We start from the raw sequence: 57,671 nt of genomic DNA, 5'->3' as shown, positions 1-57,671 counted from the left end.
GCCTGGGAGGCTTTGAGCACCGAGCCGACGTCGAGCGCGGCGCCGGCCTGCGGGCTCCGCTCGCCGCGGAGGGTCTCGCCCGGGACGAGGTCGGGGTACGCGTGCTCGAGGCGCCGCATCGCCTCCGCCGCGCCCCAGCGGCCGTACGCCCTGTGCGCCTTGGTCAGGTAGGCGCCGGCGATGGTCTCCTTGCCGAGCGCGCGGAAGCAGCGGCCCGCGAGCTCGTTGCCGAGCGCCTCATCGTGGAGATAGCCGCCGCGCTGCGCGAGCGCGATCGCCTCGTCGTAGCGGTCCCCGGCGGCGCGCGCGTCGCCGCGGGCGCGCTCGAGCTCGGCGAGGAGGAGGGCGCGGCGGTGCGCCAGGTTCTCCGGGCAGAGGTCCGCCCAGCGCGAGAGCTTTTCGGCGAAGACCTCGGCGCGGGCGAGGAAGAGCGCGCGCTCCTCCGGGGAGACGACGTCCGCCGCCTGCGTGAACGCGATGCCTGCGTAGCAATGGAACGCAGGGTTGCCATGCCAGGCCGCCACGGCCGGGATCTCGATGTTCGGCGAGAGCGCGGCGCGCGCCGCTTCCTCGAACGCCCCCTGGAAGACGCAGAGGACGACGATGTAGAAGTGGGCGAAGAAGAACGAGGCCTGGTTGTCGATGCGGCGGGACTCCTCGATCACCTCGTCGATATCGACCCACGCCCCCTTGAGCGCGGCGGGGCGCTCGGTCTCGACCGAGAGCTGGTGGGCGATCTGTCCGACCGCGCCGACCATCCAGGTGATGGCATTGAACTCGTCGAGCTTGCGCATCGGCTGGTAGCTCTGCGCCTCGGCGAGGATGTCGGAGAGGGGGAGGCCGCGCAGGAGGCTGTTCGTGATGCCGTTGACCGTGTTGTAGAAGGACCAGATGTACTGGCCCGTTTCGAGCCCGGCGTGCATCCCGGCGACCAGCGACGCCTTGCAGGTGGCGTAGCCCTCTCGCCAGTGCTGCACGAAGGCGCCCCACATATTGCGGAGCATCGCCTCGCACTTCTTGTCCGTGTAGCGGTCCGCGAGGTCGACGGCGGCGCGGCCGAAGCGGTAGCCGAACGCGATGTCGCCGCGGGCGCAGAGCAGCATCCCGAAGTTCATGCAGCCGAAGATCGAGTTCTTCGAGAGCCCGTGGCGCAGCGTGTTCTCGAGGATCTGCGCGACCGTGATGCCGAGGTTGTTCGTGGCCAGGAAGTAGCAGGGGAGAAAGAGCTCCTGGAGCACGTCCTGCATGGCGAGGATCTCCGGGTCCGCGAGCGGCGGCAGGCCTGGCAGCGCCTCGATCGTCCTTTCCCGGACGACCTCCATCGTCGCCCGCACCTGGGCGTCGAGCATGACGTCGTCCGGGAAGGGAGGCAGGTCGATCCCGAACGGGCGCAGGGCCTCGAGCCCCTCCGCGAGCGCCGCTGGCAGGTCGTTCTTGAGCACCTGCACGTTCATCTTGAGCCGCAGCACCTCGGTGCGGTCGAGCCGGCTCGCGGCCCGCTCCAGGCCATCGGAGAGCATCGCGAGGGCGTCGTCGTGCCGGCCGCAGAGCGAGAGCATCAGGGCGGTCCTCTTCGCGTACTCGAGGCGGAGCGGGTACTGTGACGCCCAGGCGTCCTCCGGAAGGCGCAGGAGGCCGACCTGCAGGTAGCGCAGCGCGGCGCCGAAGGCGGCCGAGTCCTCGGCGCGGCATGCGGCCTCGAGGCTCATGCGGGCGAGGTGCAGGCGCTCCGCGGGGTCCGACACGAGGTCGCCCGCGCTGTTCAGGTGGCCGACGACGTCGAAGAGGCTCTGGCTCTCCGAGAGGTCCAGCTTGCCCGCGAGCAGACGGCCGATCCGGAGGTGGAAGGCGGGTCGGTCCACCTCCGGGATCATCGCGTAGGCGCCCTCCTGGACCTTGTCATGGGCGAAGCAGTAGCCGCCGCGCCCGGCGAGCACGAGCCCCTCGCTCACGGCGAGATCGAGGCGGGCGTACGCGTCTTCCGGCGAGCACTCGTTCACCGCGGCGAGCACGTCGAGGTCGAACCGGTTGCCGATCGCCGCGGCGAGGTTGAGCGCCTTCACCGTCGCCGGCGGCAGGCGCGCGATGGTGCGCACCATGAGGTCTGCGACGTTGTCCGTGTACCGGAGCGCGTCGATCGCGGCGAGATCCCAGCGCCAGCCTGATCCGGCTGCGTACGCGAGGACGCCGTGGTCGTGCAACGACCGGACGAACTCCTTGACGAAGAACGGGCTGCCGCCGGTCTTCTTCTGCACCGCATCGGCGAGCGGCCCACAGTCGCTGCGCTTGAGGCTATCCGAGAGCATCTCGATCAGGTGCGGGCGCGCGAGCGGGGCGAGGACGATATCGCGCACGACGAGCCCGGCCTGCTTGAGCTCCTCGATCGCCAGGACGAACGGGTGCCCGGGCGATACCTCGTTGTCACGGTAAGCGCCGCAGAAGAAGAGCGCATCGAGCGAGTCGTCGGCGAGCAGCGCGCGGAGCAGCACGAGGCTCGCGGGGTCGATCCACTGAAGATCGTCGAGGAACAGGACGAGCGGGTGCGAGCGCCGGGCGCACACCGAGACGAACAGCAAGAAGCACCGGTTCAGGCGGTTCTGCGCCTCGATCGGGCCGAGCGCCGGGACGGGCGGCTGCGGGCCGATCACGTGGGAGAGCGACGGGATGACGTCGCAGACGACCTGCGCGTTCGGCCCGAGCGCCTCGAGGAGCGCGCTCCGAAAGCGGAGGATGCGCGCATCGCTCTCGGTGAGGATCTGCCGCACGAGGCCGTCGAACGCCTGGATCACCGCGCTGTAGGGCGCGCCGCGGTTGTACTGGTCGTATTTGCCGCTCGTGAAATAGCCCTTCTGCCGCGCGAGCGGCTTCAATATCTCGTGCACGAGCGAGGACTTCCCGATCCCCGAGTAGCCGGAGACGAGGACGATCTCACGGCTGCCCTCGAGCGCGCGCTCGAACGCGGCGGTGAGCGCCTCGATGTCATGCTCGCGGCCATAGAGCTTCTGGTGGATCCGGAAGAGGTCCTGACGATCGCGCTGGCCCGCGACGAAGGGCTCGATCGTCCCCGTGCCGCGCAGGGCCTCGCGGCAACGCTCGAGGTCGGCGAGCAGGCCCTCGGCGCTCTGGTAACGCTCCTCGGCGTTCTTCGCGAGCAGCTTGAGCACGACGCCGGAGACGGCCTCGGGGATGGTCGGATCGACGCGGGACGGCGGCGCGGGCGCGAGGGCGAGGTGCGCGTGAATAAGCTCCATCGGGTCGAGGGACTCGAAGGGGCGCTGACCCGTGAGCATCTGGTACAGGATGACGCCGAGCGCGTAGAGGTCGGTCCGGTAGTCGACGCCGCGGTTCATGCGGCCTGTCTGCTCGGGGGAGACGTAGGGCAGCACCTCGGCGATGACCGCCGGCGCGTAGAGCCGTTCGTGCGCGCGGGTGATCTCGGCGTCGACGCCGAAGCCCTTGATCTTGACCGCGCCGCGCGCGCCGACGAGCACGTTCTGCGGGCGCAGATCGCGGTGGACGAGCCCGGCCGCGTGCACCGCGGCGAGACCTTCTGCGAGCGCGGCCGCGAGATCGAGCGCCTCGCCGACCGGCATCCTGCGTGAGGGGCGCGCGGCGAGGATCCGCGCGAGATCGCGGCCCGGGAAGTCCTCGAGGACGACGATCAAGGAGCCGGCGAGCGCCTCGACGCCGCGCAGCGCGACGAGGCGGGGCGAGGCGAGGCGCGCGACGCGCTCGTACTGGTGCTTGAAGCGCGCGACCTCGGCGCCGGTCGTTCCTTCCGCGCGCAGGATTTTCAGCAAGACCGGGACACTGTCACCTTCGCGGCATGCGCGGTACAGGGTGAAATCGGCGGTTTCCTCGATCTTCTCGCGGAGCAGGTAGCCTCTCTCGACGATCATCGCAAACCTTGCTCGCTCGCCCATCAAGGCGACGCATTGCGACCAGCTAATTTTATATGCCAGAGGGTGTGACCTGGCACCGGGGGAGTTTGGACCACGCCGAGCTCGTGCGATTCCTGGGTGTGCGGGCGCGTGAGGTCGTCAGGACACTCCGAGCGCCGCCCTGGAGTCTGGACGCTCGGCGCACCCCTTGGCGGCCAGGGATCTCCTGCGAGGGGTGTTCTGCCTCTCCCGGAGCTCGACGGCCAGCCCGCCGTGCTACGCACGGGGGAGAGAGCGCGTCTTCAACGTGCCGGAAGAAGGACCGGATTGCCGCGAGGCGATCGTTGCGTGTTTGCGCCTGGTTGCCGCGAGCCGGCTCCGTCCTAGGCGACGTCGGGCCGTGTCATCAGCGGCGAGCGCAGGTGCAGCTCCAGGTCGGAGGTGGTCAGGGGCAGCGTGACCCAGGTGGCCGTCGCGGTCCCCGCGTCGGCGTCGACCGCCACCCGGACCCGGTGCGGGCTGGTGATGACGTGGAGCTCGGCGACGAACGTCCTGCCCTGCCAGGCGCCAGACGCGACGACGGGCCGGCCGAGCGGCGAGCTCTCCCGCCAGGCACCGTGGCCCACCTCGAGGTCGAGGAGCGACCCGAGTCGCAGGAGCCACCCGGCGTCGGTCGGATCGACGACCACCGTGATTCCGTCGGGCAGGGCCGAGTTCTCGGCGGAGGCGTCGAGCCTCGCCGTGACGGAGCGCTGCGGGCCGGCCGAACCCCGTACCTGCGGGAGGGATAGCCCTCCGAGCCGGTCGGCGAGGAGCTCGTCGTCATGCGAGCCGTCCGGATGGCCGACGCCGGGGAGCAGGCACTCCCCTATGGCGTCGAGCACGTCTTGAGCGTGCTGGACCTCCTTTTGGGCGCCGGTCACGGCGACTACCAGGTCGTGCGATGGGACGACCACGCAGTGCTGACCGAATGCGCCCTTACCGTGATAGCCGTGGCGCGACATCCAGAACTGGTAGCCGTAGCCGCAGAGAAAGTCGGGGCCGTCGTCCCCCTCCGCCTGGTGCCGGCCGTCGATCTGCCGGCTGGTCGCGAGCTCCACCCACTCGGGTGGGACGAGCTGCTGCCCGTTCCAGAGACCGTCGCGCAGCAGCAGCTCGCCGAAGGCGGCGATGGCTTCGGTCCGCAGGTGCAGACCGTGGAACCCGAAGGCGGCACCGCTCGCGACGCGGTCCCACTCGGCGTCCTCGATTCCCATCGGCTTGAAGAGGCGCTCGTCGAGCAGCTCCGGGAGCCCGACGCCGGTGACCCTCTCCACCATCCGGGCCAGGACGTAGGTGGTGGAGTTGTCGTAGGTGTGCCGCGTTCCCTCGGGCGCGTCGAACGGCACGCGCAAGAAGCCCTTCACGAGGTCGCGGGGCTCCAGGCCCCAGGCCGCGGTGAGGCTGTCCGTGTCGTGCCCGGCCGTCATCGACAGCAGGTGGTGAACGGTGATGCGGCGCCCCTGCTCGGAGACATCGGAGGGGGCGTGGTCGGGCAGGACGTCCACCACCCGGTCGCCCAGGGCGAGCAGCCCGTCGGCGATCGCGAGCCCCACGGCGATCGACGTGAACGACTTGGTCAGCGAGTAGAGAAGGTGCGGGCGCTCGGCCGAGTACGGCGCCCACCACCCTTCGGCGACGACGTGCCCGCGGTGCACGACCATGACGGAGTGGCACTCGACGGAACGATTCTCGAGGCGGTCCAGCATCGCGGCGATCGAACGGGACGACACCCCCGAGGCGGCCGGGGTCGAACGTGGCAGCAGCGCACGCGGAGACGACATCCCGACACCGTAGCCGCAGGTCGGCGCCATGCTCGAGGATTCGTTGAACGCCTTCACCACCGGGCCTGTGCGCCCGGGCGCGGTGACGTTCCTTCAGAAACTCGACGCAGGCGCCGCCTCGCCGTGTCGAACGCTGCCGGAGCCGGCGCGTGCTTCGCTCGGTCGCGCGCCGGACGACATCCTGATTGGCCTTCTCGATATCTTGACTCACGCGCTGCTGCATGCCGGCGCGACCGATCTCCTGACTATGACTCTCGAGGCTCTTCGGGAGATTGTGATGGTCGTGCAGGCCTATGCCTGGCAGCAGAACGTCGACGGATCGGCCGGTAGCATCTCGCCGACCGGCCCGCCGCCGCTCGGGGCGCAGCCGCCGGCGTCGACGGCGACGACCTCGGCCGACTTGCTGCCGAGGGCGACGCCGGGCGGCGTGACCCCGCAGAACGGCGCCATGGAGCTGACGAGGATGGATCCGACCTGGCCCGCGCACGCGCCGTCGCTGTAGACCGCGGCCATGATCGTGCACGACGCGCCCTCGGGCTCCCCGCAGCCGCACGCCGAGCAGCCGCGGGTGTCGTCGGCGCCGCCGTGGAAGACGTGCCGGTCCAGGTACGGCTCCTCGCACGTGACGTCGCCCTCGTGGAAGATGCACGTCAGGAAGCCGCCAGGCGCCGGAACGCCGGGCTGCTCCGGCGAGGGCATGCAGGTGCTCCGGTCGCCCGGACACTCGGTGTAGGCGCCGGGGATGCAGCCGAGCGCCCGGGTCTGCCACGGGTCGCGGCGGGCCGGCGGCGGCGGCTCGTCCACCCTGGGCGCGCAGGCGCCGGTCACCGCCACGACCGGCGCCTCGATTGAGATGGCCTGCACGCACGGCTGCCCGCCGCAGCCCTGGCCGGCGGGGATGGCGTTCTCGGCGGTGCAGGCGCCGTCCCAGGCCTCGGGCGCCGCGAAGGAGGTCACGACAGCGCCGGAGGCCTCGCCGGCACACGTCGTCGCCGTGTGAGCGGACCAGCCGAGCGGGAGGCGGCACGAGGCCGCTGCCGCATCGGGCGGGTCGCACAGGCAGGCCGCACAGGCGAGCGGCTCCGGCGCCAGGTCGGCGAACCCCTCGTAGCCGACGTTCGGCGCGGCGGCGGGGCAGTCCGGCGCCTGGTCCGGCGGGCCGAACCAGAGCAGCACCGGGCCGAACCAGCCGAGCGGCGCCGGCGGGACGCAGTCGCCGGCGCAGGCCTGCTCTTCGCCGCCGCCGGCACCGCCGCTGCCGCCGGCACCGCCGCTGCCGCCGGTCCCCCCTGCCCCTCCGTCGCCCCCGTCCCCCGTGCCCGCTTCGGGATAGGGGCAGCCCGGCAAACCATATTCGCTGGGCTGGCAGGGACCGTAGACGGCCGGAGTGTCGCCGCAGCCGAGGACGAGCAGAAGGCAAACGGGCAGCGAAAAGGGGATGCGCATGCCGAGCAGCCTATAGGGTGTCCCCGCATCCGCACAATCGGCAGTTTCCTTCAAACGGTCAGTTGCACTTGCCATTCCCAAGCCCCTTCAAAGATTCTCTCCAGATGCTCGTTACAGACTCATTGCTCTCAGGTTCCTTCAGTAGCTGGTCGTGACGCCCAATCCGAAGGCAGCGCCGAGCGGCGATGACGTCCAGCGGAGCGGCGCCGGCGTCGCGCTGTCGTGCGTTACGCGCGTGAACGCCGCCTCGTTCACCATCCAGGTCGCCTCGGCGTAGCCCTGCACGGACCACCTGCGCGAGAGGGGCCACTCGGTACCGAGGCGCCCCCCGAGACCGAACACGGAATCGCTGCGCGCAGCCATGGTCCACGGGTCCCGAGCGGAGAACCGGACGGCGCCGAGGGTGGCGAGCCCGCATCCGAACAGCGGGCCGCCGCGATAGCAAGCCAACGTGGCCGCCGTGAAGCCCGTGGTGCCCATGAGGATGCCTTCCACCTCCTGCGCCAGGGAAACGACCCCTCGCCCTTCGACAGCGATCGACCAGTCGGAGCGGCGAACGCCGAAGGACAGCGTCATTCCGGTCGCCACGCCCGGCGTGATCCCGAGGCCCAGGCTCGCTCCGAGCCCGGCTTCCAGGCGCAGCCGCTCCGGCCCGGCCGGCGGTGGCTCTGGTCGCGGCGGCGCCCCGGCCGCCGGCCCGGTCGGCCGGGGCGGCTCCGGCGCAGCGCGCCGCGCCTGCGGGGGCGGCGCCGAGGACCCGGACGGCGGCGCGGCCCCGGACGGCGCCGAAGGCCCGGGCGGCGCCGAGGGCTCGGTCGACGAATCCGCCTGCTCCGGCGCGCCGAGGAGCTGCGCCACGATGGCGAGGGCCACGCCGGACAGCAGCTCCTCGCAGCCGCTCCGGGTGCTGAACCCGTCGGCCCATTGAGTTTTCCCTTCGCGGTCGCGCAGCGCCAGCGAGGCCGTGAGCTCGGGTCCCTCCCGCGCGATGTGGATCGTGAGCGCCCGCGGCGCGTCGTCCTCGAACGGGTCGGCCCCGAGCCTGCGGGCCACCTCCGAGCCCAGGAACGTCTCGTCGGGGCAGCGTTCGGCGCCGGGCCCTCGCTGGACCTCGATCCGCACCGCAGGCGGCTCCGGCGCGGCGTGCGCCTCCGCGGCGTGTGCCACCGCGGCGCAGAGCAGGCCCATGGTGGCCGCGACGGCGGCGCGCCCCGGGCGTCGAGCGCCCCGGAGCGCCCAGGCGGCGCCGCGGAGAGGCCGCCGGCCGAGCTCCCGTCGAGCCCTGGGCCTGCTCATCGCGACGGCACCCTTTCTGGCACGCCCTGCTCCGGTGGGGCGGCGAGACGTGTCCGGACGAGCGCGCGGAGCCGCTCCCGTACGGATGTCAGCCGGCCGAGGGGGAACCGCTCCTCGTGCGCGGCGAGCTGCCGGAGCGTCCCGGCGGGGTCGCCGGCGGAGAGGCGCTCCTGCGCTGCGTCCAGCAGCCGGCGTTCCTCCACGAACGCGTCCTCCCGCTCGCCGGCCGGCGGCGACGCCCGCGGAGCGGCACGGCAGGGCCGGTCGAGCGCCCCTGCCGCCGGAGCGCCGGTCCGCGGCTCCGGTGCGCGCTGCGGCGCGGTCGCTGCGAGGGAGGCGCCGCGCGCAGGCAGCTCGCGCAGCGCCGCCCCGGAGCGGTGAGCCCAGAGCGGCGGCGGCGGCGTCAGGGCGAGCAGCGCGGCCGCCGTCACGGCCGCGCCCGCCGCGGCCCACCCGAGCGCGCGGGCGATCCGGACCGAGCTGCGTCGCAGGTTCGATGGCGCAGCCAGCGGCGGTGCTGGCGCAGGGGGTGTCGATGCCGGCGGTCGCGCCGCGGGCAGCGCGGCGGACGGCGCGGCGGACGGCGGCGCCTGCGCTGGCGATGTCGGTGCCTCCGCGTCGTGGTCCTGCGCCAGGAAGCCCGACGCCAGAGGAAGCGGGAGCCAGAAGGCGCGCAGCGCCTGGCGCTGCTCCGGGCGCAGCCGCTTGACGGCGGCGCGGTAGTCCTCGCGGGCGAGGCGAAGCCGGTTGCTGGCGGTGTTGTATTTGAGGCCGAGCTCGCGGGCGATGTCGACGAGCGGCACCTCGTAGGCCTCGTACATGACGAGGAGGACCCGCCGTTCGGGATCGAGCGTGTCGAGCACCCCGGTCGCGAGCTCCAGCCGCTCTCGCCTCGCGAGGCGCTCCTCGCCGCTCGGCGCGGGGTCGACCGCCTGGCGCTGCGACACCAGGTGCAAGCCGGCCGGCACCTCGCGGCGGCGGTGGGCGCGGTGCAGGTGATGGCTGACCTTGTGCAGTGCGATCCCGACCACCCATCGGGCTTCAGGGCTGCGCCGCCGGCGCTGGCCCTGCGGGCCTGGCGGGTCGGCGGCGGAGGGAGCCTCGCGATGCGCCGGGGTCCAGTCGGGGTGGAAGCGGTCGAGGCTCTTGTACGCCGCGAGCAGGATCTCCTGCAGCAGGTCATCGACGTCGGCCTCGGCGACACCCAGGAGTCGCACAAACCCGGGGAGAACCTCCGTCGCGGCAGCGTGAATGGAATTCCAGATGTCGTCGCGGGATCTGCTCATACCTAGAATTGCGTGGAGCTTTCCCGGTCCGTTTGTGGAAACGCACCGCCGACGCACGGGCCGGGGACGCCCCTGCTCGCGCCGCGGTCTGCGCGGGGCGCTCGCCGAGGTGCGGGGGTGGGGCCGCGCCCGCAGCGCCGAGGTGGTCGGCGGCGGCCTGGGTAGGTCGCTCTCCGGCGCGGAGGCGGAGAGCCTGCGCTACGACCGGTTCGGCGGCGGCCGCGGGAAGCTGGCGCGCAACCACGCGGCACGCGACGCGGCGGGCACGGTCCACGAGACGCGTGTCAGAAATCCCGCCAGGAATTCCCGGGCGGAGAGAGCGGTCGCCGGAAGCAGTAGCAATTCGTAGTTTTCGCCTGCTTCGCCGCCGAGGACACGGCGCCGCCGCCGGGGCGTTCAGTGGGCCATCGTGGCGACGAAGACGTCGGTGCCGGCCGCGTACGGTATGGGCCCGCTCCCGAAGTCGGTGGCCCGCTCGACAGCGCCGGTGAGGGCGATCGTGCCGTTCGGGGAGACGGCGATGTCGTTCGCGGTGGCGTCGAAGCTGCTCGTCCAGAGGGCCGTGCCGCTGGGGTCGAGCCTGGAGAGGCCGTCGCCGGCGATGACGATGCCGCCCGAGGGGTCGAGGGCGAGCGCGTCGCCGAAGGGGATGGGCTGGCTGAAGACGTGCTCGCCCGCGGCGTCCAGCTTGATGAGGACGGGCCCTTCGGGGAGCACGCCGCCGCCGAAGTCGACGGTCCCGTCGGTGTAGGCCGTCAGGAGGAGCTCGTCGTCGGCGTCGACCGCCAGTGCGAGGGCGGACGTTCCGATGTCCGTGTCGGCGGGGTCCGAGGGACCGAGCTGGCGGCTCCAGACCACGTCGCCGGTCGGGGTGAGCTTCTGGACGGTGAACCGGTGAGCGCGAGGGTAGTACGGGTCATCGGGGATAAACTCGCTGATGGACGCGCTCGCCGCGAACACGAAGCCGGCGCTGTCGACCGCGAGGAGGGTGTTGTCGCGCTGATGCTGGTCGTCGACATGATGCGGCGGCCCCGTCATGAGCTGCTCGCTCCAGAGCAGGCTTCCTGCACTGTCCAGCTTCGCGACAACGGGGCCGGATTGATCCCAGTACTCATAGCCCCGGAAGAGCGCCACGTAGACGTCGCCGAGCGCGTCGATGGCGAGTTGTTCGAAGCGCTCGGAGATCTGCTGTTCCAACACGGATCGCCGGCTCCAGATGAGGTTCCCCTCGGGGTCGAGCTTGGCGACGAAGACTGTATCGTCACCGGGTAGGGGCAGGGGCTCGCAGGTGCCAAAGTTCATGCCCGAGCTTCCGTAAGTGTTGCTGTCGATGCCGGCCAGCAAGACGTTGCCGCTCCCATCGACGGCGACGGCGCCGCCCGCCTCGGCGTCAGCGTCGCCGAAGCGCTTGCTCCAGAGCAAAGCGCCGGAGGGATCGAGCTTGAGGAGAAACACGTCCGTGAGGCCGGCGCTGGTCAGCGGGCCGGCGCCGAAGTCGACGGTACCTTCGAAGGAGCCGGTGACATAGTAGTTGCCGGCGGCGTCGCTCGCGATCGACCAGCCCACGTCGGCGCCGGTATCGCCGTATCCTCGCGCCCACGGCGGCTGCAGAGGACAGTGGGGCTCGCCGTCGCAATTTTCGTCCTCCGGCGTCGCGCAGACCTCCGCGACGGGCGTCACCTCGCCGACGCAGGGACCGTACGCACCACCGTTGGGAAGACATGTCTGCGTGCCAGGAGCGCAGGGCCCGACGCCCCGGGTCCCGGCGGGGCCGGTGTAACACGCGACGACGGAGCCCGGCGTGCACGTCGCAGGCGGGTCGCCGCCGCCCGTGCCGGTCGACCCTGCGCCGTCGCCGCCCTCGCCGTCGTCGTCGCTCCCTGGCGGGTTGAACGTGGCGACGAAGGCGTCGGTATTCCCTCCTCGATAGGTGAGCGGGCCGGTTCCGAAGTCCACGGGGCCGAGCGCGCTGCCGACGATGCCGACAGCGCCGTTCGGGGACAAGGTGAGATCCGCCGTATTGGCATCGTAGTTGACCGACCAGAGCTCCGTCCCGCTCGCGTCGAGCATCGCGAGGCCGCGCCCCGCAACGATGATGTCGCCGGTGGGATAGACCTCGATCTCGCTGCCGAAGCGGACGGACCGGCTGAACATGAGCTCGCCTGCGGCATCCAGCTTGACGAGGGCGTAGCCGGCGGGGAGGATCCCGCCGCCGAAGTCGATGGATCCGTCCGTCTTGCCCGTCACGAGGATCTCGTCCTCCGCGTTGGTCGCCACCGCGATCGCCGTCACGCTGCCGCCCAACACAGGACCCAAGGTGGATTGGAAATCTCGCGACCAGAGCAGATCGCCTGTCGGAGCGTACTTGGCGATGATGAAGCTCGTCGCAACGTCTGTGCTGGGGTTCGGGGGGTCCGCCTCGGGGGACGAGCCGATGTTCCAGACCGCCGCGACGGCGTTACCGGCGCTGTCGAGCGCGATCTCCGCGCCGATGACGTAAATCCCTGGTAGCCTCCTTGTCCACAGGATTTCCTTGCTCGCTGCGTCGATCTTCACGAGATAGCCGTCCCCCCATTGGCGGTACACGACGTACACGTCGCCGTGATCATCAACGGCGATCTGCTGGACGGAGTACAACTCCAAGCCAGCATAGGGACCACGGCTCCAGATGTGGTTGCCGTCGGGATCGAACTGGGCAACGAAGAAGGCGGAGCCATCGGAGGGGAGAAGACACCCGTGCAGATCGAGGCCCGGCGACGCGAGATAGTACCTGCCGGCGAGGAGGACGTTGCCGTTCTCGTCGACCGTCAGGACGGCTCCGTCCTCGTCGGCCTTACTCCCGAAGCGCTGGCTCCAGAGCACCGAGCCCGCGGCGTCGAGCTTGACCAAGAAGATGTCCGACCCTCCGGCGCTGGTCAGAGGGCCGGTACCGAAATCGACGGTTCGTGTGAAGGAGCCCGCGACGTAGTAGTTGCCGTAGGCGTCGCTCGCGATGGACCAGCCCACGTCCGCGCCAGGTCCGCCGAGGCCCCGCGCCCAGGGCGGCGGCTGAGCGCAGTGGGGCTCGCCGTCGCAATTTTCGTCCTCCGGCGTGGCGCAGAGCTCTCGAGCGGGCGTCACCTCGCCTGTGCATGGGCTGTAGCCGAAGCCGTCGGGGCGGCAGGTCTGCGTCCCGGAAGCGCAGCGCCCGACACCGTTCGTCCCGGCAGGGCCGGTGTAGCAGGCGACGACCGAGCCCGGCACGCACGTGCCCGGCGAGCCGCCACCGCCGGTCGAGCTGCTGCCGCCGCCAGTGTCGGGCGCGCCGCCGGTACCGGGCCCGCCGCCAGGGCCAGGTGCGCCGCCGTCGCCGCCAGGGCCGGGCGCGCCGCCGTCGCCGCCAGAGCCAGGTGCGCCGCCGTCGCCGCCAGAGCCAGGTGCGCCGCCGTCGCCGCCAGAGCCTCCCGCGCCATCCGTGACACCGCTGCTGCTTGCTCCCGGAGAGCCGCCGCTGCCGCCTGAGCCCGCTCCGCCGCCGTGGAGGACGGGCTCGCACGCGGTGAGACCAGCAAGGGCCGCGATGGTCAGGGCGGAAGCGACCCACGGACGACCCCCTGGGCTAAGACCACCAGAATCGATGTGTTCGGTCATGCCCGCTTCGTTGCACGACAGGAGCGCCGCATTCATCCGGCCCGGCCTCAACGCCGGCAGAGGACCCGGATGTCCTGCGCTGGGCTATCGTCAGGGGACATGACCGCCGGCGAACAAGGCACCCCCAGAGGCCCCTCGCTGCGGGCGGCACGGTGGCGCTCTTCCGAGACTACGGGACCAGCACCGGGCGGATACTCGCCCGGGGTGTGATCGAAAAGACCGATCCAGTTATCTTCAATGTGGACGCGTTCCTGATGGTTGGCAACAAGACTGGCGGCGCCTTGTGCGACGACTTCGAAGGAAACAACCGCTTCACCGGCACGGTGTACTGGGCGAAGATCGAGGTAACGGGCCCACCTGCCATCGAGAGTCCCGAACACCGCCTGCACGCGCTGATGGCGATCGATTGACACCTTGACTCGGCCGAACGGGCGGCCCGCTCCCGCGCTCAGCTCTCCCCCAGCGCCGCCACGACGAGGTCTCGGAGCGCGGCCGCCGCCTCAGCCACCGTCGGGGTCGACGTCAATATCGCTCCCGTACCCCGATCCCGGCAACCCGCGGGAGGACCAGGTCCGGGAAGGTTAGCCGGGCGTCGGCGCGCAGGCCGTCGGGTAATGCTCAAGACGGCGCAGCTCAGGGCGCTGGCGAGCGAGATGATCACCGCAGCCCGAGGCGACGGCTCGGTCACGGCGAGCTCCCCAGGCCCGGGGCTTGACGCTTGGGCCCGGGTTGGGCCCACGCCTTCCGAGGGGGTGCGATCCGTCGTCAGGCCCTCCCAGTATCTCCGTGGAAGCACCGGATCGCGACGGTTCCTCCCCCGCGGGAGAGTCCCGCCAGCAACACCGATCGATGACGAGCGGTCGCCGAAAACAGTAGCAATTTTGACAGCTTCCGCCTGTTTCGCCGCTGAGTGAGGGCGACTCCGGTGTGGCCCAACGGGGCACCCTCCGCCATTGCGCCGCCGGCGCGGCCCTCCGCCACGCGGGTGACCATGCCGGTCGTGTTGTCCTGCGCTCCGGGCCCGACGGCCCGCGCCTCATCGCCCACGGCCGGAGAGGCCCTCGTGCTCCCGGCGCCCACCCTCGTCGCCGTGTGGGGTTGGAGGCGCTGCGCCTCGGGCTCTCCCGGCGGATACTCCACCCTGTCCGAGGCGATGATCAGGAGATCCGCGCCCGACCGCTCGAGGGCCGCGCAGAGCTCGCCCACCTCGTCCGGCAGCGCGGAAGGGCAGGACGTCCTCGATCAGGTTCGCCGCCGTGGCACACATGCGTCGGCCCAGACACGACGGGAAGAAACCGCGTCCTTTACAGCTGAAGGCCACCACCCGACTCTCTTCGCAGCGCTCGCACCGGAGCCGCGCGAGCTAGGCCTTTCCAAAGAGCCCGCGGAAGAGCGCGTCGAGCGCCGCCCGGGTTGTCTGCCGACTTGGCGACGTGCCCGTCGGGCTCGCGACGATCGAGAGCGCGAGCCCTTGGATGACGGCCCAGACGTGCTCCGCAGCCTGGTCGACCGGCACACGCAGCGCATCGCTTTTCGCGCAGCGCTCGATGCGGTGCCGCATCAGCGCGTACGCCTGCGAGAACATCGAAGGGAGCTCGACCGCACGCGCCATGACGGCCGCCGTAACTGCTGGATGCGCAACGGCAAATTCGAGCACCTGCTCGCAGCTCGCGCGGAGGTCCGCGACGGCATCGGACGTCTGCGCGAGCGCACGCTTCTTCGCCATGAACTTCTCGAGCGCGACGGCATGGACCGCCGACAGGAGCCCGTCACGGTTGCCGAAGTGATGGTAGAGGGTCGGCATCGTGACGCCCGCTTCCTCGCAGACCCGCCGTGTCGTGAGCGCGGACGCTCCCTCCTCTTCGAGCACGCGGTACGCGACGTCCAGCAGCGTATTCTTCACATCGGCCATCGATGGAGGGTAGCACAGCTACCCTAGCGCCCCATCGGCTTTCAGCTCCGACATAGCGCCGTCGCGTCCGAGCAGGCGATCGTGGATCGGATGTCCGGTCTTATCGCATGGTCGGGCAAGGGCGCCGCACGACGGGCGTGCCCTCCATTCCGTCCGCGTGGGAGACGTCCACTCGACAGCCTCTTCGCGGCGCTCCCGTGGCGCCCTCAGCAAATAGTATAGCGACGCTATAGACACCGCGTATAGCTTTGATATAGTAACTCTCGCCGGCCGACACCGGCAGGAAGAGTGCAGAAATGGCCGAACTCATTTTCGTCACTGGAGGTAGCGGCTTCGTAGGCGCCGCCATCATTCGGGCAATGGTCTCCGCGGGGCACCGCGTGCGTGCGCTCGCGCGCAGCGAGGAGAGCGCCCGAACCGTTTCATCCCTCGGCGCCGAGCCGGTCCGGGGCGATCTCGACGACGAGCGGTCGCTCGCGGCGGGGATGCGCGGTTCGACCGTCGTCGTGCACGCCGCCGCATCGCTGACCAGCGGCGTACGCTATCGCGACCACGAACGGACGAACGTGGAAGGCACGCGAAGGGTACTGACCTGCGCGCGCCAGGCCAAGGCTCGGCGGTTCATCTACGTCAGCGCGGCGTCCATCGTCATCGAGCCGGGCCGCCCTACCCACGGCGACGAGACGCTCCCCGTCGTGCATCACCGGTCGATGCCGTACAGCGCGACCAAGGGCCTCGCGGAAAGAATCGTGCTGGAGGCGAACGGCAGCGAAATGTCGACCATCGCCGTCCGCCCTCCGTTCATCTGGGGCGAGGGCGCACCGTCGATCGGGCACATTGCCCACGCGTTCCACGAAGGACGCTTCATGTGGATCGGTGGCGGCGAGTATGCCTACAGCGTTTGCCACGTCGACAACCTCGCAAGCGCCGTCGCCCGCGCCGTGGACCATGGCCTGGGCGGAAAGGCCTACTTCGTGACCGACGACGACGTGACGAGCATGCGTCAGTTCTTCACGGACGTGATCGAGGCGACGGGCCAGCCGGCCAAAGCGCGGGCCGTCCCGTACTGGTTCGGAGCCCTGCTGGCGCGGATGATGAGCCTCGTCTTCGCGCTGTTCAGACCCGGCAAGCAACCGCCTCTCAGCCTCGAGACCGTTCGGCTGATCGGCAAGCGCCTCGAGCTCTCGAACGCGCTCGCGAAGCGCGAGCTGGGCTACGTGCCCCAGGTTTCGCGCGAGGTCGGCGTCTCGCGATTGCGAGCAACGGCGTCGAACAAGCTCGTCCGACACGGCTCGACGCACGCATCCGTTGCTGCGCAAACGCTGGTCATCCTCGCGCTCGCGGCGACCGCTCTGATGACGACGGTCCGTGCTTTCGCCGCACCGCCGACCGAACCCACGGGAATGTGGCAGCTCTATGACGATTTCGCTGACGATTCGGCACCTCCACGAGCGCGCGGCGACGTACCACCCGCGGGCCCCCCGCGTCAGAGAAGTTGTCGCCCCCTCTGATCCGCTTACTCAGGATCAGGTCACCGGTTTCGGGGAGCGGAGACAGGCTTTGAGGTGAGAGAGTACTCAGAATCCTTCAAAAGAAAAATCGTCCAACGGCTCCTCGCCCCAGGAGGACCGACGGCGGTGGCGCTGTCCGCGGAGACGGGGGTGCATCAGACGACGCTCTCGCGCTGGCTTCGCGATGCGCGTAGCCTCGCGCCCATGTCGGACGACGCTCGTCGCTCCGCCCCTTGGGGCGAGCTGCGCCTGCCTCCCGCCGGCGGCGCCGCCTGATGTCACGACGCGGTCGCTACAAACCGACGCGCTCAAGTTTGCACGGCTCACCCCACCCTCGACCGACACCCCAGCATGACGCGCGGGCGGTTCGAGCGCGGCGCGCACCGCCAGGAGACGCGGGCCGGCCGCGTCGCCGTAGCGGTCGACCGGGAGTGTAGGAAGCGCAACGGGGGCCCTCGATGTCGAGCCCTTCGGACTTGTTGCGCCGGCGGAGAGCGTGTTGACTCGCGCGCATGTGCGACAACGATTCCTTCGACGACATGGTCGCGTACCGCCTTCGCCAGGAACGCCTGGCGAGGCGCACCTTCGGCTCGCTCACGCTCGGCGCGGGCCTCGCGACGCTCCTCCCCCTCGGGTGCGCGCCCGCGGAGCCGGCGACGTCGCCCACGCCCGCGGCGCCGGGGAGCGCGGCCGCATCGACGGGCACCGCCGCCAGCGCCGGCGCGACGACGACCGAGTCCGAGGTCAGCATCACGACGCCGGACGGCACCTGCGATGCGTACTTCGTCCACCCTGCGGCCGGCGCGTCTCCCGCGGTGCTCGTGTGGCCGGACATCTTCGGCCTCCGCCCCGCCTTCCGCCAGATGGGGAAGCGGCTCGCCGAGTCGGGCTACGCCGTGCTGGTGGTGAACCCCTTCTACCGCAAGCAGAAGGCGCCGACCGCGCCGCCGCACCCGGATTTCGAGGACAAGGCGACGCGCGAGGCGCTGATGGCGCTGATGCGCTCGCTCTCGGCGGACACCGCGGCGACGGACGCGAAGGCGTTCACGGCGTGGCTCGACCGGCAGCCGTCGGTGGACAAGGCGCGCAAGATCGGGACGACGGGCTACTGCATGGGCGGGCCGCTGGTGATGCGGACGGCGGCGGCGAACCCGGAGCGCGTGGGCGCGGTCGCGAGCTTCCACGGCGGGGGGCTCGTCACGGACGAGCCCGACAGCCCGCACCTCTTGATCCCGAAGATGAAGGCGCGCTTCCTGATCGCGATCGCGGCGAACGACGACGCGAAGCAGCCGGAGGCGAAGGACAAGCTGAAGGAGGCGTTCGCGCAGGCGTCGCTGACCGCGAGCGTGGAGGTGTTCGAGGGGACGAAGCACGGGTGGTGCCCCCCGGACTCGCACGTGTACGACGCGGTGGCGGCGAACAAGGCGTGGAGTGAGATGCTCGCGCTGTTCAAGGCCGCGCTGGGGTAGGCGACGAGGAGAGAGCCCGCGGAGCTATTGCGGGGCGACGACGTGTGGCGCGGCTCTCGTGCCGAGACGGCGGAGGCGCATCAGCGTTGCGCCCGGGAGGGCTTGCAGCGGGTCACTGTCACACGAGCAGCGCCTCGAGCTCCGGGAGCCGGCCGAACATGTCCGGGAGGCCACGCACGCCGTTGCGCACGGACTCGTGCGACAGCGCGAGGTCGGGGCCGGTGCTCGTCTCGACACCGGCGAGGCAGCGGAGGATGTTCCACCTCGTGAACCCCAGCCAGCCGCCGATCATGAACACGAACCAGCTTGGACCCGACGGCGGCAGCGCTCCGCCCCCTGCGACGTAGCCGTCGAGGACCGAGCGGAAGATGGTGGGCTCGATGTCGTCGAAGCCAGGCCCCTTCGCGAGGTTCAGCGCGGTCGAGCCGAGCTCACTGGCCAGGTCGAGCATCCCCGAAAGCTCCCAGTCGAGCACCACCGGCCGACCGTCTCGAGCGAGCAGGTTCCACGGTTGGATGTCCTTGTGGGTCAGCACGACGGGGCCTGGCCGTTCGCAGGTGTCGACGAAGAGGGCAATCGCGAGGAACGTCTCGACGTGGGAGGCGAGTTCGTCGGCCCACGGCTGTCCGGTCGCCGCCGCCCGCTCGGCGAGCTCGGGCCAGTCCCGTGACGTCGGGTCCTCGAGCGACACGTGGGTCCACTCGACGTCGAGCGCGTGGATGCGCGCGAGGATCTCACCGATCTCGAACGCGTACGCCGCCGACACCGGTGCTTCGGGCACCTTCTCTCCCTCGACCCACCGGTGGACGAGCGTGTGGTGGCTGGCCGAGATCGGCTCCGGCATCGGGATTCCGGCAGCGAAGGCCGCCCGCTCGAACCTGAACACGTCCTCGACGTGGTACGTCCAGCGGCGGTCGACGAGGTTCAGCTCCTTCACCGCGAACGACCCCTGGTCGGTGTCGAGCCGGTACATCCGGTTGGCGAACCCGCCGTGGACGCGGATCATCGGCCCGATCGGCGCGCCGAGACGCGAAAGGCTGGAGGGCACGTCGTCGTCCGCGGTCACCCCACGCAATCTAGGGCTCGGCGCGCAGGCAAATCAAGCCGGAGCGCAGCGCGAGGAAGTGTATCGCAGCGCTAGCCGCGAGTCGGCACAAGAGCGAGAGCAGATCCATGTCCACCGCGACAGTCCCGTCAGCGAAGGCGCGCTTGAGCGAGAGCCTCACCAGGCCGTCGTGCTGCGGCTCGACGCGCTCCTTTGCGATCGGGGGTCGGCGCGTGCCGCCTCCGTGCCAGCATGCAGGAGCCTCTTCGCCGCTCGTTTTCCCACCGCTCCCCGCGGCGTCCGCAGTTCCGCCATGCGGGCTCGACGTTCGGCCCAAGCTTGCTCACCCCTCCGGTGCCACTGGCAGCCCGAGCAGCCGACCGAGCGCCTCGTGAACGATCCGGGCCGCCACCCTGAGCCGAGCCGTCGCCCTCGGGGAGGCGGAGGCAGCCTGGGTCGTGCACGAGGTAAGACGCCGCTTGACTCGTCGATCCCAAGAGTCAGCGGGCGGCTCGGGCGTACGCCCCCGGCGTCACCCCGGCGATGCGCTTGAAATGCCGGTGGAGCTGGCTCTGGTCGTAGAGCCCCACGCGCGCAGCGACCTCCGCCTGAGGGACTCCCCGGGCGAGCAGCGCCCCTGCGAGGCCGACGCGCCGGTGGGTCACGTACGCGTGCGGGGGAAGCCCTACCTCCTCGCGGAAGGCACGACAGAGGCGGAACTTGTCGAGTCGCGCGTGGGCGGCGAGCTCGTCGAGCGCGATCGATTCGGTGAACCGCGCATCGAGGAGCTCGCGCGCGCGCGTCACCGCGCGAGCCCACGCGCTGCGCGGACGGGGCGGATCTCGGCGCATGGTGGTGAGCTCACACAGGGCGGCGAGCGCCTCGGACGACACACCCGCGAGCTCGAGAGGCGTCGCGTCGCCGCGAAGCAGCGAGCGATGCAGAGCCGCCAACGGTGCAGCGCGCGGGTCGTGCGCGCACAGCGCGTTCTCCGTCGGGGGCGACGCGGGAGAGTCCAGCGTCGCGCGCGCCTCGTCGACCATGCGCGCGTCGAAGATCACGACTTGAAACCGCCGCTGGCCCTGGCGGGCGTGCTCTGCGAAGACCTCTCCGGGGACCTTCACGTCGATCGTGCCCGGGCCGCTCGACCAGCGCGCGCCTCGAAGCGACCACTCGGAGCGGCCACTGAAGTGGAGCGCGGTGGCGTAGCGGTCCGTCACGCAGGTGAACAGGGGCCCGTCGCTCCGGAACTGCCCGACGGTGAGGCCGGGGAGCGCAGCCGGGCGTGAGAATGCGATCCGGCTCCGCCCGCGCTGCGCCGCCGAGAGGTCCACGCCGAGGACGATACAGCGCGGCCCTTCTCGGCGCCAGGGCGTTCTCGGGCTGCTCCCCAAGGACGCGCCTCGAGCCAAGATCGCCCAATCTCCTCTGGACGCTCGGTCGTAGATGGCGGGCATGAACGTCCAGCGAACAGCGCTCGTCACGGGCGCGAACAAGGGGATCGGCCTCGAGACCGCCCGCCAGCTCGGCCGCGCGAGCATGACGGTGCTCGTCGGAGCACGCGACGAGGAGCGCGGCGCGCGAGCCGCTGCGGCGCTGCGCCGAGAAGGCATCCTGAATGGCCACCGCGGCACGCAGACCGTCGAGGAAGGCGCCCGCGCGTCCGTGAGGCTCGCGCTCCTCGACGACGCCGGCCCGACCGGCGGGTTCTTCGACGCGCGCGGCCCCGTGCCCTGGTGAAGAGAAGTGAGTGACGAAAGGAGCAGGACGACATGACGACGATGGTGACGTTTTCGTTGGGGAACGCGGGGCAGATGAAGGGCGCCCTCTCCGAGCCGCCTGGCTCGGGCAAGGTCGGGGGGCTCGTCGTGGTCCACGAGTGGCACGGCCTCAACGAGGTGATGCGAGCGCATTGCCAGCAGTTCGCACAGGCGGGCTTCCTCGCGCTCGCCCCCGACCTCTATCACGGCAAGCTCGCCGAGAACGACGAGGAGGCGGCGAAGCTGATCGGCGCCTTCGACTTCCAGAAGGCCGTAGGTGAGCTCGGCCACGCGGTCGGCTACCTGCGGTCGCATCCCCGGTGCAACGGGAGGGTCGCGGTCGCGGGCTTCTGCTTGGGTGGCGCGCTCACCCTCGCTGCGGCACGTTACCTGCGGCCGGCCCTGGAGGCGGCGGTCCCGTTCTACGGTCTGCCGCGGATCGCACCGGAGGAGTTCGCCGAGGTGAAGACGCCCATCTGCGGGCACTACGCCAGGGTGGACGACTGGGCGAACCCTTCCGTGGCCGAAGCGATCCAGAAGGCGGCGCGCTCCGGTGGAGGCGAGATGGATCTCTATGTCTACGACGCCGGCCACGCGTTCATGCGCTCGACCGATTCGTCCAGGTTCGAGCCGAAGAGCGCCGCGCTGGCGTGGCAGCGCACGGTCGAGTTCCTCCACACGCACATTGGCTGACGCGTCAGGCGGTGCCGGGCCAGGGCTGCGCCGGGTCGGAGCGGCCGGCATCGGGAAGAGACGTGCTCCTGGTGGGGCTCCAGGTGACGGACGAGACGTCCTACGCCCGCTACCGCGCCGGCATGCTGCCGATCCTGTTGTCCTGCGGCGGCACCTTCGGCCACGATGTTCCGATCGCGCGACCGACACAGCGGCGCGAGCGGCAGCGCTGACAGGCCCGCTGGATCACGGCTGGCCTCAAGGCGTGTAGACGATGTCGCCGTCATCGAAAAAGCCGCCGGGGATCGAGACGCCGACCGCGCCGTAGTAGTTCACGTCGACGGCGTCGACGCCCGCGCCTGGGCTGCCCAGGTCAGAGAAGGCGAAGCGGTTCGCCGCAGCGAACGTGCCGCCCGAGCTCCAGCACGTGCCATGGCCATCGAAGCTCCAGCTCCCGCCGCTCACGGTATGGGGACGGAAGCGCAGGTAGCGGCAGGTGACGGGGGCTTCGCCGGGATTGTGGATGATGATCGTGAAATGCCCCCTGAGCGAGCCGTCGGCCTGCTGGCTCACCGAGCCCATGAAGCTGGCATAGCCGCGCACGCCCCATCCGGAGAGCGTCGGCAGCGGCCCGGCCGCCGCAGGGGACGTGAACGCTGTAACCGCCAGGCCGGCGGCCATCATGAGCGACAGGACGAGGGAGCGGGTCTTGTGGGTCGTGTTCGTGGGCATCATCGTCTCTCCTTGATCGTTGCAGCAAGTCTCGCGGGCGGCTTCCTTCGTGCGGAGACCAGGCGGACACTGGCATGAGGCGTACCAGGGCCCGCGAGGGGAGCGGGTCGAGCGGGGAGGCTGGTTCAGCCGAGATCCTGGAAGGGGCGCGGCGCGAGGGACGCGGGCTGGAGGGACGCGCCTCCATGTCTGGTGGTGGCTCGCGGCACCACCGAGGGCGCGCGAGCCGTCGTGCCTTGGTGAGAGGGCGTCACAAGCAGCCTTCGCTCTGACAAGCAGCCTTCGCCCTGACAAGCACGCGAGCTTCCCAGGATCGAGGCTCGCCGGTCGGTGGGGTTGGGCCCACCCCCACCCGACCGGCTGCGATCCGTCGTCACGTCTCCCTGAAATCCCCGGCAAAGCACCGGATCGCACCGGTTCGTCCCCGCGGAATCGTCCCGCCAGGCATTGCTGACGCTCGGAACCAGGGCGGCCGCGAAGCGGGTGCCGGGGTGCGGAGCGGGGCGGAGCCCCGAGGAAACAAAGCCAGGGCCGCCCACGCGAAGCCGCCGCGAAGCGGCGCAAAAGTCCGGCCAGACGCGGCCGGACTTCGCGCGGGCGGAGTCAGCCGACAGGGGGCGCGGCGCTGGGCGCGGCGCCGGGAGCCGGCGAGACCGCCATGCCGGCCGGCGCGGCGCCGGGAGCCGGCGGGGCCGCCATCCCCGCCGGCGCGGCGCCGGGAGCCGGCGGCGCGGCCGTACCCGCCGGCGTGACCGGCGCCGGCGTGCCGGGCGACGCCGTCGGCCCAGCCGGCGCCTCGTCGGCCGGCGCCGCCGTGGTATCCGTGGACGACGTCGCTCGGCCTGTGCGCCCCTTGTAGAGCGACGGGGCGATCACGTCGGCGTCCTCCTCGTCCCAGCGCAGGAAGGCGACGGCGCGGCGGATCTGGTCATAAGCATGGACGAGCAGCGCGAAGGCGCGAGCCCGCCTGTCCGCGGCCTCGGTCGGCCCGGGTCCCTTGCCGTGCTCCCGCACGCCGAGGGCGGCGAGCAGCTGCGGTCCGATCTCCCCGGCGCGCTTCACCTCCTCCTCGGTCGCCGCCGTCTTGCCGGCGATCTCGGACCAGCTCGCGCTGAACAGCGCCGAGAGCGCCACGAGGTCGTTGGCGATGTCGATGTGCCCCTGCCCCGCGCGGATGTCCGCAACCGTCGCCGCGTCGAGCAGGCCGCGGCGAGCGAGCGCCTCGGCGTCGCCCAGCAGGTTCTCGCGCAGCGGGGTCGCCTCGGCGAGGAGCGGCTTCAGCGCGTTCTCGGCGCCTCCGCTCGACAGCCAAAGAAGGTGCGCGTACCAGGCGGCGAGCGCGTAGGTCTCGAGCCGGTCCAGCCGCGCGATATCGAACGTCGGCAGGTGCGCCGCGATGTCGCCGCGCAGCGCGCGGAGGCCAGGAAGCACGCCGAGCACCTGGGAGACCACGCGGGGAACGTCGAGGTTCAGGGGGATGAGCCGGTCCGGGCTCAGCGCCTCGATCTCGGGCAGCGCCTTGTCGAACGCCGCCGCCGCCTGAGGCGCGGCCGAGGGCTTCCTGGGAGCGGGCTTTTTCTTGACCGAAGAAGATGTCGCCATGAGGGGATTACCTCTCGCTTGTCCCCATCGCCGAGCCGTGGAGGACAGGAAAGGACACGCCCTCCACCCCCCGCGATGGACGTTGTTGTGAGCGCCCGACGCACGTCGAACGTTCCGGCCAGGCATAACGACCGGTCCGGATGCGTCAACGCGCCTGGCATGATCCTGACGACATGCCACCGGATGTCGCGAACCTGCGCCCGGGCAATTCGGCTGCCCGGTCCGGGCCGTTTCCGGTGCCCCGAGGGCTGCGCGGCAGCCTTCCCCATACCGTTTCCGGTGCCCCGAGGGCTGCGCGGCAGCCTTCCCCATACCGTTTCCGGTGCCCCGAGGGCTGCGCGGCAGCCTTCCCCATACCGTTTCCGGTGCCCCGAGGGCTGCGCCGCTGCCCTGCCCACACCGTTTCCGGTGCCCCGAGGGCTGCGCGGCAGCCTTACCCGGACCGTTTCCGGTACCCCGAGGGCTGCGCCGCAGCCTTACCCGGACCGTTTCCGGTGCCCCGGGGGCTCCGCCGCAGCCTTGCCCGGACCGTTTCCGGTGCCCCGAGAGCTGCGCCCTTTGCAGCGAGCGGCAGGCATGGTTGGCGAGGCTACCTCACTGAGATCGCGGTCCCGTTCTCGCGGAAGGTCACAGGGGAGATTGGTGAGGATGCCTCCAGGATCCGAGGAGAGTGCTCCGATCGCTGACGATTGCATGAAGGAACCGCACGCTCAGGACATCCACTGGACAGGTGGCATGACCGACCCGTACGGAGCAGCGCGAACCAGCGACAGACGAGCTCCCCACGACCGGTCCGCACCATGGAGGGGCATGTGGGCGTAGGCAGCAGGCGCGGCGACGTTCGCTCACGGGACAGCCGCACCTCACGCGGCCCGGCGCCGGTCCGCCAGGCCTCGTCTCCCATCACGGACGACTCATCCGTTATGATGGACAAAGCGCGCTGGCCCTGTTATGTCGCGCCCATGTCCAACATCGTCATCATCACAGGAAGCGTCTCCCCGCGATCGAAGACGGCGGCGCTCGCGGCCCGGGTCGCGGCGCGCCTCGGGCGTGAAGGGTTTCGCGTCACCACCGTCCATGTTCGTGACCTTCCCGCCGAGGATCTCCTCTTCGGGAGGGTCGATTCGCCCGCCATCGCGGAGGCGACGCGGGTGATCGCCGAGGCGGCCGGGGTCGTCATCGCGACGCCCATCTACAAGGCCGCGTACACGGGCGTGCTCAAGGCGCTGCTCGACCTCCTGCCGCAGTTCGGGCTCGCAGGGAAGGCCGTGCTGCCGCTCGCGACGGGCGGGACGATCGCGCACGTGCTCTCCATCGACTACGGGCTGCGGCCGGTGCTCCAGTCGCTCGGCGCGCGGCACGTGCTCGCAGGGCTGTTCCTCCTCGACAAGGCGCTGCGCCTCGGCGAGGACGGGCTGCTCGAGATCGATGACGAGCTCGGGAACAAGCTCGAAGAGGTCGTGAGGCCCTTCATCGACAGTGTCATCCGCGAAGGCCTCGCGCTCCCGGCGCGCGAGGTCGCCGCCTGAGGTCCGGCCGGGGAGGAGGGCGGCGCCCTTCGCTTCTTTGCACGTGCATTGCAGTACTCGCGCCAGGCAACTCGCTGGCGCGCCGAGGTGAAACCCATGCGCTTGCTCACCCTCCCCGCCCCGGAATTGACGATGCCCCCGACCGAGCGCGCCAGGGCGCTCGTCTTCGAGGACCCCAGGTCGCACCAGCTCCTCCAGCGCGTGAAGCAGGCCGCGGCGAGCGACGCGGCCGCGCTCCTCAGCGGCGAGACAGGGACCGGCAAGGAGATCCTCGCGCGGCACCTGCACGAGCTCGGCGGGCGCCGCGGGCGGCCGTTCATCGCCGTGAGCTGCGGGGTGCTGTCGCCCTCGCTCGCGGAGAGCGAGCTCTTCGGCCACGAGCAGGGCGCCGGCGCGCGGAAGCGCGGCCTGATCGACGCGGCCCAGGGCGGCACGCTCTACCTCGATGAGGTCGGAGACCTCCCGCCCGGCGCGCAGGCCCGGCTGCTGCGCGCGCTCCAGGAGCGCGACGTGATCCGGGCCGGCGCGCGGAGGGCGGCGGTCGACGCGCGCGTCATCGCCGCGACGAGCGTGCCGCTCGAGAGCGTGGTCGCCGCCGGCGGGTTCCGCGAGGACCTGCTCGCCAGGCTGAACGGCGCGCACATCGCCGTGCCGCCCCTGCGCGAGCGGCCGGGCGATATCCTGCCGCTCGCGCGCTATTTCGCCGGGCTGTACGGGCGGCGGCTCGGGGCCGCGCCGTGCGCGCTCGCGTCATCCGCGGTGGAGCTGCTGCTCGCGCACCCGTGGCCTGGCAACATCCGCGAGCTCGAGCAGGTCATTCACCAGGCGTCGCTCGTCTGCCGCGCCGGCCGCGTGACAAGGGACGATCTGCGGTTCACGAGCCTCCAGCCGAAGGCCCCCGCGCTGCCGGGCGCCCCGAGCACCGTCGACGGGCTCATGGCCACGCTCGAGGCCACCATCGCCGCCCTCTTCGAGAGCGGCTGCCCCAACGCGCACGAGCGCGTCGAGGAGATCGTGATCCGCGCGACGTACCGCCGCTGCGAGCGCAACCTGGGGCACACGGCGATCCGGCTCGGCGTCAGCCGCGAGCTCGTGCGCACGCGCCTCTTGCAGTTCGGCGAGATCGGGACACCGCCAGCCTCGGAGCCCCCAGCCTCGCTCTCGAGGACCGGAGAGGCGCGCGCGGCGGTGAAAGGGCCCCAGACGCTCCAGTCCTGAGGCATTCACTCGAATTATCGGGGGAATTAACAGGGAGGCGGGGTGGCGGGGAGAGAGAGATTCAAATCCTCCCCGCCTCCCTGTTCAATTTCTCTTCTGAAAAGGGCCGGCTCGTCGCTGCTGCGGCTCAGCTCTGCGACCGCTGAGGGAGGATGTCGTTCGCGATCACCTCGCCGAACGGGCCGGTGAGGTTCGGGCGGACGTCAGGCCCCTTCTGGCCGATGGAGAGCCGCGGGAAGAGCAGCTCGGCGACGCGATAGGCCTCCTCGAGGTGCGGATAGCCGGACAGGATGAACGTCTCGATCCCGAGCTCCGTGTACTCTCGCATGCGGCGCGCGACCGTCTCCGGATCCCCGACGAGCGCGGTGCCGGCGCCGCCGCGCACGAGCCCGACGCCGGCCCAGAGGTTGGGGCTTATCTCGAGCGCGTCGCGCCGCCCGTTGTGCAGCGCCGCCATGCGCCGCTGGCCCTCGGAGTCGAAGCGCGAGAAGGCCTGCTGCGCCGCGGCGATGGCGCGGTCGTCGAGGTGGCGAATCAGGTCGTTCGCCGCCGCCCACGCCGCCTCCGCGGTCTCGCGGACGATGACGTGCAGCCGGATCCCGAAGCGCACCTCGCGCCCCTCGGCCGCCGCGCGCCGGCGCACGTCCGCGATCTTCTCGGCCACGGCGGCCGGCGGCTCGCCCCAGGTCAGGTACACGTCGTGGTGGCGCGCCGCCAGCGCGTGCGCCGCGGGCGACGAGCCGCCGATGTAGAGCGGCGGGTGCGGCGCCTGGATGGGCGGATAGAGGAGCTTCGCCCCCTTCACGCGCAGGTGCTTGCCTTCGAAATCGACCGTCTCGCCGGCCATGACGCGGCGCCAGATCGTGAGGAACTCGTCGGTCACCGCGTACCGCTCGTCGTGCCCGAGGAAGACGCCGTCGCCCTCGGACTCCGCGGGGTCGCCGCCGGTCACCACGTTGAGGAGCAGCCGGCCGCCCGACAGGCGGTCGACCGTCGACGCCATGCGGGCTGCCCACGTGGGCGAGACGATGCCCGGCCGCAGCGCGACGAGGAACCGGAGCCGCTGCGTGAGCGGGATCATGGCCGACGCGACCGCCCAGGCGTCCTCGCACGACCTCCCCGTGGGGAGCAGCACGCCGTGATAGCCGAGGTCGTCGGCGGCCTGCGCGATCTGGCGAAGGTACGAGAGCGAGACGGGGCGCGCCCCCTCGGCCGTGCCGAGATAACGGCCGTCGCCGTGCGTCGGGAGAAACCAGAAGACGTTCATTGAAAGATGGGCTCCTCGCCCGTGCATCGCCGGGCCGGAGGCCCGTAAGCACGCCCCGCGCCGAGGTCGCGAATCGAGGAATTCGCGCGCGAGCGCAGGCCGCCGCGACAAGGATCCCCCCGCGCGCCATGCCGCCGTTGCTGCTCCAGCAACACCTCACGCGCAGGCGTTGCTGCTGGAGCAGCAGCCGCCGGACGAGCCCCCTCGCTCCGCTCAGCGAATGTGCGCGGGCAAGGCGATGGGATGGCCATGGCACGAGTCGTGCCCAACCGCGCGGTCCAACGACACGTGCTGACGACACGTGCCAAGGACGTGCCACGGACGCGCGGCGTCGCGACATGGCCCGTCGATCGAGGCCGAGGCATGCAGGGCGAAGCCGCTCACGTAAGCAATGGACAGGCGCACCCGGCGCCGAGCAACGCGCTGGAGATCGCCGACGAGCTCTCACACGCTTTCGCCGCGACCGCCGTGGAGCGCGACAGGCGGGGCGGCACGCCGAAGGAGGAGCGCGATCGGCTGCGGCGGAGCGGGCTCCTTTCACTCTCCGTGCCGGCGGACCTGGGCGGCTGGGGAGCGCCCTGGCCCGTCGTGCTCGAGGCGGTCCGGCGCATCGCGCGCGCCGACAGCGCCATCGCCCACGTGTTCGGCTTTCACCACCTGATGCTCGCGACGCTGCGGCTGTTCGGGAGCGCGGGCCAGGCGAGCCGCCTTCAGGCGGACACCGTCGCGAAGCGCTGGTTCTGGGGGAACGCGCTGAACCCGCTCGACACGCGCGCGCGCCTCGTGCGCCGCGGCGACGCCCTCGTCGTGCGCGGCGCGAAGAGCTTCTGCTCCGGGGCGAGCGACTCGGACATGCTCATCGTGTCGGCGATCGATGACGCGACGTCCAGGCTCGTGGTCGCCGCCGTCCCGACCGGGCGGCCAGGGATCCGGGTGCTCGGCGACTGGGACAACATGGGGCAGCGGCAGACCGACAGCGGCACCGTCGAGCTCGACGACGTCGAGGTGCGGGCCGACGAGCTCCTCACGACGCCGGGGCCGCTCGGCTCGACGTTCGCCTCGCTGCGCCCGTGCCTCGCCCAGCTCGTGCTCGTGAACGTGTACCTCGGCATCGCCGAAGGGGCCCTCGAGGAGGCGCGACGGTACACGCGCGCGCGGCGGCGGCCCTGGATCGCGGCCAGGGGGACGCCCGCGACCGAGGATCCCTATGTCCTCCTCCGGTACGGCGACATGTGGCTCGGCCTCGAGGCCGCGCGGCTGCTCGCCGATCGCGCCGGGGCGGCGTTCCAGGCGGCCTGGGAGGAGGGCGACCGGCTGAGCCCCGAGCAGCGCGGCGCGTGCGCGATCGCGATCGCCGCGGCGAAGGTGGCGACGTCGCGCGCGGGGCTGGAGATCACGAATGGCATGTTCGAGGTCATGGGGGCGAGCGCGACGACCGCAGACGCCGGGATGGACCGGTTCTGGCGGAACCTGCGCACGCACACGCTCCACGACCCCGTCGATTACAAATCGCGCGAGCTCGGCGCCTACGCGCTGAACGGCGCGATCCCGGAGCCGAGCTTCTACTCCTGAGGAGGGCGCGGGACCGCGCCCCGGACAGGGCGGCGCGCGGGACCTTCCGGAGAGCGACGCGGGCAGGCGGCGCGCATGCGCCGCGGGGACCCGGCCAGGCGGCGAGATCGCCTGACCGGAGCGAGGCAAGAGCGAACGGCGCGGGTGCGCCGACACGAGGAGATGGAGATGGCCAGACGAGATGAAGCTGCGATCCGCGAGAGCGTGAAGGCGATCGTCGCCGCCGCGATCGCGCCGAACGCCGATCGGGTCGACCGCGAGGGGGTCTTCCCGCGCGAGAACCTCGAGGCGCTCGCGCGCGAGGGGTGGAATGGAGTGCTCCTGCCCGAGGAGCTCGGCGGGCTCGGGCTGGGCCACGGGGCGTTCGCCATAGCGGCCGAGGAGATCGGGCGCGCGTGCGCGTCGACCGCGCTCGTCTATGTCATGCACACAGGGGCGGCGCAGACGATCGCGCTGTACGGCAACGACGACCAGAAGGAGCGGTGGCTCAGGCCCGCGCGGCGCGGGCTCGTCGGCACCTACTCGACGAGCGAGAAGGCGTCGGGCGGCCACTGGTGGTTCAACTTCAGCGAGGCGAAGCGCGACGGGGACGATTACCTGATCTCCGCCGACAAATCGTTCACGACCAGCGCCGGGAAGGCCGACTACTACGTCCTCCAGACGCGCACGCCGGGCGCGAAGGGGCCGACCGACATCACCTTCTTCATCGTCGACGGGACGCGGCCCGGCATCGAGGCGGGCCGCTGGGACGCCCTCGGGGTGCACGGCAACCACAGCGGGCCGATCCGCTACACGAACGTGCCCGTGCCTCGCCGCGACCGGCTCGGCGCGGAGGGCCAGGGCAAGGACATCATCTATCACGGCGTCTCGCCGGTGTACCTCATCGGGCTCGGCGCCGCGTGGCACGGGGTCGCGCGGGGCGCGCTCGCGTCCGTGACCGAGTACGCGCTCGGCACCGTGCACCGCGACTTCGATCGCCGCCTCGCCGACTACCAGGTCCTGCGCCAGCAGCTCGGGGAGGCCAAGGTCCTCGTCGAGAGCCTGCGCCCCTGGCAGGCGGCGCTCGCCGAGCAGCTCGACGCGCTCCAGGCCGCGGGCAAGCCCCAGGGCGAGCTGCTCATGCCGCTCACCGAGTTCAAGGTCCACGCCGCGGAGGTGGCCAACAAGGTGGCGCGCCTCGCGCTCGACGTGAGCGGCGGCTACGGCTACCGCCGCGGTCCGCTCGAGCGCGCCTTCCGCGACGCGCGCGCGGCGATCGGCATGGGGCCGTCCAACAACATCGCGCGCGAGTGGATCGGTAAATCGCTCGTCGGATTGCCGCTCGAGCTCTTCGAGGCCGGCGGAGAGTGAGCCCGCGCGGGCACGGATGGAGGAACCAGATCATGAGCAACAACGAAAGCATCACGCCGCCCACGTCGATCGCGCCCGCCGGGCGCGCCCCGGTGAAGTTCGCGTACTGGGTGCCGAACGTCAGCGGCGGCCTCGTGGTGAGCAAGATCGAGCAGCGGACGCACTGGGGTATCGACTACAACCGGAAGCTCGCGCGGCTCGCGGAGGACAGCGGCTTCGAGTACGCGCTCAGCCAGGTCCGCTACATGGCGAGCTACGGCGCCGAGTACCAGCACGAGTCGACGTCGTTCAGCCTCGCGCTGCTGCTCGCGACCGAGCGGCTCCGGGTGATCGCGGCCGTCCACCCGGGGCTGTGGCACCCCGGGGTGCTCGCGAAGCTCGGCGCGACGGCCGATGACCTGTCCGGCGGGCGGTTCGCGGTCAACGTCGTGAGCGGCTGGTTCAAGGGGGAGTTCACGGCGCTCGGCGAGCCGTGGCTCGAGCACGACGAGCGATACCGTCGCTCCGAGGAGTTCATCCGGGCGCTCCGGGGCATCTGGACCGAGGACCACTTCTCGCTGCGGGGCGACTTCTACCGGATCAACGACTTCACGCTGAAGCCGAAGCCGGCGCAGAAGCCGCACCCCGAGATCTTCCAGGGAGGCAACTCCAGGGCGGCGCGGGAGATGGCCGCGCGCGTGTCGGACTGGTACTTCATGAACGGCAACTCCATCGAGGGCGTCCGCGCCCAGGTGACCGAGATCAGCGAGCTCGCCGCGCGCGCGGGGCGCCGCGTGAAGTTCGGCCTGAACGCGTTCGTCATCGCCCGCGACACCGAGGAGGAGGCGCGGCAGGTCCTGCGCGACATCATCGCGCACGCGGACGTGGAAGCGGTGAACGGCTTCGGCGACGCCGTGCGGCAGGCCGGCCGGGCGTCGCCCGAGCGCGAGGGCATGTGGGCCAACTCCAACTTCGAGGACCTCGTGCAGTACAACGACGGGTTCCGCACGGGCCTCATCGGAACGCCCGAGCAGATCGCGCGGCGGATCGTCGCCTATCAGGCGGCCGGGGTCGATCTCGTGCTGACCGGGTTCCTGCATTACCTCGAGGAGGTGGATCACTTCGGGAAGAAGGTCCTCCCGATCGTCCGCGAGCTCGAGGCCGACGAGGCCCGCAAGGCGGCCTGAGGACGTCCGGCGCCCGCGCGTGCGCCGGAGCCACGCGCGGCGCTCGGCCACCATCGACCCTTCACACCAACCCCACCCTCGGAATCGCGCGCGTGAAGCCGCCTTGCGGCGCCGTTCCGCGCGCGTTCGGCCTACGATAACCCCATGTCCAGCAATCAACCCGAGCTCCCCTCGCCCGCGCCCGGAGCGCGGCGTGGCCGGGCGAGCCGCGCCCTCGACGCGCTCGAGCGGGCCGGCAACAGGCTCCCCGATCCGGCCGTGCTCTTCGTCGTGCTCGCCGCCGCGGTCATGGTCCTGTCCGCGGCCCTCGCGCCGCTCCAGTTCAGCGAGATCGACCCGCGGACGAAGCAGCCGCTCCAGGTCCAGAGCCAGCTCTCGGGCAAGGCGCTCACCGAGTTCCTCTCGAGCATGGTCCCGACCTTCACGGGCTTCCACCCGCTCGGCGTGGTGCTCGTGGCCTTGCTCGGGGTCGGGATCGCCGAGCACTCCGGGTTCATCAACGCCGGCCTGAAGAAGCTCCTCGCGATCACGCCGAGAGCGCTGCTCACGCCCATGCTGATCCTCGTCGCCATCGTCAGCCACACGGCGGCCGACGCGGGCTACGTGCTCGTCATCCCGCTCGGCGCGGTCATCTTCCAGGCCGCGGGCCGCCACCCGCTCGCCGGCATCGCCGCGGCGTTCGCCGGCGTCGCGGGCGGCTTCAGCGCCAACTTCATCCCCTCCAGCCTCGACCCGCTGCTGCAGGGCCTGACGCAGGCCGGCGCCGGCATCCTCGACCCGAAGCGCACCGTCAACCCGCTCTGCAACTGGTTCTTCTGCAGCGCCTCGTCGCTGCTGATCATCGGCCTCGGCTGGTACATCACCGACCGGGTGATCGAGCCGCGCGTCGCCCGGATGCCCGTCGACGCGGCCCCCGAGCAGGACCGGCGCATGGCGGACCTCACGCCGCGCGAGGCGCGCGCGCTCTGGGCAGGCCTCGGAGCGATGGCGCTCTGCGTGGCCCTGCTCGTCGCCGCGTGCGCGCCGCCATCGTCGCCGCTGCGCGCGCCCACCGGCCAGCTCACGGTCAGCGCCGCGCCCCTCATGAACGCGATCGTGCCGCTCATCTTCCTCTTCTTCCTCGTCCCGGGGCTCGTCTACGGCTATGCGGCCGGCACCTTCACGAGCCACCGCGACGTGATCGGCGGGATGAGCAAGACGATGAGCACGATGGCCTATTACCTGGTGATGGCCTTCTTCGCCGCGCAGTTCATCTACCTGTTCAACAAGTCGAACCTCGGCGCGCTCCTGGCGCTCAAGGGCGCCGCGGGGCTGCAGGCGCTGGCGCTGCCGAGCACGGTGACCATCGTGGGCATCATCATCCTCACCGCGACGGTGAACCTGCTCATCGGCTCCGCGTCCGCGAAATGGGCGCTGCTCGCCCCGATCTTCGTGCCCATGCTCATGTCGCTCGGCATCTCGCCGGAGCTCACCCAGGCGGCTTACCGCGTCGGCGACTCGACAACGAACATCATCACACCGCTCATGGTGTACTTCCCCCTCGTGGTGGTCTTCTGCCAGAAGTACGTGAAGAGCACCGGTATCGGCACGCTCATGGCGCTGATGATCCCCTACTCCATCACATTCCTCGTCGCGTGGAGCCTCTTTCTGCTCGCCTACTGGCAGCTCGGCCTCCCGCTCGGGCTCGACGCGCCTTACGTCTACCCGTGACAGGATCGCGGCGCGCGATTTGCTTGGCGCGCCCCGTCTTCGCGGCCCGCGCCGGTCACGGGCCCGCGCACCCGCGCCCCCGCCCGCTGAGCGCTGCCCCTCTCGGCGCAGCGCCGTCCGGTGCGCAGGACGGGCGCACGGTTTGCGCGCCCGTCGCAGACCATGCGCCGGTCGCGACGGGCTCTATCCGGTGGCCCTCCCCACGGGTCCACGGCACCGGAGATGCTACAGGTGGCCATGACCTGTGCGCGGGACCACCGGGACCGTGAGCGCAAGCGCCGAGTTCGCCGCGATGACACGGAGTTTTCATCGGGGCGCACCGATTGCGTGTCCGGCGCGAGCGCTGCGCGAGCGATGCTGCCGCGGCCTTCGGAATGACGTCCAGGCGCCGGATCGAGCGATGGCGCGAGGCGTGCAAGCCAGCTGGAGTGTGGGGTCGGACGGCGAACCCAGAAAGGGGCTTGTATGAGCTCAACACATCTCGGGGTGTCAGGGAGCTGTAGCGGCGCGTCGTCGGGGCCGCTCACGGCACGCGACGGCGCGCCGGTCGTTCGTGGCACAGCGGCAGCGGTGCCTTCCGAGAAGGCGGCCGAGCCGCCACCCGCCGTGGCGAGCGCGCTGGCCCGCGCCGCGGAGGACGGGCGCGGCGAGCGCGGCGAGTCGTGGGGGCTCTGCAGCGCGCTGCTCGCGGTGGCCATCGGCTGGATCGCCTGGTCGCAGCCGGCGCCGAGCGCCCGCACCGTGCTGTTCGTCGCGCTCTGTCTGATCCTCGTGTCGATCGAGTACCGCCGCGCCGGCGCGCGCTTCCGGAGCGCGATCGCCGCGGCCGGGATGGCGCACGGCCTGAGCGCCGGCGAGGCCGCGCGGGAGGCGTGGCGCCACGACGCGGCCTTCCGCGAGGCCCGCGCCGCAGGGGAGAGCACGGCGGACGTCGACGCCAAGCGCGGCTGAGCGATCCCCCGGGCCGACGGGGCCCGCGGCCGCCCCTCGCGCGAGCGCAGGAGTTGCGCGCGGGCAAAAAGCTCAATCGGTCGCCGGCCCGCAGGTGTGCTCGGGCCGCGCAATGCGACGAGGACCTACCTTGTGAGCGCCGGCTCAGCTCGTCGCTGGCAGAGACGCGCGCATTCCGTGAGATACTCGACCCCATGACGCCGGGGGAGAGGCTGGGGGCGCGTTATCTTATCGAGCGGCAGGCGGGGAAAGGCGGTCTCGGCACCGTCTATCGGGCGCGCGACGTCGAGAGCGGCGCGCCGGTGGCCATCAAGGTCCTGCGGGATCCGACCGACGACAAGCGCAGCCGGTTCGCCCGCGAGGCGCGCGCGCTGGCCGCCCTCGCGCACCCGTGCATCGTCCGCTACATCGCGCACGGGCAGACGCCGGACGGTGAGCTCTACCTCGCCATGGAGTGGCTCGAGGGCGAGGACCTCGCGGCGCGGCTCGCCCGCGGCCGGCTGGAGCCGGCGGCCGCCATCAAGGTGCTGATCCGGGTGGCCGAGGGGCTCGCGTTCGCGCACGCGCAGGGCATCGTCCACCGCGACATCAAGCCCCAGAACATCTTCCTGCCGGGCGGCGAGCTCGAGCGGGCGACGATCGTCGACCTCGGCCTGGCGCGGCTCGCCGACGCGACGACGGCGCTGACGCGCACCGGGGCGACGGTGGGCACGCCGTCGTTCATGGCGCCGGAGCAGGTGATCGGCGAGGGCGAGGTCGACGCCCGCGCGGACGTCTATGCGCTCGGGTGCGTCCTGTTCGCCTGCCTGGCGGGCCGGCCGCCCTTCGCCGCGGCGCACCCGCTGGCCATGCTGGCCAGGGTGGTCTTCGAGGAGCCCCCGCGGCTCGGCGCGCTCGCGCCCGGGTTGCCCGCGGAGCTCGACGCCTTCGTGGCGCGGCTGCTCGTCAAGCAGCCGGACAGGCGCCCCGACGCGCGGGAGGCGCTCGAGGAGCTGCGCGCGCTCGCGACGTTCATCGCGGAGTCGTCCTCGCGCGCGCCCGCCTCGGTCCCCGGCCTGACGCGCCGCGAGCGGCGCCTCGTCAGCGTGATCCTCGCGCACGCGCCCGACGCGGACGCCGGCGCGCCCGCCAGCGCCGACTCGCACGCCGCGACCGCCTCGCTCAGCGACGCCCCGAGGCTCAGCGCGCTCTACAGGACGTCGCAGGCGCTCCGGCAGGTCGCCGCCCGGCACGGCGCGCAGCTCGAGCTGCTGCGGGACGGCTCCCTCGCGGCCGTGATCACCGGCGCGGGCTCGCCGACCGACCTCGCCGTGAACGCGGCCCGCTGCGCCATGGCCCTGCGCGACCTCCTGCCCGGCACGCACGTGGCGCTCTCGACCGGGTGGGACGAGCTCGAGAAGACGCAGCCGATGGGGCAGGTCATCGATCGCGCGAGCGCGCTGCTCGCGGGGAGCACGATCGCGCGCGCGGCCGCTCGCTCGCTGGCCGATCGCAAGGCCGCCGCCACGCTGGCCGCCTGCGCGCCGTCCGATCCCAGGGACGCCGCCACGCTGGCCGATCGCGCGGCCGCCCGCACCCTGTCGCCGCGCACGCTGTCCGATCGCGCGGCCGCCGGCGCGCCCGGCTGCGCGGAGCCCACGTCCCCCGTCCTCCTCGACCGGATGACCGCGGACCTCCTGGGCGATCGCTTTGAGGTGTCGCTCGACCGCTCGACGCTCGCGCTCATCGGCGAGCTCGAGCCCGCGGACGAGGCCCGCAAGCTGCTCGGCAAGCCGACGCGGTGCGCCGGGCGGGAGCGCGAGCTGCTCCTCTTGCAGTCGACGTTCGACGAGTGCGTCGCCGAGTCCGAGGCCCGCGCGGTGCTGGTCACCGCGGAGGCGGGGGTCGGCAAATCGCGCCTGCGCCACGAGCTCGCGCGGCGCCTGGCCGCGCGCGGCGGGCCGCTCGAGCTCTGGATCGCGCGCGGCGACCCGATGCGGATGGGCGCGCCGTTCGGCTTGCTCGGCCAGGTCGTCCGGCGCGCGGCGCGGCTGCTCGACGGCGAGCCGCTCGAGGCGCGGCGGCGGAAGCTCGCGGCGCGCGTGGCGGAGCACGTGGCGGAGCCGCTGCGGCAGGCCGTCACCGAGTTCCTGGGCGAGATGGTGGGCACGCCCTTCCCCGCGGAGGCGAGCGTGCTGCTCCGGGTGGCGCGGCAGGACGCGAAGGTCATGGGCGACCAGATGCAGGCCGCGTGGGTGGAGCTCGCGCGCGCCGAGTGCCGGGCGCGGCCGGTCCTGCTCGTGCTGGAGGACCTGCACTGGGGCGACCGGCCGACGGTCGAGTACGTGGACGCGGCGCTGCGGCTCCTCGAGGGCGAGCGGCTGATGGTGCTCGCCCTCGCCCGCCCCGAGGTGCGCGAGTCGTTCCCGGACCTCTGGAGCAAGCGCGCGCTGACGGATCTGCGGCTCGTCGGGCTGTCGCGCCGCACGTGCGAGAAGCTCGTCGGCGAGGCGCTCGGCGCGGTCGACGCCGGGGTCGTCGCGCAGATCGTCGACCGCGCCGGGGGCAACGCGTTCTTCCTGGAGGAGCTCGTGCGCGCCGCGGCCGAGGGCCACGGCGGCGGCGTCCCCGAGACGGTGCTCGCGATGATGCAGTCACGCCTGGAGGGGCTCGCGCCCGACGCGCGGCGGGTGCTGCGCGCGGGCAGCGTGTTCGGCAGCGTGTTCTGGCGCGGCGCGGCGGGCGCGCTGCTCGGGGCCGAGGCGGACGGGGCGCACCTCGACGCCTGCCTGGCGGAGCTCGCGCGGAGCGAGCTCATCACGCGCCTGCACGAGTCGACGTTCCAGGGCGAGGTGGCGTACGCCTTCCGGCACGCGCTCGTGCGCGACGCGGCCTACGAGATGCTGACCGAGGGGGACCGGCTGCTCGGCCACCGGCTCGCGGGCGCGTGGCTCGCCGACGCCGGCGAGACCGATGCCATGGTCCTCGCCACGCACTTCGAGCGCGGCGGCGAGCTCGAGCGCGCGATCGGCAGCTACCGGCGGGCGGCCGAGCAGGCGCTCGGCGGCAACGACTACGCGGCGGCGATCGAGCGCGCCGAGCGCGCGGTCGCGTGCGGCGCGGCCGGCGAGGCGCTCGGCGAGGTCGAGGCCGTCCAGGCGGAGGCGTACCGCTTCCGGGGCGAGAGCGCGGCGGCCGACCTGCACGCGACGAGGGCGATGCTGGCGCTGCCCGAGGGGAGCGCGTCGTGGTGCCGCGCGGCGAGCGTCGCGCTCTGGGCCGCCCATCACGTGGGGCGCGGGGACGCCGTCGTCGCGCTCTCCAGGACGCTGTGCGCGCGGTGGTCGGCCGAGGCGGTGACCGGGCCCGAGCTCAGCGTCATGTCGCAGACGGCGCTGATGCTGCTCTACATGCAGGGCCAGTGCGAGGAGACAGACGCGCTGACGTCGCGCATCGACGCGTCGTTCGGGCGCTTCCAGCACGACCCGACCGTCAGCGCGCCCGTCCTGCGGCTGCGCACGCACCGCGCGATCCTGGCCGGGGACGTCGGCGCCGCCTGGGAGCTCTGCGAGGCGGCGGTGCGCTGCTACGAGGCGGCGGGCGACGTGCGCGGCGCCTGCGGGGCGCGCATCAACGCCGGTCATTTCTGCAACGAGCTCGGCGCCTACGCCGACGCCGCGCGCCAGCTCCGCGCCGCGCTGGCCGACACGGGGCGGCTCGGCCTGCTGTTCATGGCGGCGTTCGCGAAGGAGAACCTCGGCCGCACGCTCCTCCAGCTCGGCGATCTCGGCGAGGCGCGGGCCCTGCTCGACGACGCGCTCCGGTCGTTCGTGGCGGCAGGCGACCGGCGGATGGAGGGCGGCACCTACGTCTACCTCGCGGAGGTGTTCCGGGTCGCGGGGGACCTCGACCAGGCCGAGGCCGTGGCGCGCCGCGGCTGCGAGCTGCTCGCCGACGTCCCGCCGCTCATCCCGTGCGCGCTGGGCATCCTCGCGGGGGTGCTGCTCGCCGCGGGGCGCGCCGCCGAGGCGCTCGAGGTCGCGAACCGGGCCGCGGAGCTCGCCGCCCCGATCATCGCCGCGCAGGGCCACCTCGAGGAGGGCGAGTCGCAGATCTACCTGGTGCGGGCGGAGGCCCTCGAGGCGTGCGGCGCGCCCGGGGAGGCCCGCGTCGCGATCGCGACCGCCCGCGAGCGGCTGCTGGAGCGCACGGCGCGGATCGCGAACCCCGCGTGGCGGGCGGGCTTCCTGGAGAACGTGCCCGAGCACGCGCGCACGCTCGCGCTCGCCCGCGCGTGGCTGGGCGAGCGCGACGGCGCGGCGATCGCGCCCGCAGAGAGCGCGCCGTGAGCGCCACGAACCACAGAGGCACAGAGGGCACAGAGGGAAGAGAAGAGATAAAGAAGCTTCTATCTTCTCTCCCCTCTGTGCCCTCTGTGGTTCAAATCTCTTCGTTCCTGGGCGTTTCAGGCTGATCGGCGCTCTGGCTGGAGATGGCCTTCACGGCGCTGTCGCTGCGGACACCGGCGCTTGCACGAGGCCGGCGCCGACATCCGAGGCGGGCGCGTTGAGCTGGCGCGCCGTCGCCAGCATGCGCCGCCAGATCTCCGGGGCGCTCGCGTGCGGATCTGCCTCCATGAGCAGCCCGAGGACGCCCGCCACGTGCGCTGCCGCCGCGGTGGTGCCGCTGAGGGTATTGTAGGCTTGCGGCAGCGACCACGAGGAGAGCACGCCGACGCCCGGCCCCACGATGTCGATCTTGCCGCCGTTCGAGAAATCCGCGACCCGAAGGTCGCTGTCGACCGCCCCGACCGAGAGGATCGTCACGACGTTCGCCGGCGAGCCGGTATACTGGATATCGCCTCGGGTGCGATGGCTGCCCTGGCCCGCCACGCCGACGATGATCGCACCTTGCGCCAGGGCGCGCTCGCCGAGCGCCCGGTACGCCTCAGTGGGGGGCCGCGCGCTCCCGAGGGGCAGCAAGAGGACACGACACCCGTTCTCGAGGGCCCAGTTGATCCCGTTCATGATCCAGCCGTCGGCGCCGCCTCCCTGGTCGGACAGGACCTTGACGATGTACAGCTCGGCCTCGTACGCGACGCCGTAGCGCGGCCCCTGCGATGGATTCCGCGGCCCGCAGGCGATGCCGGCCGCATAGGTGCCGAAGCCGTTCCCGTCCGGCGCCGTCTCTCCCGGCACGAAGGACCGGTGGACGACCTTCCGGCCCTGGAAGTCCGGATGGTTCATATCGAAGCCCGCGCCGAAGATGGCGACCCGGATCCCGCGCCCTGCGAACGGCGACTGTTCGACGCCGATCGCGCCGAGACCCCAGGTCACGTCCCCCTGCCCGACCGGCCCGGGCGCCGAGAGCGGGTGAACAAACCCCTCGTCCTCGACGGAGAGGAGAATGCCCTTCGCCTGGAGCTCGTTCATGACCGACAGGACCGCCGGTGAGGGATCGGTGACGACCATCATGTGCAGCCTGTCGAACACGATCGCGTCGGCCGTGGCCATCGTCTCCGGCGGCACGGCCCCGCCGCGCTCGGAGGCCACCACCACGTCCATGCCGACCGCTGAGAGCGCGCGCGTCATGGCGGGAATGTTCACGGTCGGGCTGAGCACGACGAGCTTGCGGCCCGTGGTCCTGTGCTCATCTCTCGGAGGATGGATGTCTTTCATGGCTCGCTTCTCCCTGTTGCGTGGCATGGGCGAGCGCGATGGCGCGTTCATGGCAGAAGGCGCCCGCCGCCGCCGGCACGCGGGCGCCTCCCGCCTGGACTCGCCATGACGGCCGCGTCGGCCCAAGGTGGGCCCGTGTTCGCGATGGATTACCGGGTGTCAGACGCTCGCGGCGAGGGGATCTGGACTCCACCCCTCTCCATGATGGGCCCCTCGCGCTGCGCGGGCGGCGAGGAGGGGACCGACGCCTTCTGCTTGCCAATCGGCTCCGCCTGCTCCGTCCTCGCGGACACCGGCGCCTGCACCAGGCCAAAGCCGACATCCGAGGCGGGCGCGTTGAGCCTGCGCCCCATCCTCTGCAGGCGCCGCCAGATATCCGGGGCGCTCGCGTGCGGATCCGCCTGCATGAGCAGCGCCAGGACGCCCGCCACGTGCGGGGTCGCCATGCTGGTGCCGCTGATGGTGTTGTAGCCCTGCGGCAGCGGCCACGAGGAGTGCACGTTGACGCCTGGCGCCGCGATATCGATCTTGCCGCCGTTCGAGAAATCCGCGACCCGCAGGTTGCTGTCCAGCGCCGCGACCGAGAGGATCGTCCCGGAGTTCGCCGGCGCGCCCGTATACTGGATGTCGCCCCGGGAGCGATGGCTCGCGTTGCCCGCGGCGGCGACGATGATCGCGCCCTGGTTCAGGGCCCGCTCCCCGAGCGCCCGGTACGCCTCCAAGGGAGGCCGCTGGCTGCCGAGGGACATCGAGATGACCCGGCACCCGTTCACGAGGGCCCAGTTGATCCCGTTCATGATCCAGCCATCCGCGCCGGAGCCCTCCGGGCCGCCCAGGACCTTGCCGATGTACAGGTCGGCCTCGTACGCGACGCCGTAGCGCGGCCCCTGCGCCGAGGCCTGCGGCCCGCAGGCGGTGCCGGCCGTGTGGGTGCCGTGACCGGCCTGGTCCTGGACCGTCTCTCCGGGCACGAAGGACTGATAGACGACCTTCCGACCCCTGAAGTCGGGATGGCGCAGATCGAGCCCCGTATCGAGGACGGCGACCCGGATCCCGCGCCCCGTGAACGGCGAGGCCTCGACGCCGATCGCGTTGAGACCCCAGGTCACGTTCCCCTGCCCGAGCGGCCTGGTCCCAGGCTCGTGGAGCTCGTGGCCCGGCCTCTCCTCGCGGACGCCGCTCGGGGACTCGCCGCGCGCGCGGGCCTCTCTCGTGTACCCCTCTGTCGCCGTAGGCGCACCGCCGGAGAGGAGATGATCGATGAGCCCGTTCACGCCGGCCCGATAGCCATCCAGGTACTCTCGCTGCGAGGACTGCAGGGCGGGCGCGGAGATGGCGTGAACGTACCCCTCGTCCTCCACCGAGAGGATGACGCCGCGCTCCTGGAGCTCCTTCATGACGGCGAGGGCCGCCGGTGAGGGGTCGGCGACGACCATCGTCTGGAGCCTGTCGAACACGACCGCGTCGGCCGTGAGCATCTTGTCCGGCGGCACGGCGCCGCCGTACTGGGAGGCCATGACCACCTCCATGCCGACGGCTTCCAGCGCGCTCGCCATGGCGGCGATGTTCACGGTCGGGCTGAGCACGACGAGCTTGCGGCCCGTGGTCCTGTGCTCGTCTCTCGGCGTATGGATGTCTGTCATGGCTCGCTTCTCCAGGGTGAATCGACAGTTCGACAGCACGGAAACCCCATCACGGGGCTCCGCGTGAGTCTATGAAGTCGACCTCTCACCACGGCAAGCTGACCGTCCGAGCTGCTCAGAGCAGACTCCGCGCAATCCAGCGCCGAGCGCGGGCACGCTGGTCTCAGCGGACTCCACGCAATCCAGCGCCGGGAGCTCCAACCTCTGTCCTATCGCGGAGAGGGCTGGATCCGAGGCATCCCCTCAAATTCTCAGGAGAATTGAACAGGGAGGCGGGGAGACGGGGAGGAAAATCTTCAAAATACTCTCCGTCTCCCTGTTCAATTTTCTCGCTGAAATGGCTGCAAAAATGAGGGATTCCTCAGGCGCTGGACCCGAGAGAGCTGCTCACCCTACGCCGCGAACGCCGCCGCGTGCTCCGCCGCCCATTGCGCGAACGTGCGCGCCGGCCGCCCTGTCACCTGCTCGATCGTCGGGACGACGGTTTTGCCGATCTCCGGCGTGTTCCCGTAGATCTCGACGAAGAACTCGATGGCCTCCGGCGAGAACCCCGCCGCCGCCCACCGCTCCCGCGCCTGCTGCTCGGTCAGCTCGACGAGCTTGATCTCGCGGCCTGCGGCGGCGGCGAGGAGCTCGATCTTCCGGCGCAGACTCAGCACTTCCGGCCCGGTGAGGGTGTACGTCTTGCCCGCGTGACCGCCCTGCGTCAGCGCCGCGACAGCGACCGCGGCGATGTCGGCCTCGTGGACCGCCGCGCTCAGCCGATCGCAGAACGGCTCTCGTACCACCCCCTCGCCGCGGATCGACGGCGCCCATTCGAGGTGATTCGCCATGAACTCCACCGGCTGAAGGAAGGTCGCGTCGACGCCGCTGGACGCCACCGCGGCGTCGAGCGGGGCGGACGATCCGCCGAGCAGCACCGAGATCCGGCGCACCCCCGCTCGCCTGGCGAGCGCGACGATCTGCTCCCCGGTCTGCAGCGGCGCGTGATCGTCGCCGCCGAAGTTGATCAGGTGCAGCGCCTCGACGCCCTCGAAGGCAGCCGCGAAACTCTCCGGCGCGGTCAGATCGCCGGCCACGGCCTCGACGCCTGCGGGGAGCTTCGCCCTGCCCGGGTTGCGGCTCAGCGCGCGGACGTGGTGACCGCCCTCGGCGAGCTGCTTGACGATCTCGCGGCCGACGGTGCCGGTCGCGCCTGTGACAAGGATCTTCATGGATTTTTCCTGTACCTTTGTAAACACCGCCGATGTCCCGGCGGCCTCTCGGCGGTTGTGCTCGACGCCTCGACGCGCGGATTCAGCGCCTGGAGACGGTGAACGGCGCCCGGAGCGTCGTGGGCTCCCTGGCGGCCGTCGCACCCACCAGCCTGCGCCACCCCTCCTGACAACCCGTGGCAGCAACGCGCGCGGCGCGATCGCGCCGCGCCCTCGCCGGCCTCACGCCGGCGCGGTGCCGCCGCGCTCCCAGGCCTGACGCCACTCCTTCGTCAGCGTCCGGCGGGGCCTGCCGTAGGGCTGCGCGGTGAGCGCGAGGCCGGCGATGCGATCGGCGCGAAAATGCCGGAACGACGCGCGCAGGCAGCACCACGCCGCGATGATCTGCTTGCCCTCGTAGTACACGAGCTGCACCGGCCAGACGTCGCGCTCGGTGCTGCTCCCCGACTCGCTCCGATAGCGCATCGCGAGCGCGCGCTCCGTTCGCATCGCCTGCCGCACGAGGCCGAGCACGGGCTGCGGCACGGCGCCGGGCCCTGCGAGCACGACGGGCCAGAGCCCCGTGTCGTCGATGCGGCCGCGGAGGTCGTCGGGAGAGGCGGCCGCGATCTTGGCCACCGCGTTCTGCGCGGCGCCCGCGAGGCCCTCGTCGGCCTGCGAGCCGACCCAGCGCGCGCCGAGCACGAGCGCCTCGAGCTCCTCCGCGGTGAACATCAGCGGAGGCAGGAAGAAGCCGGGCCGCAGCACGTAGCCGACGCCCGCCTCGCCGTCGATCGGCGCGCCGAGCCGGATCAGCGTCTGCACGTCGCGGTAGATCGTGCGCACCGAGACGCCCTGCTCCTCGGCGAGCTGCGCCGCGGTGACCGGGCGCCGGTGGCGCCGGAGCGCGTCCATGAGCGCGAAGAGGCGCTCGGTCCTGTCCATCGACGGCGACGATCGCAGGACGGGCGGCCTGTGTCGAGCGCCGGCGCGAGCACGGCGCCGCGCCGCGCCCGTCGGTTCGCCGGCGGCCGGGCTCGTTCCTGGTTTCAGGAGAGAGGGAACCACACAGGCACAGAGGGCACAGAGGAGAGATAAACGACGTGGGCCCGGCGCGCCTCCGTGGCCTGGATCCCCGGCGCGCACTGCCCACGACGCGACATCGACGCTCGCGGCGGTCTCGCCCATTGCGGGTCTTCACACCGCGCCCGCGAGCGCCCTACATGCGTTGCTCGCCGGAAGATCTTCACAGCGTCATCGCGCAGTGTTCGAGGATCTCCATGCGAGTCGCGCTCACCGTCGACTCGCACGCTTGCGTCCGGGAGACGCGCCGCGTATCGTCGGCCGTCGAGAGCCCTCCGCGGCGGTGAAGGCGCGCGGGCCAGTCGAGGTTACGCCGTGCGAACGCCCTGGCCTCTCCCCGTCGTCGCGCTGACGCCGGCCTCTTGCGGGGCCGTGCGGTGGCGCATGCAGGGAGCAGAGCGGCTCACGGTCATCGTCAAGGCCACGTTCGCGCTCGTCCCCGACCGGACCGCGGAGCTCGCCGCCCCGGCGGAGCTCATCTGTGCCGATCGGCTGCGAGACGGACACGGCAGCCTGGAGGAGGCGTGTGAGACAGCGCCTTACCTGCCCAGCGCAGGGGTCCTGGTGCGCGGGCACGCGGCCGCGCCCGCGGGCACGACCGCGACGGCGCTGTCGGTGCGGGTCGCGCTCTTCCGCGAGGATCGCTGGATCCTCGACAAGGTGCTCCACGTCCACGGCGACTGGACGCGAGAGGCCCCGAGCCCGCGTCCATTCAGCCTCATGCCGCTCGTGTACGAGCGCGCGTACGGCGGGCCGCACGTCGACGCGAACCCTGTCGGCGTGGGCGCCGGGGCGGCGCTGCCGAACATCGTCGATCCGACCGATCCGGCGAGGCCGGCGGGCTTCGGGCCGATCGCGAGGCACTGGGCCCCGAGGAGCGGCCTCCTCGCGCGCGATCGGTCGATCGAGCCTTCGGCCCCGGAGCTCGATGGCGGCTTCGACTTTCGCTATTTCCACGCCGCTCCGGCGGACCAGCAGATCGAGTTCCTCCGCGGCGACGAGTGGATCTTCCTCCAGGGGCTGCACCCCCGCTGTCCGTGGCTCCGGTCCCGCCTGCCCTTGGCGCGCGGGCTCGCGCGGCTCCATCGGTCCGGGGCGGGAGGGGAGGAGCACGCGCAGCCGATCGAGCTCGTCGCGGACACGCTGACCATCGACGCGGACCGCCTGCGCTGCTCGGTGATCTGGCGCGGAAACGTCGCGCTGCTGCCCGACGACGCGCCGGCGCGCATGCGCGTCGTCGCGGGCGTCGAGATGCCGGGGTGGCCCCTCCTCTGGCCCTCGGCGGCGGCGCCTGCTCTGCCCGCTTCCTCGAGGGCAGCGCCGGGGCCGCCTCCCTCGGCTCCAGCGCCGGGGCCGCCTCCCTCGAGGCCAGCGCCGGGGCTCACCGGGGACGAGCCAGCGACCGAGAACGACGCGCGCGCCGCGTTCGAGGGCGAGCCTGGGGCCGCGGCCGGGCATGGCGGGCTCGGGGTGGGCGTCGCTCGGCCGCTCGCGCCCGTCGTGATCGCGGACGCGGCGAGCGCGCCTGTCGACCGGGGCGTGGAGATCCCGGCCGGGCACTGGAGCGTCGTCACGCAGCAGGTGACGCGGCTCCACGCGGTGCCTGCCCTGCCCTTCGTGCGGCCCGAGGAGCCGCGCCTCGGGCCCGAGGAGCCGCACTGGAGCGCTGTCACGCAGCAGGTGCCGCAGCTCCACGCGGCGCCTGCCCTGCCCTTCGTGCAGCCCGAGGAGCCGCGCCTCGGGCCCGAGGAGCCGCACTGGAGCGCTGTCACGCAGCAGGCGGCGCCGCTGGCCTCGGCGCCTCCCCTGCCCTTCTTGCCCGCGCCCGAGCCGCCGCCGCGCCCCGAGCCGCCGCCGGGATCGGTGCCGTTCGCGATGCCCTTTGCGCGCGCCGGGGCCGATGCCTCCTCGCCCGAGCCGCTCCCCCCGGTGCTGGCACCTCCGCTCGCCGGACTCGACGAGACGCACCCTGTCGTGCAGCCGCCTTCCACGGTGCCGCCGCCTGCGCCGCTCGACGACACCAACGCTGCCGAGGACGGCCCGCGCTCGCTCGCCGCTGAAAAGCTCGTTCCGGCGCCCGCGATCCCCGCCCCCGCGAGCGCCGCCACCCCCGCCGACGCTCCGCCCAGCGGCGCTCCGCCCGCCGACGCTGCACCCACGGGCGCCGCTGGCTCCCCTGCGGCCGCGCCCGCCGAGCCGCCCCCGCCCGAGCCGGAGGGCCGCGGCCTGCGCGCGGAGGTGATCGCCCGCCTGAAGCGCGGCCAGCCGCTCTACGACCTGGAGCTCGCGGGCGCTGACCTCGAGGGCATCGACTGGAGCGGCGCCTCGCTCGAGCGCATGAACCTCGCCGGCGCCACGCTCGCCCGGTGCAACTTCGCCTCGGCGCGCCTGGCGAGAGCCAACCTGAGCGGCGCGGACCTGACCGCCGCGCGCCTCCACGCGGCCGACCTGACGCGCGCCGATCTCTCCCGCGCCACGCTGGACGACGCGCAGCTCTGCTCGGCGAAGCTCGACGGCGCGGACCTCACCTCGGCCAGAGGCGCCAACGCGCGCTTCGACGGCGCGTCGCTGGACGGCGCCGACCTGCGGCGAGCGCGCCTGACCGAGGCCGTCTTCGACCGGGCGAGCCTCGCCGGCATCAACGGGAGCAAGGCGGATATCCCGCGATCGAGCTTTGTGCGCGCCAACCTCTCCGGCGCCATCCTGCGCGCCGCGAAGCTCAAGGAAGCGCGGCTCCCGTGCGCCAACGTCGACGGCGCCGACCTGCGCGAAGCGGACCTCACGGGCGCCAACGTCCATGGCGTCAACCTCGCCAACGCGAAATCGGGCGGTGCAATTTTGCGCTCCTTGATAGAGACCCCGCCTCCTGACGAGGACATTCACGCTTCTTCACACGATTGACTCCGTGGCTCGCTTCCGTCTGGCTCCATGAGACGCGTCCCCTCGGGACGATCAGGCGGAGCATTCATCACCAAGGGAACGGGTTCGAGTCGGAAGAACGGCTCGTTCGAGTCGCACACGCTCGGCACGACGAAGGAAGATCGAGCGGCCGGAGGAGCCGAAGCCCGATGAGCTCGCGGAGTACACCGGGCGGATGGAGCTCGAGGCCGCCGACGCTCCGTCAACCCGCCGGGCGTCAGCCTGGCGCCGGGCCAGGTCGAGGTGCTGCTCCTCCCCCCTGGGCCGCACATCGCGTTCCGCTCGGTACGCCCGCTCCCGATGGATCCGCTCGAGGCGGGGCGGACTCAGCCTTGAAGCGGCCGGTCGGCCGCTCGGCGACAGGGGTGCGGTTCGAGGCTATGCTCCGCGGATGAGTACCACAGAGCTCAGCACGGCGAACTTCGAGCAGACGGTCGACTCGAACGACATCGTCCTCATCGACTGGTGGGCGCCCTGGTGCGGCCCCTGCCGGGTCTTCGCGCCCGTCTTCGAGAAGGCGTCCGAGAAGCACACGGACATCGTGTTCGCGAAGATCAACACCGACGAGCAGCAGGATCTGGCCCAGGCGTTCAACATCCGATCCATCCCGACGCTCTTCATCTTTCGCGAGAAGGTCCTCCTCTTCGCGCAGGCAGGCTCCCTGCCGGCGTCGGCGCTCGATCAGGTGATCGAGAAGGTGCGCTCGCTCGACATGGACGAGGTGCGCACGAAGATCGCCGAGGAAGAGGCCAAGCGGACGGCCGGCGGCGCCGAGGGCGGCGAAGGCGCCTGAGGAGCGCCGGCGCCCGGGCTCGCCTCCGCGCCCGGGCGCCGGGGGCGCGGAGGCGCGGTGTCAGCTCTGGCTGCCCGTCTTGTTCCCGCGGTAGTCGGCGACCCCTGGGATGGGCGGCAGCCACGGGACGCGGTGCACGGTCCAGATCTGGAAGGACGGGGGCGGCAGATCGCTGGGCCTGTCCATCGAGCCCAGGAAGATATCGATCTCCCGCGCCCCGTCGCGGCGCCAGAACAGCGCGGATCCGCAGGTCGAGCAGAACTGGCGGACAGCGATGCTGGAGGACCGATAGGTCGCGGGAGAGCCGGAGAGCAGCGCGAAGCGCTCGTCAGGGAAGGTGGCGAACGCCGGCATGGGTGAGCCGCTCTGTCGCCGGCACTGGTTGCAGTAGCAGAGGTTGGTGCTCGAGGGCGCGCCGCGCGCGTGGTAGCGGATCGCGCCGCACAGGCAGCCGCCGGTGTGGTGAGCCTCGGTCATGGACGTCGCCTCCGTTCTCCTGGATGGTGCGAGCGCCAGCCTGGCCCCTCCCGGCGCACGTCGCAACCGCGCGCGCACCGCGACCGCCGCGGCGCGGCAGCTCATGGCGATGCGCGGAGCGGCCGGCAGAGCGCGTAGCCAAGGGCGCAGCCGAGGCCATACAGCGGAAAGTCCATCAGGTCGAATCCGCCATTTCCGCCGAGCAGGAGCCGCCCCGGCACGGTGCTGCGCGCGGCCCACAGCCAGGGCGCGTCGCTGAGCTGCAGCAGCTCGATCGCGCACGTGGCGGCGAGCACCGCGAGCGCCAGCCGGTGGGTGCGGGCGGAGATCCACACGAATTGCGCCGCGGCGATCCACACGACCTCGTAGAGCACCGCACCCGCGCTGTTGCGCAGCCACGCCGGACCGCCGTGGAACCGGGCGATGAGGCCGACGGGGACGACTGCCACGATGAGGAGGACCAGCAGGATGCGCTTGCGCGCGGCTTCCGGCATTCGCGCAGCCTACAGCGCCGTCCGCGTGGGGCGAGCACGACCGTGAAGACGCGTGCGCTCCTCATCGACGGGGCCAGCGCGCAAACCGACCTCGACCATCACGACGGCGGACAGACAGAGAGGAAAACTCCTCGCCTGCTTCAACCACGGCGCCGCTTCGACGGCTCTCGCGAGGCAGGAGGGCCAGTCCTGCAGTGGGAGGTAGGGATGGTGCCCCCGCGGAAACACTGGTAAGTTTCAAGGCCTGTGCCGGCTGCGTCGTCCGCGCTCGCCCTCCGCGCTGCCCGAACGGCCGGGAGCGCCGTCGCCTGCGCGCTCCTCGCCCTCCCTGCCGCGGCGGACGAGCCCCGCGCCGCGCGCGGGCCGGTGCTCGTCCTCGCCGCCTCCCCGGGCGCCGACCGCCTCGACACGCGGGCCGTCGACCTTGTCGCGGCCCACATCCGTCCCCTCGGAATTCGCCTCCAGATCGTCCGTTCCGGCGCGTCGCGGCCCGCGCTGCAAAAGCTCCTCCCCGACGCCCGCGCGCTCGCCGACGCGTGGGACGCGCGGGGCGTGCTCTGGGTCGACGCCGGATCGAGGGGCGAGCTCGCCCTGTACGTGGTCGAGCGCGACGGCCATCAGATCTACGGCCGCCGCATCCCGGTCGTGCCCGGGCAGACCGCGACGGCCCTCGAGTCGCTCGCCAACATCGCAGGCGCGGTCGCCGAGGAGCTCCGCGAGGGGCACGTCGCCGCGCTGACCGAGGTGAAGGTCGCCGCGAGCGAGGCGGGAGCAGCGGCTCCGCCCGAGCCGGCGGCTGCGCCCGCGCCGGGCGCGCCCCTCGCCGCGCCGCGCGGGCCCCTCGCTGCGCCGGGCGCGCCCCTCGCCGCCCCCGCCGCGCCGCCGAGCCCGCGACCGCCCGTGGCCCGGCCGGAGGCCCCCCGCGCGCCGGTCCGGCTGCCCGCGGTCGCGGTCCTCGCCGGTTACACCGGCGCGAACTTCAGCAGCGAGGCGCCCTGGCAGAGCGCCGCGGCGATCCGCGCCTCCTGGGCGCCGGTGGACCGCGCCGTCCTCGGCCTGGGCTACGAGCTCATGCCCGCGACCACCATCGGCGACGAGCAGTTCGGGTACGAGCTCGCGCGCCACCCGGTGACCACCACCGGCCAGATCCGGCTGCGGCTGCCGCTCGGCATCGACCTGCAGCTCGGGGCGCGCGCCAGCGTCGATATCGTCCAGCGCGTCCCGCAGGGCGGCGCGCCGCCGCCCACGCGGCAGCCGCAGGCGGCCCCGCCGGCGCCGCCGCCCCTGCCGTGGAAGGGCGATACGCCGCCGCCGTACTACCCCCCGTGGCCGCCGCCGCCGTACCCCCGGTGGCCGCCGCCGCCGATGACATGGCCGCGGATGGCGCCCCAGGAGCTGCCGCCGCTGGAGACCCAGACCGACGTGCTCGTCAGCGTCGCGCCGGTCGCCGAGCTCGGGTACCCGATCACCGAGCGGCTTCGCCTCAAGGCGATGCTGGGCGTGGACTTCCTCCTGACGCAGCCCGACGGCTCCGTGCACCCGAGCCTCGCGCTCGAGCCCCACCCGGTGCGGGTCGTCGCGGGCCTCGGGCTGGAGCTCGGGCTCGCCCTGCCAGCGCCGCCGGCAGCGGCGGGTGTGGTCCGGCGGTGAGCGCCCGCGCCGCGTGAGCCGACGCAGAAAGAAAATTGACCCGGTTCGGCCGAGGCGCCGCACCAGGTCACGGCGATGGACGCTGAGCACTCACGAGCGCTTCGCGCGAGCCTCGGTCCGGTGCCCGAGCTGCGCCTGGCCAGCGCCATGACGCGCCCCGTCCCCCCCGCCGCCCCCTCCGCCCCCGCGGCGACCGTGCCGCTCGACCTCGAGCGGATGCGCCGCGCCGGCGCGGGGGATCCCGCGGCCCAGGCCTGGCTCATGACGCAGGTGATGTCGCGGGTGCGCCGGATCGCGCGCGCGTTCCTCCGCAGCTCGGCCGACGCCGACGACGCCGCGCAGCTCGCCCTGCTCGCGATCCTCGAGAGCGCCTCGACCTACCGCGGCGAGGCCGCCGTCGAGGCCTGGGCCAGGCGCGTCGCCGTGCGGACCGTCCTCCGGTACGTCAGGCAGCAGCGCCGGGACGGCGCGCCGGTCGCCCCGGAGAGCGCGATCGACGAGGAGGTCGCCCAGGCGCCGCACCAGCCCCCGTTCGAGGCCCTCCCGCGCGAGGCGCGCGCGTACCTCGACGCGCTGCCCGAGGCGCAGCGCGATGTGATCATCCTGCACCACGCGCTCGACTACTCCATCGACGAGATCGCCGGCATGACCGACGTCAGCCCCGACACGGTGAAGAGCAGGCTCCGCCTCGGGATCGGCGCGCTCCGCAAGCAGGTGCGCCAGGACATCGCGGTCGGCCGCAAGAGGACAGCATGACAGGGACGCAGAAGTCCGAGATCGACCTGGACCGCCTGCCCGCCATCCTCGCCGCTGACGCGCGCGGCGAGCCGATCGGCGTGGCCGACGCGGAGCTCCTCCGCCGCGCCGAGCAGGACGACCCCGCGCTGCGCGCCGAGGCGCCGCTCTGGGCCGCGATCGGCAAGCTCGGCGATCCGCGCGCCGACGGCCGTGAGCTCAGCGACGCCGCCATGCTCCAGCGGGTGCTCGCGCGCGCCGCGGCGGAGACGGCGCCCGCGAGCGCGGCGCGGCCCCGCGCGGCGCCGCGGCCGGCGCTGCGACGCGGGTTCGCGGGGTCGATCGCCGGCGTGGCCGCCGCGGCGACCCTCCTGGCCGCGCTCGCGGCGGAGCTGGTCGACGGGCCCGCGCAGGCGCCCCCGCCCGCGCCGGGCGGCGGCGAGGCGCTCGATCCGGGCGGCGCGGGGCGGGAGGTCCCGAGCGTCCCCCCGTCCGCGCCGGGAGCGCCGGCGCTCGACCAGGGCGCGGCGGCGAGCGCGCCGCCGCCCGGCCCGCCGGCGAGCGCGCCCGCGGCCGACGGCGCCCCGGCGAGCGAGCCGCCGCCCGGCCCGCCGGCGAGCGCGCCCGAGGCCGACGGCGTCGCCGAGGCCCCGGGGCGCGCGCCGCAGCCGCCCAGGCCGCGCGCGGCGGAGCCCGCGGTGAGCGCCGAGGCGCTGCTCCTGCGCGCCCAGTCCCGGCTCGCGCAGGGGAAGAGCGCCGAGGCGAGCGCCGCGTACCGCGACCTGCTCGCGCAGCACCCGTCCAGCCCCGAGGCGCGGGCGGCGCTCGTGTCGCTCGGGCAGCTCGCGCTGCACCAGGGCAAGGCGGCGGCGGCGCTCGGCTATTTCGAGCGCTACCTCGCCGGCGGCGGCGGCTCCCTCGCCGCCGAGGCCCGCGTCGGGCGGGTGCAGTGCCTGCGCCGGCTCGGGCGCACGGCCGACGAGCGCGCGGCCATCGCCGACTTCCTCGCCCGCCACGGCGCGAGCGTCCACGCGCCGCGGCTGCGCGCGCGCCTGTCCGAGCTCGGCGGCGGGTGAGCGCGAGGGCCCGCGCGGCCCGAGATCCAGAGATCGCCGGTGTTCGCGCCGGTGCGCCGCCCGTAAAAAACTTTGACCCGCGATCTCGCATGGCCACCACCTGGCCACCGAGATGTCGCAAAAACTTCTTCGAATCGTAAAATTCCTTTCCCGCGGCGCGTGGCGCGTCAGCGCCGTCGGCGGGGTCCTGGGCCTCCTGTCTGCCAGCTGCTCGACCACGACGACGGGCAACAACCCCCCGGACCCCGACGGGGCCGGTGGGTCGGATGGCTCGACCGGGGAGGGGGACTCCACGCGCCTCATCGGCGCCTTTCAGGTGCGCTCGTCGCCTGCCGCGCCCTCGGGGGACGGCGCGCCGGAGGCGGCCGGGACCACCGCGGTGCTCGGCAAGATCTACGACGGGACCACGCCCTCGCAGATCATCTGGGAGCTCGCGGCCGAGGAAGGGAGCTGCCGGCTCCTCACGCCGCGCGTCCCGTTCTGCAACCAGCCCTGCGGCGGGAGCGCCGTCTGCGTGGAGGACGACACGTGCCAGGCCTACCCGGCCGCGCACAGCGCCGGAGACGTGACGGTGCTCGGCCTGAACGTCGAGTCGGGCGAGGCGTCCTTCGTCATGAAGCCCACGGCGAACAACTACCAGCCGCCCGCCGGCGTGAAGCTCGGTTATCCGCCCGCCGACGAGGGACAGACGGTTCGCCTCGAGGCGAGCGGCGATTTCTTCAGCGCCTTCACGGTGGAGTCGAAGGGCGTGAGCCCCCTGGAGCTCCTGAACGACGCGATCAACCTCGAGCCCGACCAGGCCGTGCAGCTCACCTGGACCCCGCCGGGGCAGGCCGGCATCTCGGAGGTCTACGTGAAGCTCGATATCAGCCATCACGGGGGCACGAAGGGGATGATCGAGTGCTCCGCCGAGGACACCGGCTCGCTCGACCTCCCGGCGTCGCTCGTCACGCAGCTCCTCGACCTCGGCGTCGCGGGCTTCCCGACGATCGTCGTCACGCGCAGGGCCGTGGGCTCCACGACGATCCAGCAGGGCCGGGTCGATCTCGTCATCTCGTCCCAGATCGAGCGGTCGGTCGTGATCGCGGGGCTCACCTCGTGCAACGACGACTCGCAGTGCCCCGAGGGCCAGACCTGCCAGAGCGATCTCACCTGCAAGTGAGCCTCACCGGTTCCCGGTGCGACCAACAGCCCAGCTTAATAGAACAAAGGAAACGGAGACCATGACCATCGCTTATCGCTCTCTCTCCCTGCTGCCCCTCGCCCTCGCGCTGCTCTCGCCCGTCGTCGGCTGCTCCGGCTCGGACCCGGAGGTCTCGAACGACGGAACGACCGGCACGTCGTCGAGCGCCGGCGGCGGCACCACGACCACCGGCGGCGGCACCACGACCACCGGCGGCGGCGCCACGACCACCACCGGCGGCGGCGCCACGACCACCACCGGCGGCGGCACCACGACCACCACCGGCGGCGGCACGACCGAGAAATTCAGCTTCTTCGTGACCAGCCTCGTCGCCATGCAGCAGCTGTCGGGCTCGCAGGAAGGCTTCGGGGGCGATCTCCGCTTCGGCGAGACGGGCCCGGGCGCCGGTCTCCGCGGCGCGGACAAGATCTGCGCGGCGATCGCCGAGAAGAGCATGCCGGGCGCAGGGAGCAAGGGGTGGCGCGCGTTCCTGAGCGCCGTGGCAGGAGAGGACGGCAAGCAAGTCGACGCGATCGACCGGATCGGCGAGGGGCCCTGGTACGATCGGCTCGGCCGGCTGGTCGCCAACAACAAAACGGAGCTGCTCAACGATCGTCCCAGCGCGGCCGACGAGGCGATCATCGACGATCTGCCGAACGAGGACGGCGTCCCGAACCACCAGCCCGATCCGAGCCAGCCCGAGGTCGACAACCACGATATCCTGACGGGGACCAACGACGAGGGCAGGCTCTACAGCGCGACGGCGACGTGCAAGGACTGGACGTCCGCGGAGGGCAACAGGGACACCGAGGGGAGGCCGCGCGTCGGACACTCGTGGCCGAGGAACTTCGGAGGAGGATTCGGAGACGGCGGCGGCCCCGGCTTCCCCGGCGGCGGGCCCGGCGGCCCCGGCGGCCCCGGCGGCGATTTCAACATGGCCAACTGGATGTCGTCCCTCGACGAGTCGGGGTGCGCGCCGGGCGTGAGCCTCGTGGAGATGGGGCCGCCGCAGCTCGACGTGCCCACGGTCGGATCCGGCGGCGGTTACGGCGGGATCTACTGCTTCGCCCTGACGCCCTGACGCCCTGACGCCCTGACGCCCTGACGCAGGCGTACCGCCGCGCGCCCCCCCTCGATCAGCTTACTTGTCTCAGGAGGATTCATGGTTCATCGCAATCGCATCACGTCGATCCTCGCGCTCGCCCTGCTCGCCGCGGCGCTGCCAGGCGCGTGCGGCGGCGGCTCGCCCGACGACGTCGGCGCGACCCCGGAGGTCTGCGAACGTACGAGCGAGGACGGGTCGACGGAGTTCCTGAAGCGCGTGGGGTGCGCCGCGGACTTCGAGGCGCTCGCGTCGGCGCCCGTCGACGCCAGCCTGCCCGGCGCGCGCTCGGTCAAGGTGGTCCTGGATCGCGCCGATCAAGACGCGCTGTATTTCCAGAACAGCGTGCTTTATCAGATCCACTACGACTTCGTGTCATCGCACCTCTCCGGCGACGCGCTGCCCTACGTCCCTTCCCTCTCCGAGTTCAACGCGACCGAGTACTTCACGCCGGATCGCCGCTTCGTCCTCGGCGCGGTGACGCATTACCAGGGCCCCGACGTGTGGGCGCTCGAGCTCTCGCCCTACGACACCGCGTCTGCGGACATGATCACCGCCCTGTTCAAGGCGGTGAAGGCGGCCTCGTTCTTCGGAACGAAGCTCGCCTTCCACCCCACGTCGGAGGCCGTGGCGGTCGAGGCGCAGAAGCTCCCCGCCGACATCCCCGTGGTCAGCACCGGCGATCTCTACGCCGGGATCGACTACCAGCCGCTCTCGCTCGGCACGGCGGTGGGGCGGCTCCACTTCGCGAAGGCGGCGGATCTCGCCGACGAGTACCTGTCCCACCAGGACATCGTGGTCCTCGACGAGGCGCCCAACGACATCTCGGTCGTCCAGGGGATCATCACCGAGGAGTTCCAGACGCCGCTCTCGCACGTGAACGTGCTCTCCCAGAACCGGCGCACGCCCAACATGGGGCTGCGCAACGCGATGAACCACCCGGATCTGCTCGCGCTGAAGGACAAGCTGGTCGAGCTCACCGCGGGGCCGTCGTCCTGGAGCGTCCGCGAGGTCACCGAGGCGGAGGCCGAGGCGTTCTGGGAGGCGCACAAGCCCGAGCCCGTCACGCTCCCCGAGCTGGATCTGACGGTCACCGATCTGCGCGACATCGAGGAGGTGACCCCCGATCCGGCGGACGGCGAGCCGCTCCGGGACGCGATCAAGAAGGCCGTCCTCGCCTTCGGCGGCAAGTCGGCCCACTACTCCATCCTGGCGAGGATCCCCGAGGTCCCGATCCAGAAGGCGTTCTCGATCCCGGTCTACTACTACGACCTGTTCATGAAGCAGAACGGCTTCTACGAGCAGATCGAGGCGCTGCTCGCCGATCCGCAGTTCAACACCGACGCGGCGGTCCGCGACAAGGCGCTGAAGACGCTCCGCGACGACATGAAGAGCGCGCCCATCGACGCCGAGCTCCAGGACCTCCTCCGGGCGAAGATCGAGGCGGAGTATGCCGGGCACCCGATGCGCTTCCGCACCAGCACGAACAGCGAGGATCTCGACGGGTTCCCGTGCGCCGGCTGCTACGACTCGAACACCGGCGATCCGACCGACTGGGAGGATGTCCTCGACGCCATCCGCAAGACGTACGCGAGCGCCTGGAAGCTCCGCACCTTCGATGAACGCACGTACTACGGCATCGATCACAGGACCATCGGGATGGCGCTGCTCGTGCACCACAACTTCCCGGACGAGGAGGCGAACGGCGTGGCGCTGACCAACAACCCGTTCGACCCCACCGGGATCCAGCCCGCCTTCTACGTCAACGTGCAGACGGGCGGCGACGTCGAGGTGGTGGCCCCGCCCGCCGGCGTGACGAACGACGAGTTCCTCTATTTCTTCAACCAGCCGAACCAGCCTGTCACGTACCTCACCCACTCGACCCTGATGCCGGAGGGCCAGACGGTCCTCTCGGCGGCGCAGATCCATCAGCTCGGCGTGGCGCTCGACGCCATCCATGAGCGGTTCTCGCCCGCTTACGGCGCCGCGGCGGGCAACAGCGGCTGGTACGCGATGGACGTGGAGTTCAAATTCGACGACGACGCGAGCCCGAACGAGCCGGCGACGCTCTACATCAAGCAAGCGCGCCCCTACCCCGGCCGCGGGGCGGCCGCCGGAGCGCCGTGAGGCGGCTGCGCGCGGCGCTCGCGCTCCAGCATGCCGGCCCGGTGATCGCCCTGGCGCTCACGCTGGGGGCTGCCCTGTGGCTCCACCTGGACATCAGCCCGGGCGGGCAGGTCCTCGGCTTCGCGGTCGCCCAGCCCGGCGAGCCCCAGCAGCCCGTGAGCGCGGGCTCGCGCGCGCACGCGGTCGCCTGCGTCCCCGAGCGCGCCTCCCTCGGCCTGCGCGAGGGAGACGCCGCCGAGCTCCGCGTCCGCGGCCAGGGCGGCGACCCGATCGCGGGCACGGTCGTGGCGGTGGGCCCGCTCGTCTCCGCGCTCCCGCTGCACTGCTGGCCGACGCCGAAGGTGTCCGCATGGGGCCGCGTGGTCACGATCGCGCTCGACACGCCGGTGGCGCTCTCCCCCGGTCAGGCGTTCGACATCACGCTCGACAGCCCCCGCGGCGACGACGGAGGCCGCCTGGTACGCCGGGAATGATGAGGAAGCAGCTCGCGGTGTCAGAGGGGCAGACCTGCCAGGGCGATCTCACCTGCCCATGAGCCTCGCCGGACACGGCGTGACGAACAACGTGGCTTGATCAGGACAAGGAGACCGACACCATGGCATTTGCTTATCGCTCCCTGTGGCTCCCTCTCACCATCGCGCTGTCCTCGCACGTGCTCGGCTGTTCCAGCGGGGACATTGGCGCCTCGAGCGACGGCTCGAGCGACGGCGC

At 72.1% G+C, this 57,671-nt stretch carries 44 protein-coding genes and 1 pseudogene (2 of these 45 only partly in view); 26 read left to right on the top strand and 19 right to left on the bottom strand.

Annotated features, from left to right (window positions below):
• From WME96_RS11515 to WME96_RS11495, 5 genes are all read right to left on the bottom strand, one after another.
• Positions 1 to 3,899, bottom strand: the 5' portion of a protein-coding gene (locus WME96_RS11515) for an AAA family ATPase (protein ID WP_437290197.1). The gene continues 1,654 nt to the left of window position 1, outside the view; the window shows 3,899 of its 5,553 coding nt (coding positions 1-3,899); it begins with the start codon at positions 3,897 to 3,899; the stop codon falls past the left edge of the window.
• Positions 3,900 to 4,264: 365 nt separating this feature from the next.
• A complete protein-coding gene (locus tag WME96_RS11510; RefSeq protein ID WP_437290196.1) occupies positions 4,265 to 5,704 on the bottom strand; it encodes a serine hydrolase domain-containing protein in 1,440 nt (479 codons plus the stop codon).
• Positions 5,705 to 5,995: 291 nt separating this feature from the next.
• Entirely contained in the window at positions 5,996 to 7,150 is a 1,155-nt protein-coding gene (locus tag WME96_RS11505) for a hypothetical protein (RefSeq protein ID WP_437290195.1), read from the bottom strand.
• A gap of 138 nt (positions 7,151 to 7,288) precedes the next feature.
• Positions 7,289 to 8,446 (bottom strand): hypothetical protein, encoded by a 1,158-nt coding sequence (locus tag WME96_RS11500; RefSeq protein WP_437290194.1) that lies wholly within the window; start codon positions 8,444 to 8,446, stop codon positions 7,289 to 7,291.
• Complete coding sequence (locus tag WME96_RS11495; RefSeq protein WP_437290193.1) at positions 8,443 to 9,663, bottom strand: RNA polymerase sigma factor; 1,221 nt, start codon at positions 9,661 to 9,663, stop codon at positions 8,443 to 8,445. The genes WME96_RS11500 and WME96_RS11495 overlap by 4 nt, the downstream gene beginning before the upstream one ends.
• Before the next feature lie 34 nt (positions 9,664 to 9,697).
• On the opposite strand from WME96_RS11495, the gene WME96_RS11490 reads away from it, so the two are divergent.
• Entirely contained in the window at positions 9,698 to 10,081 is a 384-nt protein-coding gene (locus tag WME96_RS11490) for a hypothetical protein (protein WP_437290192.1), read from the top strand.
• A 47-nt stretch (positions 10,082 to 10,128) separates the two neighbouring features.
• On the opposite strand, the gene WME96_RS11485 is transcribed toward WME96_RS11490, so the two are convergent.
• A complete protein-coding gene (locus WME96_RS11485; protein ID WP_437290191.1) occupies positions 10,129 to 13,362 on the bottom strand; it encodes a hypothetical protein in 3,234 nt (1,077 codons plus the stop codon).
• A gap of 206 nt (positions 13,363 to 13,568) precedes the next feature.
• Between WME96_RS11485 and WME96_RS11480 the strand changes: the two genes are divergently transcribed.
• On the top strand, positions 13,569 to 13,772 hold the full coding sequence (locus WME96_RS11480) for a hypothetical protein (RefSeq protein ID WP_437290190.1): 204 nt from the start codon (positions 13,569 to 13,571) through the stop codon (positions 13,770 to 13,772).
• 626 nt (positions 13,773 to 14,398) lie between these two features.
• On the opposite strand, the pseudogene WME96_RS11475 reads toward WME96_RS11480, so the two are convergent.
• Together WME96_RS11475 and WME96_RS11470 are read right to left on the bottom strand one after the other, a co-directional pair.
• A pseudogene (locus tag WME96_RS11475) lies at positions 14,399 to 14,707 on the bottom strand (hypothetical protein); the annotation flags it as partial.
• Positions 14,708 to 14,725: 18 nt separating this feature from the next.
• Positions 14,726 to 15,274, bottom strand: coding sequence for a TetR/AcrR family transcriptional regulator (locus WME96_RS11470; RefSeq protein ID WP_437290189.1), 549 nt, complete (start codon positions 15,272 to 15,274; stop codon positions 14,726 to 14,728).
• A gap of 296 nt (positions 15,275 to 15,570) precedes the next feature.
• Here WME96_RS11470 and WME96_RS11465 point away from each other — a divergent pair, with 296 nt between their 5' ends.
• From WME96_RS11465 to WME96_RS11455, 3 genes are all read left to right on the top strand, one after another.
• Positions 15,571 to 16,785 (top strand): NAD-dependent epimerase/dehydratase family protein, encoded by a 1,215-nt coding sequence (locus WME96_RS11465; protein ID WP_437290188.1) that lies wholly within the window; start codon positions 15,571 to 15,573, stop codon positions 16,783 to 16,785.
• A gap of 54 nt (positions 16,786 to 16,839) precedes the next feature.
• Entirely contained in the window at positions 16,840 to 17,061 is a 222-nt protein-coding gene (locus WME96_RS11460; RefSeq protein ID WP_437290187.1) for a transposase, read from the top strand.
• Positions 17,062 to 17,297: 236 nt separating this feature from the next.
• Positions 17,298 to 18,254, top strand: a complete 957-nt coding sequence (locus WME96_RS11455) for a dienelactone hydrolase family protein (RefSeq protein WP_437290186.1) — start codon at positions 17,298 to 17,300, stop codon at positions 18,252 to 18,254.
• A 118-nt stretch (positions 18,255 to 18,372) separates the two neighbouring features.
• Here the strand turns inward: WME96_RS11455 and WME96_RS11450 are convergent, their stop codons facing one another.
• Both WME96_RS11450 and WME96_RS11445 read right to left on the bottom strand, forming a co-directional pair.
• Positions 18,373 to 19,320, bottom strand: a complete 948-nt coding sequence (locus tag WME96_RS11450) for a phosphotransferase family protein (protein ID WP_437290185.1) — start codon at positions 19,318 to 19,320, stop codon at positions 18,373 to 18,375.
• 479 nt (positions 19,321 to 19,799) lie between these two features.
• Positions 19,800 to 20,633, bottom strand: a complete 834-nt coding sequence (locus WME96_RS11445) for a helix-turn-helix transcriptional regulator (protein ID WP_437290184.1) — start codon at positions 20,631 to 20,633, stop codon at positions 19,800 to 19,802.
• A 121-nt stretch (positions 20,634 to 20,754) separates the two neighbouring features.
• Between WME96_RS11445 and WME96_RS11440 the strand changes: the two genes are divergently transcribed.
• The 3 genes from WME96_RS11440 (at position 20,755) to WME96_RS11430 (ending at position 21,964) form a co-directional block, all read left to right on the top strand.
• Entirely contained in the window at positions 20,755 to 21,039 is a 285-nt protein-coding gene (locus WME96_RS11440) for an SDR family NAD(P)-dependent oxidoreductase (protein ID WP_437290183.1), read from the top strand.
• Between the two features lie 32 nt (positions 21,040 to 21,071).
• The gene (locus tag WME96_RS11435; protein ID WP_437290182.1) at positions 21,072 to 21,752 is read left to right on the top strand and encodes a dienelactone hydrolase family protein; all 681 of its coding nucleotides are present in this window, start codon (positions 21,072 to 21,074) and stop codon (positions 21,750 to 21,752) included.
• A gap of 62 nt (positions 21,753 to 21,814) precedes the next feature.
• A complete protein-coding gene (locus tag WME96_RS11430) occupies positions 21,815 to 21,964 on the top strand; it encodes a hypothetical protein (protein ID WP_437290181.1) in 150 nt (49 codons plus the stop codon).
• Between the two features lie 25 nt (positions 21,965 to 21,989).
• On the opposite strand, the gene WME96_RS11425 is transcribed toward WME96_RS11430, so the two are convergent.
• Both WME96_RS11425 and WME96_RS11420 read right to left on the bottom strand, forming a co-directional pair.
• A complete protein-coding gene (locus WME96_RS11425) occupies positions 21,990 to 22,466 on the bottom strand; it encodes a hypothetical protein (RefSeq protein ID WP_437290180.1) in 477 nt (158 codons plus the stop codon).
• Between the two features lie 600 nt (positions 22,467 to 23,066).
• On the bottom strand, positions 23,067 to 24,065 hold the full coding sequence (locus tag WME96_RS11420) for a hypothetical protein (protein WP_437290179.1): 999 nt from the start codon (positions 24,063 to 24,065) through the stop codon (positions 23,067 to 23,069).
• A 962-nt stretch (positions 24,066 to 25,027) separates the two neighbouring features.
• On the opposite strand from WME96_RS11420, the gene ssuE reads away from it, so the two are divergent.
• The gene (gene ssuE, locus WME96_RS11415) at positions 25,028 to 25,594 is read left to right on the top strand and encodes an NADPH-dependent FMN reductase (RefSeq protein WP_437290178.1); all 567 of its coding nucleotides are present in this window, start codon (positions 25,028 to 25,030) and stop codon (positions 25,592 to 25,594) included.
• Positions 25,595 to 25,690: 96 nt separating this feature from the next.
• Positions 25,691 to 26,812 (top strand): sigma 54-interacting transcriptional regulator, encoded by a 1,122-nt coding sequence (locus WME96_RS11410; RefSeq protein ID WP_437290177.1) that lies wholly within the window; start codon positions 25,691 to 25,693, stop codon positions 26,810 to 26,812.
• A gap of 127 nt (positions 26,813 to 26,939) precedes the next feature.
• On the opposite strand, the gene ssuD is transcribed toward WME96_RS11410, so the two are convergent.
• Positions 26,940 to 28,079, bottom strand: a complete 1,140-nt coding sequence (ssuD, locus tag WME96_RS11405) for an FMNH2-dependent alkanesulfonate monooxygenase (RefSeq protein WP_437290176.1) — start codon at positions 28,077 to 28,079, stop codon at positions 26,940 to 26,942.
• A gap of 363 nt (positions 28,080 to 28,442) precedes the next feature.
• Here ssuD and WME96_RS11400 point away from each other — a divergent pair, with 363 nt between their 5' ends.
• From WME96_RS11400 to WME96_RS11375, 6 genes are all read left to right on the top strand, one after another.
• Complete coding sequence (locus WME96_RS11400; protein ID WP_437290175.1) at positions 28,443 to 29,651, top strand: acyl-CoA dehydrogenase family protein; 1,209 nt, start codon at positions 28,443 to 28,445, stop codon at positions 29,649 to 29,651.
• A 168-nt stretch (positions 29,652 to 29,819) separates the two neighbouring features.
• Positions 29,820 to 31,001: an acyl-CoA dehydrogenase family protein gene (locus tag WME96_RS11395; RefSeq protein WP_437290174.1), complete on the top strand. Its 1,182-nt coding sequence runs from the start codon at positions 29,820 to 29,822 to the stop codon at positions 30,999 to 31,001.
• Between the two features lie 32 nt (positions 31,002 to 31,033).
• The gene (gene sfnG, locus WME96_RS11390) at positions 31,034 to 32,167 is read left to right on the top strand and encodes a dimethylsulfone monooxygenase SfnG (RefSeq protein WP_437290173.1); all 1,134 of its coding nucleotides are present in this window, start codon (positions 31,034 to 31,036) and stop codon (positions 32,165 to 32,167) included.
• A gap of 144 nt (positions 32,168 to 32,311) precedes the next feature.
• Positions 32,312 to 33,877, top strand: a complete 1,566-nt coding sequence (locus tag WME96_RS11385; protein WP_437290172.1) for an AbgT family transporter — start codon at positions 32,312 to 32,314, stop codon at positions 33,875 to 33,877.
• Between the two features lie 570 nt (positions 33,878 to 34,447).
• A complete protein-coding gene (locus WME96_RS11380) occupies positions 34,448 to 34,828 on the top strand; it encodes a hypothetical protein (RefSeq protein WP_437290171.1) in 381 nt (126 codons plus the stop codon).
• A 194-nt stretch (positions 34,829 to 35,022) separates the two neighbouring features.
• A complete protein-coding gene (locus WME96_RS11375; RefSeq protein ID WP_437290170.1) occupies positions 35,023 to 39,156 on the top strand; it encodes a protein kinase domain-containing protein in 4,134 nt (1,377 codons plus the stop codon).
• A gap of 150 nt (positions 39,157 to 39,306) precedes the next feature.
• On the opposite strand, the gene WME96_RS11370 is transcribed toward WME96_RS11375, so the two are convergent.
• From WME96_RS11370 to WME96_RS11355, 4 genes are all read right to left on the bottom strand, one after another.
• Positions 39,307 to 40,485 (bottom strand): S8 family serine peptidase, encoded by a 1,179-nt coding sequence (locus WME96_RS11370; RefSeq protein ID WP_437290169.1) that lies wholly within the window; start codon positions 40,483 to 40,485, stop codon positions 39,307 to 39,309.
• A gap of 149 nt (positions 40,486 to 40,634) precedes the next feature.
• On the bottom strand, positions 40,635 to 42,128 hold the full coding sequence (locus tag WME96_RS11365) for a S8 family serine peptidase (protein ID WP_437290168.1): 1,494 nt from the start codon (positions 42,126 to 42,128) through the stop codon (positions 40,635 to 40,637).
• Positions 42,129 to 42,520: 392 nt separating this feature from the next.
• Positions 42,521 to 43,342 (bottom strand): NAD(P)H-binding protein, encoded by an 822-nt coding sequence (locus WME96_RS11360; protein WP_437290167.1) that lies wholly within the window; start codon positions 43,340 to 43,342, stop codon positions 42,521 to 42,523.
• Between the two features lie 222 nt (positions 43,343 to 43,564).
• Complete coding sequence (locus WME96_RS11355) at positions 43,565 to 44,266, bottom strand: helix-turn-helix transcriptional regulator (RefSeq protein ID WP_437290166.1); 702 nt, start codon at positions 44,264 to 44,266, stop codon at positions 43,565 to 43,567.
• Between the two features lie 453 nt (positions 44,267 to 44,719).
• Here WME96_RS11355 and WME96_RS11350 point away from each other — a divergent pair, with 453 nt between their 5' ends.
• Positions 44,720 to 47,305, top strand: coding sequence for a DUF2169 family type VI secretion system accessory protein (locus tag WME96_RS11350; RefSeq protein WP_437290165.1), 2,586 nt, complete (start codon positions 44,720 to 44,722; stop codon positions 47,303 to 47,305).
• 409 nt (positions 47,306 to 47,714) lie between these two features.
• Positions 47,715 to 48,116: a thioredoxin gene (trxA, locus tag WME96_RS11345; protein WP_437290164.1), complete on the top strand. Its 402-nt coding sequence runs from the start codon at positions 47,715 to 47,717 to the stop codon at positions 48,114 to 48,116.
• Between the two features lie 60 nt (positions 48,117 to 48,176).
• Here the strand turns inward: trxA and WME96_RS11340 are convergent, their stop codons facing one another.
• Together WME96_RS11340 and WME96_RS11335 are read right to left on the bottom strand one after the other, a co-directional pair.
• Positions 48,177 to 48,593: a GFA family protein gene (locus tag WME96_RS11340; protein ID WP_437290163.1), complete on the bottom strand. Its 417-nt coding sequence runs from the start codon at positions 48,591 to 48,593 to the stop codon at positions 48,177 to 48,179.
• 101 nt (positions 48,594 to 48,694) lie between these two features.
• Positions 48,695 to 49,087: a DUF2809 domain-containing protein gene (locus WME96_RS11335; RefSeq protein WP_437290162.1), complete on the bottom strand. Its 393-nt coding sequence runs from the start codon at positions 49,085 to 49,087 to the stop codon at positions 48,695 to 48,697.
• Between the two features lie 246 nt (positions 49,088 to 49,333).
• Between WME96_RS11335 and WME96_RS11330 the strand changes: the two genes are divergently transcribed.
• From WME96_RS11330 to WME96_RS11295, 8 genes are all read left to right on the top strand, one after another.
• Positions 49,334 to 50,737 (top strand): hypothetical protein, encoded by a 1,404-nt coding sequence (locus WME96_RS11330; RefSeq protein WP_437290161.1) that lies wholly within the window; start codon positions 49,334 to 49,336, stop codon positions 50,735 to 50,737.
• Between the two features lie 147 nt (positions 50,738 to 50,884).
• On the top strand, positions 50,885 to 51,493 hold the full coding sequence (locus WME96_RS11325; protein WP_437290160.1) for an RNA polymerase sigma factor: 609 nt from the start codon (positions 50,885 to 50,887) through the stop codon (positions 51,491 to 51,493).
• Positions 51,490 to 52,548: a tetratricopeptide repeat protein gene (locus WME96_RS11320; RefSeq protein ID WP_437290159.1), complete on the top strand. Its 1,059-nt coding sequence runs from the start codon at positions 51,490 to 51,492 to the stop codon at positions 52,546 to 52,548. Before WME96_RS11325 ends, WME96_RS11320 begins: the two co-directional genes overlap by 4 nt.
• Positions 52,549 to 52,660: 112 nt before the next feature.
• Positions 52,661 to 53,710, top strand: a complete 1,050-nt coding sequence (locus WME96_RS11315; protein WP_437290158.1) for a hypothetical protein — start codon at positions 52,661 to 52,663, stop codon at positions 53,708 to 53,710.
• Positions 53,711 to 53,771: 61 nt separating this feature from the next.
• Complete coding sequence (locus WME96_RS11310; RefSeq protein ID WP_437290157.1) at positions 53,772 to 54,812, top strand: hypothetical protein; 1,041 nt, start codon at positions 53,772 to 53,774, stop codon at positions 54,810 to 54,812.
• A gap of 81 nt (positions 54,813 to 54,893) precedes the next feature.
• Positions 54,894 to 56,960 (top strand): PEP/pyruvate-binding domain-containing protein, encoded by a 2,067-nt coding sequence (locus WME96_RS11305; RefSeq protein ID WP_437290156.1) that lies wholly within the window; start codon positions 54,894 to 54,896, stop codon positions 56,958 to 56,960.
• Positions 56,957 to 57,433 (top strand): hypothetical protein, encoded by a 477-nt coding sequence (locus WME96_RS11300; protein WP_437290155.1) that lies wholly within the window; start codon positions 56,957 to 56,959, stop codon positions 57,431 to 57,433. The genes WME96_RS11305 and WME96_RS11300 overlap by 4 nt, the downstream gene beginning before the upstream one ends.
• A 122-nt stretch (positions 57,434 to 57,555) precedes the next feature.
• Positions 57,556 to 57,671, top strand: partial view of a hypothetical protein gene (locus tag WME96_RS11295; RefSeq protein WP_437290154.1) — the start only. It continues 925 nt past the right edge of the window; 116 of the gene's 1,041 nt are visible here — the first part of the coding sequence; the start codon lies at positions 57,556 to 57,558; its stop codon lies off the right edge, out of view.

It is taken from the genome of Sorangium sp. So ce406 (genome assembly GCF_051474675.1).
Classification (GTDB): Bacteria; Myxococcota_A; Polyangia; order Polyangiales; family Polyangiaceae; genus Sorangium; species Sorangium cellulosum_G.
Note: the sequence above shows the minus strand (reverse complement) of the source record. Positions and strands in the feature narration are given on the sequence as shown.

Bases quoted from the DNA above. Each gene is read 5' to 3' on its own strand.
- WME96_RS11510 (WP_437290196.1), bottom strand. From the start codon at position 5,704: ATGTCGTCTCCGCGTGCGCTGCTGCCACGTTCGACCCCGGCCGCCTCG.
- WME96_RS11505 (WP_437290195.1), bottom strand. From the start codon at position 7,150: ATGCGCATCCCCTTTTCGCTGCCCGTTTGCCTTCTGCTCGTCCTCGGC.
- WME96_RS11500 (WP_437290194.1), bottom strand. From the start codon at position 8,446: ATGAGCAGGCCCAGGGCTCGACGGGAGCTCGGCCGGCGGCCTCTCCGC.
- WME96_RS11490 (WP_437290192.1), top strand. From the start codon at position 9,698: ATGGAATTCCAGATGTCGTCGCGGGATCTGCTCATACCTAGAATTGCG.
- WME96_RS11485 (WP_437290191.1), bottom strand. From the start codon at position 13,362: ATGACCGAACACATCGATTCTGGTGGTCTTAGCCCAGGGGGTCGTCCG.
- WME96_RS11470 (WP_437290189.1), bottom strand. From the start codon at position 15,274: ATGGCCGATGTGAAGAATACGCTGCTGGACGTCGCGTACCGCGTGCTC.
- WME96_RS11465 (WP_437290188.1), top strand. From the start codon at position 15,571: ATGGCCGAACTCATTTTCGTCACTGGAGGTAGCGGCTTCGTAGGCGCC.
- WME96_RS11455 (WP_437290186.1), top strand. From the start codon at position 17,298: ATGTGCGACAACGATTCCTTCGACGACATGGTCGCGTACCGCCTTCGC.
- WME96_RS11440 (WP_437290183.1), top strand. From the start codon at position 20,755: ATGAACGTCCAGCGAACAGCGCTCGTCACGGGCGCGAACAAGGGGATC.
- WME96_RS11435 (WP_437290182.1), top strand. From the start codon at position 21,072: ATGACGACGATGGTGACGTTTTCGTTGGGGAACGCGGGGCAGATGAAG.
- WME96_RS11425 (WP_437290180.1), bottom strand. From the start codon at position 22,466: ATGATGCCCACGAACACGACCCACAAGACCCGCTCCCTCGTCCTGTCG.
- WME96_RS11420 (WP_437290179.1), bottom strand. From the start codon at position 24,065: ATGGCGACATCTTCTTCGGTCAAGAAAAAGCCCGCTCCCAGGAAGCCC.
- ssuE (WP_437290178.1), top strand. From the start codon at position 25,028: ATGTCCAACATCGTCATCATCACAGGAAGCGTCTCCCCGCGATCGAAG.
- WME96_RS11410 (WP_437290177.1), top strand. From the start codon at position 25,691: ATGCGCTTGCTCACCCTCCCCGCCCCGGAATTGACGATGCCCCCGACC.
- ssuD (WP_437290176.1), bottom strand. From the start codon at position 28,079: ATGAACGTCTTCTGGTTTCTCCCGACGCACGGCGACGGCCGTTATCTC.
- WME96_RS11400 (WP_437290175.1), top strand. From the start codon at position 28,443: ATGCAGGGCGAAGCCGCTCACGTAAGCAATGGACAGGCGCACCCGGCG.
- WME96_RS11395 (WP_437290174.1), top strand. From the start codon at position 29,820: ATGGCCAGACGAGATGAAGCTGCGATCCGCGAGAGCGTGAAGGCGATC.
- sfnG (WP_437290173.1), top strand. From the start codon at position 31,034: ATGAGCAACAACGAAAGCATCACGCCGCCCACGTCGATCGCGCCCGCC.
- WME96_RS11385 (WP_437290172.1), top strand. From the start codon at position 32,312: ATGTCCAGCAATCAACCCGAGCTCCCCTCGCCCGCGCCCGGAGCGCGG.
- WME96_RS11375 (WP_437290170.1), top strand. From the start codon at position 35,023: ATGACGCCGGGGGAGAGGCTGGGGGCGCGTTATCTTATCGAGCGGCAG.
- WME96_RS11370 (WP_437290169.1), bottom strand. From the start codon at position 40,485: ATGAAAGACATCCATCCTCCGAGAGATGAGCACAGGACCACGGGCCGC.
- WME96_RS11365 (WP_437290168.1), bottom strand. From the start codon at position 42,128: ATGACAGACATCCATACGCCGAGAGACGAGCACAGGACCACGGGCCGC.
- WME96_RS11360 (WP_437290167.1), bottom strand. From the start codon at position 43,342: ATGAAGATCCTTGTCACAGGCGCGACCGGCACCGTCGGCCGCGAGATC.
- WME96_RS11355 (WP_437290166.1), bottom strand. From the start codon at position 44,266: ATGGACAGGACCGAGCGCCTCTTCGCGCTCATGGACGCGCTCCGGCGC.
- trxA (WP_437290164.1), top strand. From the start codon at position 47,715: ATGAGTACCACAGAGCTCAGCACGGCGAACTTCGAGCAGACGGTCGAC.
- WME96_RS11340 (WP_437290163.1), bottom strand. From the start codon at position 48,593: ATGACCGAGGCTCACCACACCGGCGGCTGCCTGTGCGGCGCGATCCGC.
- WME96_RS11335 (WP_437290162.1), bottom strand. From the start codon at position 49,087: ATGCCGGAAGCCGCGCGCAAGCGCATCCTGCTGGTCCTCCTCATCGTG.
- WME96_RS11325 (WP_437290160.1), top strand. From the start codon at position 50,885: ATGACGCGCCCCGTCCCCCCCGCCGCCCCCTCCGCCCCCGCGGCGACC.
- WME96_RS11320 (WP_437290159.1), top strand. From the start codon at position 51,490: ATGACAGGGACGCAGAAGTCCGAGATCGACCTGGACCGCCTGCCCGCC.
- WME96_RS11315 (WP_437290158.1), top strand. From the start codon at position 52,661: ATGTCGCAAAAACTTCTTCGAATCGTAAAATTCCTTTCCCGCGGCGCG.
- WME96_RS11310 (WP_437290157.1), top strand. From the start codon at position 53,772: ATGACCATCGCTTATCGCTCTCTCTCCCTGCTGCCCCTCGCCCTCGCG.
- WME96_RS11305 (WP_437290156.1), top strand. From the start codon at position 54,894: ATGGTTCATCGCAATCGCATCACGTCGATCCTCGCGCTCGCCCTGCTC.